This is a genomic window from Ochrobactrum sp. AP1BH01-1 (genome assembly GCF_018066705.1).
Taxonomy (GTDB): Bacteria; Pseudomonadota; Alphaproteobacteria; order Rhizobiales; family Rhizobiaceae; genus Brucella.
In genome coordinates this window covers 1,030,048-1,085,792 of the sequence record NZ_JAGPOU010000002.1, presented here as the reverse complement: position 1 = coordinate 1,085,792, position 55,745 = coordinate 1,030,048, and the positions used below count along the sequence as shown (strand labels likewise).

Genomic DNA, 55,745 nt, shown 5'->3' with positions numbered 1-55,745 from the left:
GGAGCCGCCGGGCCTCGATCCGACGGCGAATGCTGCCGCTGGCATTCGGCAGGTTACCTATGCGAACCTCTATGAAGGTCTGGTGCGGATTGTCGAAGACGGCACGGTGAAGCCGCTTCTGGCTGAAAGCTGGACCGTCTCCGACGACAAGAAGACCTATACGTTCAAGTTGCGGCAGGGCGTGAAGTTTCATGACGGCACGCCGTTCGACTGCTCGGTGGTGAAATTCTCCTATGATCGAGCCGTGGCTCCGGATTCCACCAATGCGCAGAAGGGGCTGTTCGAGCCGATTGCGAGCACGGAATGTCCCGATCCTGCAACCGCCGTTGTCACGCTGAAGCGTCCGACCTCGAATTTCCTGTTCAATATGGGTTGGGGCGACGCTGTCATGGTCGCGCCCAATTCGGCTGCCGACAACAAGACCAAGCCGGTTGGCACGGGCCCTTTCAAATTCAAACGCTGGGTGCAGGGCGACCGTGTCGAGCTGGAGCGCAACGCGGATTACTGGGGCGAACCTGCAAAGCTTTCCGCCGTCACGTTCCGCTTTGTGAGCGACCCGTCGGCTGCGGCCGCCGCCATCCTTGCCGGGGACATCGACGTGTTCCCGATGTTCCAGGCGCCGGAACTGATCAGCCGCTTCAAAAGCGACGACAAGCTGCAGGTTGAAGTGGGCGATACGGCAGGCAAGGTTCTGCTGTCGCTCAACAATGCCAAGGCTCCGTTCGACAATATTAAGGTGCGTCAGGCGCTGGCGCATGCCATCGACAGCAAGGCGCTGATTGAAGGCGTTTATTCCGGTTTCGGCACGCCAATCGGCTCGCATTATGCGCCGGTCGATCCGGGTTATGTCGACCTGTCGGAAACCTATCCCTATGACCCGGCAAAGGCGAAGCAGTTGCTGGAGGAAGCTGGCGTTCCGGCTGGCACGTCGATCACCATCACGCTTCCGCCTCCGGCCTATGCGCGTCGCGGCGGCGAAATCATTGCAGCAATGCTGGCCGAGGTCGGCATTCAGGCCAATCTGGTGCCGATCGAGTTTGCGCAGTGGCTGGATCAGGTGTTCAAGCGCTCGGATTTCGACGCGACGATCATCGCCCATACTGAAGCGCGTGATCTCGATATCTATGCCCGCGACAAGTACTACTTCAACTATAACAACCCGGAATATAAGGCGCTATACAAGGCCTATGCCGAGGCTGGCAGCGATGAGGAGCAGCTCGAACTCGTGAAGAAGCTGCAGGAAAAGCTTGCTGCCGACGAGCCGAACATCTTCCTCTATGCGCTGCCGAAAATCGGCGTCTGGAACAGACAAGTCAAGGGCTTGTGGAAGAATATGCCGATCCCGGCAGACGATGTGACCCAGGCTTACTGGGCCGAATAAGAACCTCCGCCCCGGCGCTTTGGCAAAGGGGCGGCGAGCAACAAGAATGGCCGTGCGCTCCATAAAGATAAGGGCCGGGTGCGCGGTGGATTGGAATGTGGAAAGCGGATAACCGCCTTTCCGAGGAGGTCGCTTTGCTGTCTTACATATCCGGGCGGTTGGTCTCGCTCCTGCTTACGACGCTTGCGGCTTCCGTCATCGTCTTTCTGCTGATGCAAGTGCTGCCGGGCGATCCGGCGGCGGTGATCCTGGGCATCAATGCGCAGCCGGAAACGCTCGCGGCACTTCACAAGCAGCTCGGCCTCGATCAGCCGCTATGGTGGCGCTATCTCACGTGGATTGGCGGCTTTCTGAAAGGCGATTTCGGCACGAGCTATACCTATTCCGTGCCGATCAGCGAACTGCTTGGACCACGCATCATGGTCACGCTGCCGCTGGCGCTTCTGTCGATGATCCTGTCGGTCGCCGTCGCCATTCCGGTCGGTGTCTATGCCGCTTCCAAGCGCGGCAAGACCGGTGACGTGCTCTCCATGGGCGTGGCGCAGGTCGGCGTCGCCATTCCGAATTTCTGGCTCGGCCTGCTTTTGATCCTGCTTTTTGCCTTGCAGCTTGGCTGGTTTCCGGCCTCGGGCTTTGCTGGCTGGGAAGGCGGTTTCTGGAACGGCATCCGCTCGCTGTTCCTGCCCGCTTTGGCGCTGGCGCTGCCGCTAGCCGCCATTCTGGCGCGTGTCACCCGTTCGGCGGTCATCGAAACGCTGGGCGAGGATTTCGTGCGCACCGCCCGCGCCAAGGGCCTGACGCGCAAGGCCGCACTCTGGCGTCACGCGGTGCCGAATGCGCTGATCCCGGTCGTCACCATCATCGGCCTGCAATTCTCCTTTCTGCTGGCGGGAACCATCATCATCGAAAACGTCTTCAATCTGCCCGGTCTTGGACGGCTGGTGTTTCAGGCCATCGCGCAGCGCGATCTCGTCACCGTGCAGTCGCTGGTGACGCTGCTCGCCGCGTCCGTGATCGCGGTCAATTTCATTGTCGATCTTGTCTATGGCTTCATCGATCCGCGCCTTTCGACGGGAGGCAGCCGATGAGTGAAACGCAGGCTTTCCCGAAACCGGGTGTGTTCAAAACGGTGCTGTTGAGCCGCAGCCTGACCATCGGCTCACTTATCACGATCATTCTGATCGCGATGGCCGTCATCTCCTTTTTCTGGACGCCCTATTCGCCGACGGCCATGGATTTCCGCGACAAATTACAGGGGCCGAGCTTCCGCCATCTGTTCGGCACGGATAATTTCGGTCGCGACGTGTTTTCAATGATCATGGTTGGCGCACGCAACTCCATTGCCGTGTCCATCATCGCCGTGCTTGTCGGCGCCGGGATCGGTATTCCACTCGGGTCGCTTGCGGCGGCGCGCGGCGGGCTGATCGATGGTTTCGTCATGCGCATGACCGATCTCGCCTTCGCGTTTCCGGCGCTTCTTACCGCCGTCATCATCACTGCCATTTTCGGCCCCGGTGCCGTTAACGCCATGATTGCCATCGGCATTTTCAATATTCCGGTCTTTGCGCGCGTCACTCGTGGCGCGTCACTGGGCTTGTGGAAGCGCGAGTATGTGCAGGCGGCGCGTTGTGCCGGGCGCGGCGACGTGTCGATCACGCTTTTGCATGTGCTGCCCAATATCAACCATGTGCTGATCGTGCAGGCGACGATCCAGTTCGCGCTCGCCATCGTTGCCGAAGCGGGCCTTTCCTATGTTGGGCTTGGCACGCAACCACCGATGCCAAGCTGGGGCAAGATGCTCAACGACGCACAGACCTTCATCTATGACGCGCCATGGCTCGCCATTTTCCCCGGCCTTGCCATCACGCTCGCCGTGCTTGGTCTCAACATGCTGGGCGACGGATTGCGCGACGTGCTTGATCCGCGGGTCAGGAGGCAGAGATGACGACACCCCTCCTTGAAATGGACAATATGTCAGTCGAATTGCCGATCGGTCTCAAGGTCGCTGACATCGTGTCCGACATTACCCTGACGCTGAACCGTGGCGAGCGCCTCGGTGTGGTGGGCGAGTCCGGCAGCGGCAAGTCGATCACCGCCCTTGCCGCCATGGGCTTGCTGCCCGACCGGATGCGGGTGCGCGGTAGCTTGCGTTTCGACGGTGAAGATCTGGCGAACAAGCCGGAAGCGGAGCTGTGCAAGATGCGCGGACGGCGCATGGCGATGATCTTTCAGGAGCCGATGACGGCGCTCAATCCGGTCAAGTCCATCGGCGCGCAGATCGCCGAAGGCCGCCGCCTGCATTTAAGCGAAAGCCGCGCCGATGCGGAGCGCAAGGCGCGCGAGCTGTTGGATCGCGTCGGGCTGCCAGCGCCGCGCTTCAATCTCGATCTTTATCCGCACCAGCTGTCGGGCGGGCAACGCCAGCGCGTGATGATCGCCATGGCGATTGCCTGCGAACCCGACCTGCTGATCGCCGACGAGCCGACAACTGCACTCGACGTCACCGTTCAGGCGCAAATTCTCGACCTGATGGACGAGCTGATCGACGAGACTGGCACGGCCCTGATGCTGATTACCCATGATCTCGGCGTCGTGTCGGAAATGACCGACCGCATCGCTGTCATGTATGCAGGCCGAATCGTCGAGACCGGGCGCACGGAAGCAGTGTTTAACCGCATGGCGCATCCTTATGCACGCGGACTGTTCCAGGCTTCTCCCCATGGCGCTGCGCTGGTGCGCAGCCATGGCACGGGACGCCAGCGGCTCGCCGCTATCCCCGGCGTGGTGCCGGACCCGCTGGCGCGCCCGCCTTATTGCACCTTTGCCGATCGCTGCGCATTCGTGCAGGGCGATTGCCGGCGGATCATTCCGCCGCTTGATCTGATCGGAGAAAGCGAAGGCGTCGTGCACCGCGCCGCCTGTATTCATCCGCGCGACGGTGAGGTGCTTGCATGAGCAAAATGATCTTGCAGGTGCGTGACGTTGTGCGTGAATACCAGTTGCCGCGTCCGTCATTTTTTTCAAAGCCAAGCGCATTGCGCGTGCTGCATGGGGTTAATGTCGAGATCGAAGCCGGGCAAAGCCTCGGCATTGTCGGCGAAAGCGGCTCAGGCAAATCCACGCTGGCCCGCGCCGTGATGGGGTTGGAGCGTCCGCAATCGGGACAGATACTCATCAACGGGCAGGATATCTACGCGCTGGATCGCGCCGGTTTGCGCGAGGCGCGCAAGGGCTTTCAGGCGATCTTTCAGGACCCCTACGGCTCGCTTGATCCACGCCATACGGTGAAGCGCATCATTTCCGAGCCGATTGTCTCGCTGGAAAGCGGCACGAGCGCTAAAGACCGTGACGACCGCGTGGCGGAAGTGCTGGAGGCGGTTGGCCTGCCGAAAGCATCTGCGGAAAAATACCCGCATGAGTTTTCCGGCGGACAACGCCAACGCATTGCCATTGCGCGCGCCCTGATCACCAAACCGGCGCTGATTGTCGCCGATGAGCCGGTCTCCGCGCTTGACGTTTCCATTCAGGCGCAGGTCTTGAACCTGATGATGGATTTGCAGGAAAAGTTCGGCCTTTCCTATCTCTTCATCAGCCACGACCTCGGCGTGGTGCGCGCAATCACCGACCGCGTCGCCGTGATCTATCGCGGCAATATTGTCGAGCAGGGGCCGACCAATGCGGTGTTCGACAATCCGCAGCACGACTATACGCGGGCGCTGGTCGATGCCGTGCCGAAGCCGTTTTCCGGTCGCCGCAAGCGAGTGCGACGCCCAAGCTCCACACTGAAGTTGCCTGAGTGATTTGAGGAAATATCCAATGTCGAATCTTGCCGATTTGTCAGCCGTCGAACTCGTGTCCGCCTATCAGGCGAAGTCGCTCTCGCCGGTCGAGGTCACGGAAGCCGTCATCACCCGCATTGAAGCCTATGAGCCGAAGCTGAATGCGCTTTGGGCTTACGATCCGGATGTTGCGCGGGCGGCGGCCAAGGCTTCGGAAGCGCGCTGGGTGAAGGGCGAGCCTGCCGGACCCATCGATGGTGTGCCGTTGACGATCAAGGAAAATATCGCAACCGAAGGAACGCCTGTACCGCTTGGCTGCGCGGCTCTGCCGCTGAACCCTGCCGCCGCTGACGCCCCGCCTGCGGCGCGCACACGCGAGGCTGGCGGCGTGCTTCTCGCCAAGACGACCATGCCTGATCTCGGCATGTTGTCGTCGGGCCTGTCGAGTTTCCACAAGCTGGCGCGCAATCCATGGGACCTCGCCACCAATCCGGGCGGTTCCAGTGCCGGTGCGGGCAGCGCCGGTGCCGCCGGTTACGGTCCCTTGCATATCGGCACCGATATTGGCGGCTCCATCCGCCTGCCTGCCGGCTGGTGCGGTCTCGTCGGTCTGAAACCGTCCTTCGGGCGCATTCCGATTGATCCGCCATTCCTCGGCCGTGTCGCCGGTCCGATGACCCGCACGGTTGCCGACACTGCGCTTTACATGTCGGTGTTGTCGCGACCCGACCGTCGCGATGCGATGAGCCTGCCTTATCAGGACATCGATTGGATGGACCTGAATATCGACGTCAAGGGACTGAAGATCGGCCTGTGGCTCGATGCCGGTTTCGGCGAGCCGACCGGCGATGAAACCCGAGCCGCCGTTGAAGCAGCCGCGAAAGCTTTTGCCGATGCGGGCGCGATCATCGAGCCGGTTGCTCCGTTCCTCAATCGCACCATGATCGATGGTCTCGACCGCTTCTGGCGTGCGCGGTCCTGGGCGGATGTGAAGAAGATGACGCCGGAAAACCGTGCGAAAATCCTGCCTTACATCTATCAGTGGACCGAAACCGCCGAAGGTCTGAACGGCGAGGAGGTCTATTCCGGCTTCGCGCAGATCGATGCGATGCGCCATGCAGCGCTCGCCGCGTCGAAGGATTTCGACTTCATCATTTCGCCAACCGCGCCGATGCCGACCTATCCAGCGGAGTGGGCCTCTCCGATCAATGATCCGCAGCGCCCCTTCGAACATATTGCCTTCACCGTGGCGATGAATATGTCGGAACAGCCTGCGATCTCGATCAATTGCGGTTATACGGCAAAGGGCTTGCCGATCGGCCTGCAGATTTTTGGACAGCGTTTCGACGATTTGGGCGTGCTGCGACTGGCCAAAGCTTATGAGGAGATGCGGCCAGCGCAGAGGCCGTGGCCAGTTATTGCGTGACTGCCAAATCCTGCGCCTCATCCTGAGGAGGCGCGAAGCGCCGTCTCGAAGGCGAGGGGCCATCTCCTATCCTTCGAGACGGTGACCTTCGACCAGCTCAGGTCACCTCCTCAGGATGAGGGAGATGGGCAGGCGCTCGGGATGTTGGGGGCTTTTACTTCTTCGGACGAAGCGGCGCGCGTTCCTTGTAACGGTCCATGGCGGTGAGCTTCTGGATCAGCGGATCGGCGTCGCGCCAGTGGTATATCTCGGTGCGCAGATATTCGAGTTCGGCTTCGAGTTCGTCTTCCCCGATTTCCGTCCACCATGATTTCGGACGTCCATCAGTGCCGTCCGACCAGCGATAGCCACGCGCCTTCAGGTGATCTTTCATTTCGAACGGGCTGTTCTCCGCATAGATACGCATCCGCGCGCGCTGGCTTGCCTTCAACAGTTCGGCAAAGGGCGTGGTTACGCCCGATTGCTCCTTCAGCACCGCGAGCAGGGCCTGGCAATCGTCTTCGGCCCGATGCCCGTTGTGGAAATAGCCGCTCTGACCGATCAGGTAACCAAGCTTGGTGCCTTCAAAGCCGCGTGCGGTCCAGTCGATCTCCTTCACCGAGCACGCCCAAGGCTTGTTGGCGAAAGCGATTGAGAAGCGTTCAAGAAACGGACGGTCGAAGCCCGCATTATGCGCGATGATGATGTCGGCCTCGGCGATGAGCGCGTCCAGCGTCTCGCGTGGGATCGTCTGGCCCTTCACCATGTCGTCGGTAATGCCGGTGATGCGGGTGATGTCGGCGGGTATCGGCTTGGACGGCTGCTGCAGCGCGCCGAACGTGGCGCAGACATCGCCGATAGATCCGTCGTCCGCATAGCGGAAGGCGACCGCACCGATTTCGATGATTTCTTCCTGCGCCGGATTGAGGCCGGTTGTTTCCGTGTCCACGACAACGCCCAGACGCGGGAAGGCGATCTTGTCGGCATTGGGAACGGTCGGCGGCGGGTCGAGGCGCTGCAGGATGCGGTAACGCCCGCTGTCTTTCAGGCGCTTCACCATCTCCGCTTCATCGATGCCGCTCCCCTTGCCGGGCCGGGTACGTACAGGGCGCAGCACTTCCTCTTCCTCCGAGGAAGGAGCAAAAAGGTCGAACTGATGGCGCATGTATCATCTCCGCATGGGGGAACCGGATTTGGCAGAGAATGCCATTTTGCGGTGCTGCAACCAAGGCCGCAATCGTATAAGTAACAGGTAATCATCCCGCCGGGCGCCTGCAAGGCAGGGTGTTTGCGTCGGGAAAGGCATGAGGAGGGGACTTCGTGGCAGACTATGATTACTGCGTCATCGGCGGGGGAGTCGTCGGGCTCGCGACAGCAAAAGCCATGCAGGAAGCCGAGCCGGGCGCAAGGATCATTCTGCTGGAGAAGGAAAGCGATTTCGCCCGTCACCAGACGGGACACAATAGCGGCGTCATCCATGCCGGCATCTATTACCAGCCGGGTTCACTAAAGGCGCAATTGTGCCGGGCAGGCGCCGAAGCGACAAAAGCCTTTTGCAGGCAATATTCCATCCCTTTTGAAACTTGCGGCAAGCTTCTGGTGGCAACCTCTCCGCAGGAGATCGAGCGCATGGAGGCTCTGGCTAGGCGTGCGATCCAGAACGACATCGCTTTCCAGCATGTGGATCAGCAGGCGCTGCGCAAGGTCGAACCTGCGGTCGCGGGGCTGGGGGCGCTCCTCGTGCCTGCGACGGGTATTGTCGATTACGCGAAAGTATCGCGGGCGATGGCGGCGGAAATCGTTGAGCGCGGCGGTATCGTTCGGCTCAATTCGCCGGTGACCGCAATCCGGGAGGATGACAGGGGCGTTACGGTAACGGCGGCGGGCGAAACCGTGCACGCTTCCAAACTTGTCGCCTGTGCCGGATTGCAGTCAGACCGTATCGCGCGTCTTGCCGGGCTGGATATCAGCCACCGCATCGTGCCGTTTCGTGGCGAATTCTACACCTTGCCGCAATCGAAGGCGAATATCGTCAAGCATCTGATCTATCCGATTCCCGATCCCGACCTGCCGTTTCTCGGCATCCATCTGACGCGGACGATCGATGGCGGCGTCACCGTCGGCCCGAATGCGGTTCTGGGATTCTCGCGCGAAGGGTACGACAAGGGCAGTTTTCGCGCTGGCGATGTCGCGGACATGGCTGCATTTCCCGGCTTCTGGAAGATGGCAATGAAGAACTGGCGCTCGGCGCTATCCGAATTCAGCAATTCCGCGTCTCGCGCGCGCTATTTGACGGAATGCCGGAAATATTGCCCGACACTGGAGCTTTCCGATCTCGGTGCGCCGGGGGCCGGAATACGCGCGCAAGCCGTTCTTGATGACGGGACGCTGGTACATGATTTTCTTTTCAGGGAAACGGAGAGAATGCTTCACGTCTGCAACGCGCCGTCACCGGCAGCAACATCTTCCATACCTATCGGACGGATGATTGCCGAAAAGCTTCTGGGGACAAATCTCAAGGTAAAAACTACGTGACGAAAGCTTTTTGCTGAATGATGTTGTTTTTGGTTTAATTTTAGCACTCGCTTATTCTAGCCATAGCTCCTTCAAGATTTGGTGTTCACCAATATTGCAAGCTATTAACTTGACTTTGATCCCGCTTTGTAATTGCACATAATGTTCAATCTGAATTTGCGTTTATTGTCGTCTTGTTTTCAACCGATTTAGGGTCCCTTCGTGAAGTTTGTGCCGCCGCTTATAGTATTGCTGTTTGCTGCGACAATGTCAGGCGTGTGGACGCTCGACAGGAAGCGCGCGCATTTATTGCTTTTCGGCCAGAGTTTTGCCTGCTTCGCCTTTGGGCTTCTGGTTCCCATATCGCTGATCTCGAACAGCCTTGCCCTGACTTCACCGATAACCACGGCTCTCCATTTTCTGGGTGGCTGGCTGTTTTGCGAAGGTGTGATGAGGCGCATGGGCAGGCGTTATTCGCGTATTGCGTCGGGTTTGATCGGGCTTGGTTTTCTGGTTGCCGTGATCTATTTCATCGCAAACGATGCGGGTTATTCGCGGATTGCGCCGGCGGTGCAGCTGTCCCTGGGCAGCTTGATGACAGTCCTTTGCATTCAGACGCGCGACCTTGCCTACCGGCGCTCGATCGATCGCGTGCTGTTCGGTACTTTGCTGCTGCTCACGGTACATTTCTATGTGCAGGCTGGAATGGCGCTGGGCCTTTCCGACGCGATTACACGGCCGTCCGAACTGATAGATTCGCGCTATTGGCAAGGGGTCCTGGTATGGGGTTCCTTTGCCGGTGTGCTTGCCGGTCTTGTCGTTTTGGCGGTAACGGCCAGCGACGTGGTAGAGGAATTGCAGGCAGAACGCGACACCGATCCGCTGACCGGCGTTTACAATCGTCGCGGCCTGGAGCGCCAGATACGCCTGCGTCGGGCGGAAGTCCCGCGCGGTGACCATGGGATCATCATTGCCGACATCGACCACTTCAAATCGATCAATGATGCGCTGGGCCACGCAACCGGTGACCGGGTGCTGGTCGAGTTTGCGCATATCCTGCAAACCACCGCAGCCGGGACAACGATTGTCGGGCGTATTGGCGGTGAAGAGTTTGTTCTGCTGGTCCGGGGGGATGCCGAAACGTGCGAGAGATTGGGCAACAGGCTATGCGGGCTCGTGGCCCGACATAAATTTCTCATGTTGCCCTCAGGCCGCCAGCTGACATGCAGCTTCGGTATCGCCATGATGCGTGGCGGCGAAACACTGTGGGAAACTGTAGCAAGGGCCGATCTTGCCCTGATGCGGGTCAAACATCGTGGCCGCAACCGTGTTGCGGTGGAGGGGCTGGAGTTTCCGAGCGCCAAACAGGGCGCACACCTTCTGACGGCCTGAATCCAATCCCGCGAACCGGATTTCTTTCTCCCGTAAAGGATTTGGTTACCATAATTGGCCATGCTGGAGATGACCTTCCAGTCACCGCCTTGCCATGTCTTGTTCGTCTTTTTGCCGGACTGACATGCAAGGCGGTGCCGTGAAAGTGTTTTCCATTCGGGTTTGTATCATGGCGTGTGTAACAGAAGTGTATGGCTACGCGGCTCCGCGCAGCAATGGCATCAGGCTTCCATTCGGTCTCACAGGACTTACGCGCGTTGCGGTGTTCGCCGCGACGGGCCTTGTGGCCGGAAGCTGGATGATGACCGCGCTTGGTACGCTGGAGACGGTTGTGCCGGCCTTCGCACCTGTTGCTCCGCTCATGCGTCGTGTTTCACTGACCGCCCCACAGGCACTTGCCGTCGTTGATCACAAGCTCGCGCCGTCGCGGCGGATCAGGCAAGGCTTCATCGAAGCCTATACCGCCGATACTGCCTATTCCAACCTCGACTGGCGCCGGAGCAAAGACACGAGCGATGCGCCGATCATCGCCGACATTGGTCCTGATTCCGTAATCGAGGACAAGCCTGTCGATACGGCATCTCTCATCGAATTGCGCGCTGATCGCGTCCGCCGAGAGGAGCCTGCGGTAGCGAGCGCCGGGCCGGAACAATCTGCGGGGACTGCCGGTACGACTGTGGTTGCCTATGCGCCAATGTCCACAGCGTCGGACGCGACGGCGAGCTTCAGCAAGATCGAGCCGCTTTCGCAAGCCGAAGAAATGGATGCGGCTGAAAAGCAGGCGCACCTCCCTTCCGGCACTGCCGTCCCTGTTCCACAGCTCGCTCCGGACCAGAAAACGAATATGGCCGCAGAAGGTGATGCCCCCGTGGACACATTCCTGCCTGATGACGTGCCGCTGCCGGGCGCCAAGCCCTCGCTGCGCCGTTCCCGCATGCATGAGAAGACCGAGCTCGCCTATGCGCCGGAAAGCGGCGCAACCGAGGAGCCGCGCCCCGGCCTGTTCAGCCCGCTTCTCAATCAGGCTTCGCGCAGCAAGGTTGCCATCTACGATATTTCCGCAGCCACTGTTTATCTGCCGAGCGGCGAGCGTCTGGAGGCGCATTCCGGCCTCGGTCCGATGCGCGACAATCCGCATTATGTGAACCAGAAAAACCGCGGGCCCACGCCGCCGCATACTTACGACCTGCGCATGCGCGAGGCGCTGTTCCATGGCGTCGAGGCGATCCGCCTTACGCCTGTCGATGGCAACAACCGCTATAATCGCGATGGCCTTCTGGCGCATACTTTCATGCTGGGACGCCGCGGCGATTCCAACGGCTGCGTCGTCTTCAAGGACTATCCGCGCTTCCTGCGCGCCTTCAAGCGCGGGGAGTTCAACAAGCTGGTCGTCGTGACCAGGATGCAGTCCTCAAAGCCTGCCAGGATCGCATCGCTTTTCTGATAAATGGCCCGTCATTGGACGATCTTTCGAATTTCGGGGGCACACAAAGAAATGTGATCCCCGGTTTGTTGCGGGCGGGGCGAATTTGATAGATATCTTTCATCGAAACCGATGGGAGATTTTCATGAAACTTTATTACAAGGCTGGTGCCTGTTCGCTCGCACCTCACATCATCCTGAGCGAAGCAGGCCTGCCTTATGAGCTGGAAGTCGTGGACATCAAGGCCAAGAAGACGGCCGAGGGCGAAGACTATTTCGCGATCAATCCGCGTGGCGCGGTTCCGGCGCTGGAAGTAAAGCCCGGCACTGTCATCACGCAGAACGCGGCAATTCTCCAATATATCGGCGACCATTCCGACGTTGCGGCGTTCAAGCCTGCCTATGGCACGATCGAACGAGCACGCCTGCAGGAAGCGCTGGGGTTCTGCTCGGATCTGCATGCGGCTTTCAGCGGCCTGTTCGCTTCCACCCTCACGGAAGAAGCGAAGGCGGGCGTCATTGCCAATATCAATCGTCGTCTGGGGCAGTTCGAAGCCATGCTGTCGGACAAGAACGCCTACTGGCTTGGCGATGATTTCGCGCAGCCGGATGCCTATGCGTCTGTCATTATCGGCTGGGGTGTCGGCCTTAAGCTCGATCTGAGCGCCTACCCAAAGGCGCTGAAACTGCGCGAACGCGTGCTCGCCCGCCCGAAGGTGCAGAAAGCGCTCAGGGAAGAGGGTTTGAAGTGAAACCAAAGCCGGAGCCCAAACCTCCGGCTTTTTCGTGCTTCGGTTGTGGATGCGGCATTAACCCATCGTCAAGGAGATAACTCGTCTCTGCTAGGGAAAATTATATGGCGGAGAGAGAGGGATTCGAACCCTCGATACGGTTTCCCGTATACACGCGTTCCAGGCGTGCGCCTTCAACCACTCGGCCACCTCTCCGTCTGCCTTGCTGTCGGGAAACCGTAACTCACGGTGAAACTGACTGCAAACATGGCACCGCTTTTCAAAACAGGCGCTGGTCAGGCGCCAACTAGCGGGTGCGGCGCGAATATAGCCAGAAAATGCATATGTTCAACAGCTATTTGAAAGTTTTTGCGCCTAAATCGCCGGGCCTGTGCAAAGAGTGATATGGATAATATAAGCCGCTGAAATTACTCGATTTTATTTTAATCGTATAATTGTGTTCCAACCCTGCTTTGAGCCTGAGGGGTTCTGTGTGCTATGCTTTAGCAACATCAAAAAGACAAATCATCGGTAGGCCGGGCTCAAAACCGATGCCGATATCAGGGTAGGAAATCCGGGGCAGAGAATCGTGATCCGATTTGTATTGCGTAGTTTTGCGGTTGTTTTTCTGGCTTTCGCGGTAATTTTCGCAGTCCTCGATGGCGCGCGGTCCGTCGGCGCATCGCAGTTTATCGCCAAGCCGCTCTTGTCCATGTGGTCACGCAACGCGCCCGAAACATTGGCCGATGCAGAAACCATGGTGGCGCACTATATAGGGGCAGGAGCCTGGAATGCCGTCTGCGTCCCGTTGCTTGAGCAGCCGGGTTGGCTTCTTTTCGGCATTCTCGCCCTGTTATTCTATGCAATCGGTCATCGTCGGGAGCGCCCTATGGGACGCTTCACCGCTCGATAATCAGGAGGTGGAGACCATGAGTTTCTTGGACAGCTATCGCAAGAAGATGCAGATGCCTTCGACGGATGAGGCTTTGCCCGGGCGCGCGGCCCCGATCCCGACATCCGCGACTCATTTCGTGAATGGTCATCCCCTCAAAGCGCCTTGGCCCGATGGCTATAAACAGGTTCTGTTCGGGATGGGTTGCTTCTGGGGCGCAGAGCGACTGTTTTGGCAGGTGCCGGGCGTATATGCGACGGCTGCCGGTTATGCGGGTGGCGTTACGCCCAACCCGACCTATGAGGAAACCTGCACGGGCCTGACCGGTCATGCGGAAGTCGTGCTGGTGGTCTATGATCCGAAGGTGGTGAGCCTGGACGAGTTGCTGACCCTTTTCTGGGAGGAGCACGATCCGACCCAGGGCATGCGGCAGGGCAACGATATCGGCACGACCTACCGTTCGGTCATCTATACTTTCGACAAGGCTGATCGGGACGTGGCGGAAAAGAGCCGTGAAGCCTACGCACAGGCGCTGGCCGCACGCGGTCTCGGTCCTATCACGACCGAAATCGACGATGCGCCGGAGTTCTATTATGCCGAGGACTATCACCAGCAATATCTGGCGAAGAATCCGAACGGTTATTGCGGCCTGCGTGGAACCGGCGTGAGTTGCCCGATCCCGCTGGCACAATAAGCGGGCTGCAATAAACAGATCGCGCGGTTCTTACCGCGCGATTTTCTTTTTCATGATCAGCATCCCGGCATAATCGCCCTCGAGCAGTTCGAAATCGCTCCAGCCGATCTGCCGGTAGAGGTCCGGCTTGTTGGTATAGAGATAGGCTTCTCCATAGCCATGTTGCCGGGCCGCATCCTCAATGGCGCCGACAAGACCCTTGGCGATGCCTTTGCCGCGATGGCCGGGCGCAACGAACACGCTTGCCACCCAAGGCTTCAGATGCGGATGCGTTTCCAGATCGCTGTGAATGAGGAGAACGAGCCCAGCGGGTTCTCCGTTCCAGAGCGCGACACGCGCCGCCTGTCCATCGTCTTCACGGGAGATGTCGCGAAAAGCCTTTGCGGTCTGTTCGAGGGTGGAGCCGGTAAATTCGCCCCATTCCGCATGGTTCCATGCAGCACAGACGGTTACGAGATCGGGACGGTCCGCAAGCGGGATGATCTGAAGCATAATGTTCTACCAGTGCGGCGGTTTGGTGACCGGCACGTCCGGCGCGGTCTGCTCTTCCAGTTCCAGAAAGCGGTCGGTCAATGCGCCAAGTTTCTTGGAAAGCTGGTCGATGGTTTTCCATTGTTCGGCCAGAACGGATGACAATTCGTCGATTGTCTTTTCCTGTTCGGCTACGCGAATTTCGAGCTCGGTCAGGCGTTGGTCCGGTGTCATGGCTCGCTTCCATCGGTATTGTGGCTATACGGTCAGTGGATGTAACCGCTTTTGAGCTGCATCGGAAGTACGCTATCACATCATTGCGACAGCATAAGCGCACCATTCGACACTTCATAGTGGCGCAGACGCTTCAGAAAACTCATGCCGAGAAGCGTATCGGACAGCGCGTCGTCCCGTAGGACCATCGCTTCCACATCTTCCACCCGGATTCGTCCGATTTCGATGCTAGGCAGAATGGCGGCTGCAGCTAGGGTTTCGCCATTGGCGGTCGAGACGCGATATTTGAAATCATCGGGTTTGAGCGACAGGCCGATGCGCCGCGCGGCGTTTGCGTTGATCGCCACGACACTTGCCCCCGTATCCACCAGGGCGCGAAGGGTTTGACCGGCGATCTTGACGTCCGCGATGAAATGGCCGCGGCTGTCCGGCTTGATCTGCGCGCGGCGGCCGCTATAGGCAGTGGAGGGTGACGAAGGAGCGGATGAGCCTGTCGCGGATGTGTTTGAACCAGCATTCGGCTGTTGACCGAATTTTTCAAACAGAAGCGGGAAGGCTATTGCCAGTCCCGCGAATACCAGAAGGATCGTAAAAACCCGCGCCATGCTTCCCCCGTTTCCGGGCATAATAACAGGCGCGGGTTAATGCTTACTTCGTGCCGTACATGCGGTCGCCTGCGTCGCCGAGACCGGGAACGATATAGCCCTTTTCATCGAGGCGCTCATCGATGGAAGCGGTGAACACATCGACATCTGGATGGGCTTCGGTGAAGCGCTTGATGCCTTCTGGCGCCGCCAGCAGGCAGAGGAAGCGGATATTGGTTGCGCCGCGTTCCTTCAGCTTGTCGATGGCTGCAATTGCAGAATGACCGGTGGCCAGCATCGGGTCCACCACGATGATGAGGCGGTTTACGATGTCTTCCGGCGCCTTGAAGTAGTATTCGACCGGCTGCAGCGTGTCGTGATCGCGATAAAGGCCGATATGGGCGACGCGGGCGGCAGGCACCAGATCGAGCATGCCTTCCAGAAGGCCGTTGCCGGCGCGCAGGATCGAGGCGAAGACAAGCTTCTTGCCTTCGAGCACCGGCGCGTCCATCGGCATCAGCGGTGTTTCGATCGGCATGGTGGTCAGTTCGAGATCGCGCGTCACTTCATAGCAGAGCAACAGCGATATTTCCTTCAGCAGCCGGCGGAAGCTGGCCGTGGACGTTTCCTTCTTGCGCATGATGGTGAGCTTGTGCTGGACAAGCGGATGGCTGACGACTGTAACGCCCATGATCTTTCCACTTTTCTTGTTATCTTTTTGACTTTAGCGGCAGATTGCGCCGGAGAAAACGCGTGGCGAGCGCGCACGCACAGTTTTATGTCTCTTTGGCCATTTTTCGACGCCGGTGCAAGCCATGATCACAAAAGGGGTAGTGGGAAAACGTCTGTGCTTGTATCGTTCGGCACAAGCTTTATATGCATAACCGAAATTGTTTTCGTACTATTCAAAAAGCAGGATGAGCTATGAGCCAGCAGAACGGCAATGCGGACCGCGTGGGCGCACAAGGCGGCATGGAGCATTCATTCGGCTTCAAGGCGGTTGACGAAAACGAAAAGCAGGGACTGGTCAACGACGTTTTCCATAAGGTCGCCGATAAATATGACGTGATGAACGATCTCATGTCGGCGGGCATGCACCGCGTCTGGAAAGATGCGATGATCGCATGGCTGGCGCCGTCGAAACGTCCGGGTTGGACCTCGCTCGATGTCGCGGGCGGCACCGGCGACATAGCGTTCCGCATTGTCGAGGCTTCCGGTCGACAGGCGCATGTCACCATTCTCGACATCAACGGCTCGATGCTGGGCGTCGGTCGCGAGCGCGCCATCAAGAAGGGCCTGGCCGACAATCTCGAATTCGTCGAGGCCAATGCCGAGGAATTGCCCTTCGAAGACAACAGTTTCGACGCCTATACGATTGCCTTCGGTATCCGCAATGTGCCGCATATCGACAAGGCGCTGTCCGAAGCCTATCGCGTGCTGAAGCACGGCGGGCGTTTCCTGTGCCTTGAATTCTCCGAGGTCGAACTGCCTGTTCTCGACAGGATTTACGACCAGTGGTCGTTCCACGCTATTCCGCGCATCGGCAAGATGATTACCGGCGATGCGGATTCCTACAGCTATCTGGTCGAATCGATCCGCAAATTCCCGAAGCAGCAGGACTTTGCCATGATGATCGAGAAAGCCGGTTTCGAGCGCGTCAGCTACCGCAATTTCACCGGCGGCATTGCTGCGCTTCACTCCGGCTGGAAGCTTTGATCGTGCATCGGTCGGTTTTGGGCGTCAGGGCATGAGCAATTTTTCCGCTGCTTTCCGGCTAATGCGGGCTGGATGGATTTTGACACGCGAAGGCGTGATCAGTGCGCTGCCGGTCGAGGGGCTGTCCGGTCTTCCGGCATTCGGGCATAAGATCGCAGGTATTCTGGCGCGTCCGCGCGCACGCCACATGCAGCGCTCCGAGCGCATGTCGCGGGCTATGAACAAGCTCGGTCCCTCCTATGTAAAACTCGGACAATTTCTGGCGACGCGGCCTGATATTGTCGGTCGCGATGTGGCTGCCGACCTTGAACTTTTGCAGGACAGGCTCGACTTCTTCCCGCAGGCCGATGCCGTTGCTGCTGTCGAAGGTTCGCTTGGCCGCAAGGTCGATGATCTTTACCTGCAATTCGACGCGCCTATTGCCGCCGCTTCCATGGCGCAGGTGCATCCGGCGGAGGTGATGAAGGACGGAAGGCGCCAGAAAGTTGCCGTCAAGGTCATCCGTCCCGGCGTCCGCCAGCGTTTCGCCCGCGATCTTGAAGGTTTCTACATGGTAGCGCGGATGCAGGAGCGCCATGTGCCCTTCACGCGCCGCCTGCGCCCCGTCCAGGTCGTCGAGACGCTGCAGCAGACCACCCGCATCGAAATGGATTTGCGTCTTGAGGCGGCAGCGCTTTCCGAAATTGCCGAAAACATCAAGGGCGATGAAGGTTTCCGCGTTCCGCAGGTGGATTGGGAGCGCACCGGTCGTGACGTGCTGACGCTCGAATGGATCGACGGTATCAAGATGTCGGATATTTCCGCGCTTGAAGCCGCGGGTTTCGACCTTCGCAAGCTTGCCGAAACGCTGATCCAGTCCTTCCTGCGCCATACGCTGCGCGACGGCTTCTTCCATGCCGATATGCATCCGGGCAATCTGTTCGTGGATCCGCAGGGGCTCATCGTCGCAGTGGACTTTGGCATCACCGGGCGGCTCAACAAGCAGCAGCGGCGCTTTCTGGCCGAAATTCTCTATGGCTTCATCACGCGTGATTATCTGCGTGTGGCCGAAGTGCATTTCGAGGCAGGCTACGTTCCGCATACGCATGATGTGGCAAGCTTCGCGCAGGCCATCCGCGCCATTGGCGAGCCGATCCACGGCCAGCCGGCAGAAACCATTTCCATGGCCAAGCTTCTGACATTGTTGTTCGAAGTGACCGAGCTTTTCGACATGGAAACTCGCCCCGAGCTTCTGATGCTTCAGAAGACCATGGTTGTTGTGGAAGGCGTGTCGCGCACGCTCGACCCGCATTTCAACATGTGGAAGGCGGCGGAACCGGTGGTTGGCGACTGGATCCGTAAAAATCTCGGCCCGCAGGGCATGCTTCTCGATGCGAAGGACAGCGCTTATTCGCTGCTGCATTTCACGCGCAAGACGCCGGAACTTGTGGCGCGCGTGGAACGTGTTTCCGTTGCGCTGGACGATATGGCTGCGAAGGGATTGCGTTTTGACGAGGCGACGGTGGAAGCTATCGGGCGAGCCGAAGCGCGACACTCGCGCTGGGGCCGCATTGCGCAGGTGGTGATTGCAATTTCGCTCGCCGCGATAGCGGTCAAGCTTTACATTTGGCTCTAAGACTTACTTTTAAAGTGACAAGTCACCATCAATATGATTTCAATGATTGCACTTGTAACAGGCAGGTGCAATCAAATGGCCAGCATTACCATCCGTAATCTTGATGATGCCGCCAAGGAACGGCTGCGTGTCAAGGCAGCCCGAAACGGGCGCTCCATGGAAGAGGAAGCGCGTATTCTTCTGGCGGGATTGGATGAACCGGCTCAATCTGCTCCCCTTTCTTCTGGTATCGCTGTTTCGCTTGCGGGCAAGCGCGTTCTACTGATTATCGGTGGCGGTATCGCCGCCTACAAGACACCGGATCTCATTCGCCGATTGCGTGAGCGCGGCGCGCATGTACGCCCGCTCATGACGGCTGCGGCGCAGCAATTCGTGACGCCGCTGACCATCGGCGCGGTTTCTGCCGAGCATGTCTTTACCGATCTATTTTCGCGCGAGGATGAGCAGGATGTCGGACATATCCGGCTTGCCCGCGATGCGGACCTGATCGTCGTTGCCCCTGCCACCGCCGATCTTATGGCCAAGATGGCGCATGGTCTCGCCGATGATCTGGCGAGCGCCGTGCTGTTGGCTCGCAAGGTTCCGGTGCTGATAGCTCCGGCCATGAATCCCGCCATGTGGGACAATCCGGCGACGCGGCGCAACCGGCTGACGCTGGAAAAGGACGGTGTGTGTTTCGTCGGTCCGGAGAAGGGCGAGATGGCGGAAAGCGGCGAAGCCGGAACGGGCCGCATGAGCGAGCCGCTGGCGATTGTCGCGGCAATCGAAAACCTGCTTTCGCCGCAGCCAAAGCCGCTTGCGGGTAAAACCATCGTCATGACTTCCGGCCCGACGCATGAGCCGATTGACCCGGTGCGCTATATCGCCAACCGCTCGTCAGGCAAGCAGGGTCATGCGATCGCGGCAGCGCTGGCGCGACTTGGCGCGAAGGTGCATCTGGTGTCCGGCCCGGTCAATATCCCCGATCCTGAGGGCGTCGACGTCACGCATGTCGAAAGCGCGCGGGAAATGCAGGCAGCAGTGGAAGGGTTTCTTCCCGCCGATGCCGCAGTGATGGTCGCAGCCGTCGCCGACTGGCGCACGGCCAACGAAGCCGGACAGAAAATCAAGAAGAAACCCGGTGAAAGCGCTCCGACGCTTGCCATGGTCGAGAACCCGGACATTCTGGCTGGCGTCGGGCATAGCGACAAGCGCCCCGGCCTTGTGGTGGGCTTTGCGGCGGAAACGCAGGACGTGGCCGAGAATGCGAGAGCCAAGCTCGAAAAGAAGGGCGCGGACTGGATCGTCGCCAACGACGTGTCCCACGTTCCCGGACAGGGCAGCGTGATGGGCGGCGACCGCAACCGCGTGCGCATCTTGAGCCGCAACGGTATTGAGGACTGGCCGGAAATGAGCAAGGAGCAAGTGGCTGAAAGGCTTGCCGAAAACATTGCGGAACGGCTTCTCGAAGCAGAAAGGTGATCTTTTCGCTCGGCGCATGTCACATTTGCGAAGTCTGTTTCGTCTTGATGGTGAGCGACGACAGGTCGTGAACCTCAAGGAGACATATTATGGAAGCGAAACTCGTCCCCTATAAGCTGGCGCCGAAGATCATGCAGGCCATGCTCGAGCTGGAAAAAGCCGTATCAGAAGCCGGTCTGGAGTATAGTCTGTACGAACTCATCCGCATTCGTGCGTCGCAGATCAACGGATGCGCCTATTGTATCCATATGCACACGCGCGATGCCCGCAAGGCCGGTGAAACCGAGGAACGCCTTTATCTCGTGGCGGCCTGGCGCGAATCGCCGCTGTTTACGCCACGCGAGCGGGCCGCATTGGCCTGGACTGAAGCCCTGACGCTGTTGGCACAGACGCGCGCTCCCGACGAAGATTACGAGGCGCTGAAAGCGCATTTCACCGATGAGGAAATCGTGAAGCTGAGCATGGCCATCAATACGATCAATGTCTGGAATCGTGTGGCGGTCGGTTTCCGCACCGTGCACCCGGTTGGTGCCGCGGCGGCGGCAGCCTGAGGTGCGACCGGTGTCTCGAACGGTTAAGGAGACGCCAATTAGAGCGTCGATCTGACTCGATCAGATCGGCGCTCTGATCCTTTGTTTTAGAGCCCATCCCGAAAACCGTTTCGCACTTTTCGGGATGGGCTCTAAAAGAATTCGTCCAGCAAACGGTAGTAGGAAATCTTCGCTTCATTGATTGCCGGGCCGCCATAGGTTTCGAGGAAAGGCTGTACCCACTCCTCGCCCAGATTGTAGCGAATGCTCCAGCAGGCAAGCGCCAGATCCTGATGGCGGTCGGCCAGACCGAGCCTGCCGCAATCGATGAAACCGGCGAAAGCACCATTGTCGGCCATGAAATTCGGCAGGCAGGCGTCGCCATGGGTGACGACAATATCTTCGCTCTCGGGTTTCAGGCGAAGCAGTTCTCCGAATACTCCCTGCGCGGTGCGTCCTTCGCGTTCCTCGTCGAAGTCGTCCTCATCCACCGCACCCGCTTCGACACGCTTGCGGGCGTCTTCGATGCGGAACTCCAGCCGGTGATCGAACGGACAGGAAGCCGGGTCGATGGCATGCATCGATTTCAGGGCGCCGGCTAGAATATCGACAATATGCTCAGGCGCGAGCGTGCCGACTGCCGAAGCCAGATCTTGACCCGGCAGGCGCGTCATCAGCAGAAGGCTGCGCTGTGGAGCGGCTTCGAAAGCGAGGACTTCGGGGCAGGGCATGTGCTTCTGCTTGAGCCAGCGGAGCCGTGCGGCTTCGTCGGCAAGTTCACCCACCGGGCTTTCCGGTTCCACTTTCAGGACCAGAGGTTCCAGTTCGGGGTGGTCGAGCAGATGCACGTTGGCGGTGGAGCGGCCTAGTTCGTCCTGCCGGCTGCGATAGTCCCGCAATTGCTGCCGCAGCGCCTGCGGAAGATCGAGCGCAGCCAGTATAGGGTCGTTCATTTTCTCTCCGGATGGTCAGGCCTTGCCGCGAACCTGATAGTCCTTGACAGTCGCAAAGCGGATGTCTTTCCAGCGTTCGGCCTCGTAATTGAGCGAGAAGCCATTCTGGGCCAGAAATACCGGGTCACGGTCAAGATCGTGTGCGATATCGGCGCGATGCGCGGCAATGAAGCGATCGACCTCAGCCGGATCGTCGGCGGAAATCCACCGGCAGACCGAGAAGCGCGACATTTCAAAGCCCACAGGTAGCGAATATTCGACTTTCAGCCGCTCGGTCAGAACGTCGATCTGCAGCGCACCGACGACGCCGACAATGGCCGGAGAGCCGTCGTCAGGCAAAAAGAGCTGCACCACGCCTTCTTCCGCCATCTGCTGCAGCGCTTCGCGAAGCTTTTTGGCTTTCATGGCGTCGTCGAGACGCACGCGGCGCAGGATTTCCGGCGCGAAGTTGGGCACGCCGCGGAACAGGATATCCTCGCCCTCGGTCAGCGTATCGCCGATGCGCAGCGTGCCATGGTTCGGAATGCCAACCACGTCGCCCGCGAAGGCTTCGTCGGCGATCTGGCGCGAGCGCGCGAAGAAGAATTGTGGTGCCGACAGGCTCATCGGTTTGCCGGTGCGCACCAGCTTTGCCTTCATGCCACGTGACAGCTTGCCCGAGCACACGCGCAGGAACGCGATACGGTCACGGTGGTTGGGGTCCATATTGGCCTGAATCTTGAACACGAAGCCGGTCATCTTGTCTTCGGTTGCCGCCACCATGCGCGTATCGGCCTGCTGGTCACGCGGCGAGGGGCCGAAATCGCAGAAAGCCTCGATCAGGTCGCGTACGCCGTAATTCTTAAGCGCGGAGCCGAAATAAACCGGCGTCATATGACCTTCCCGGAAGGATGCGAGATCGAACGGGCGGCAGACGCCGCGTGCCAGTTCCACACCTTCCAGCCATGCTTCGCGTTCGTTTTCCGGTAGCAGCTTCGCGGCGTCTTCCGGGCCGCTGACCTTGGTCGGCTGTTCCTCGTTGTCCTGGCGGCGTAGCGTGTCGTTATGCAGGTCGTAGGTGCCTGCAAAGCTCTTGCCCGAGCCGATAGGCCAGGTGATCGGCGCGGTGTCGAGCGCCAGCTTTTCCTCGATCTCGTCAAGGATTTCGAGAGGGTCGCGTGCTTCGCGGTCCATCTTGTTGACGAAGGTGACAATCGGAATATCGCGCATGCGGCAGACTTCGAACAGCTTGAGCGTCCGGGGCTCGATACCCTTGGCGGCATCGATGACCATGACAGCACTGTCCACTGCGGTCAGCGTGCGATAGGTGTCGTCTGCGAAATCTTCGTGGCCCGGCGTGTCAAGCAGGTTGAAGATGCAGTCCTTATATTCAAAGGTCATGACCGAGGTGACGACGGAAATGCCGCGGTCGCGCTCGATATTCATCCAGTCGGAGCGGGTCTGGATGCGGTCTTTCTTGGCCTTCACCTCACCGGCAAGCTGGATGGCGCCGCCGAACAGCAGCAGCTTTTCGGTCAGCGTGGTCTTACCGGCGTCCGGGTGCGCGATGATCGCGAATGTGCGGCGCTTGGAAACGGGATTGTCAGCGGGCATGAAGAAACTCGTAATGGCAAAGGGACGGGCAGCATGAACCGCCGCAAAGATTGGCGGATCATCTAGCAGTCCTTTGCCAAAAGGTCGAGTTTAAATGCTTTTATGCATTACCTGCTCTTGATGCCAAGGCCGAAGGCGATGAAGGACCAGCCTTGGAAGATCAGGTCTATCGCGAGGAAAAGGCCAAGGACGAACAGGCTGTTGACCGGCCACTGCGCGGCAATGATGAGACCGAGCAACACGGTGATGACGCCGCCTGCGACGATCCAGCCCCAGCCAGCCGATGGTTTCGATTTGAAGCCGAGCCAGATGCGGAACGCGCCCGAGCCAAGCAGTGCTGCCGCCAGAAGGAAGGTCAGCACACCGGCAGCCAGCACGGGATTGACGAAGGCGACGATGCCGGCCGCCGTGTAGAGAAGGCCGCTCAGAAGCCAGAAAAAGAAGCTGCCCCAGCTTTTGACGCCGAATGCATGGATGATTTCAATGATGCCGCCAATCAGCATCATCAGGCCGACATAGTAGACCGAGACCACGGTGGCCAGCACCAGATTGCCGAAAGCGATGCCTCCGAGGATCAGAAGCGCCACCCCAAGGGCGACGAACCAGCCCCACTTGCTGGAAAGTTCCTTTGGAAAGGTCGGGCGGTCGAAATCATTGTGAGCTGTTGCCATGAGACGTCCCTCAAATTGTCATGCCTCCTGAACAATATAAAGCATGTCGAGGATTTGGCCAGCTTTGCGATCAACTGGCGTTAACGCCAACGCTCCCACTGTTCGCCGTAACGATATCCTATTATATCTCTTTGCTATTGCAGTCGTTTTCCGCTTAAAGTTCATGTGATGTTCGATCTCGTTTCCCACTACTGGCCGCATATCCTGTTTGCCCTGTCGATCGTTCTCGGAGCGATTGCAGCCATCCATGCGACCATGACGAAGGAGGAGGTCCGAACCGCCATCGGCTGGGTCGGTGTGATTGTGCTGTCCCCCATTGTCGGGGCGGTTGTCTATGCCATTGCGGGCGTAAACCGCATCCGGCGTTCCACGCTCAGCCACCAGCGCGCCAATATGGGCAGGATCGCGCTTTATCACCTGTCGCACTTCGATACGACGAATGACCTCGTGCGCGCAGCCTTCGGGCGTCAGTTCGGGGCGATGAAGATACTGGGCGATGCGGTGAGCCTCTATGACTTCACCAGCGGCAACAACATCGACATGCTGGAAACGGGTGACGAAGCTTATGCAGCAATGCTCGATGCCATAGGCCGTGCCGAGCGCAGCGTCATGCTGGAAACCTATATTTTCGACCGGGACGGGATTGGCGAAGTATTCGCCGATGCCCTGGGCGATGCGGTCAGGCGCGGCGTGGAAGTGCGCGTTCTGGTCGACGCGGTCGGCGCGCGCTATTCCTTTCCGAGCATCGTCAAGCTCTTGAAGGACAAGGGCGTCGCCGTTGATGTTTTCAACGGCAATATCATCATCGGGCTGCGCCTGCCTTATGCCAATCTGCGCACCCACCGCAAAATCCTCATCGTCGACGGCAAGGTCGCTTTTACCGGCGGCATGAATATTCGTGCGGGCTTCGTGCGAAGGATAGCGGGCGACGCGGTTGCCTTCGATACGCATTTCAAGCTGGAAGGCCCGGCTATTGCCGATCTCTTTCATATCGCATCCGAAGACTGGCGCTTTGCGACCGGCGAGCTTCTGACCGGGGAAGCATGGAAGATCGCGCCGCCTGAAAACCCGCCGGGAACGGGAACGCTGGTGCGTGTCGTTGGATCGGGACCTGACAAGAATCTGGAAACCAACCAGCGCATGATGATGGGCGCCTTCTCGATTGCCGAGCAGCATATTCTCATCATGACGCCCTATCTCCTGCCGGACCGCGAATTGATCAGCGCGCTGGTGACGGCTGCGCGGCGCGGCGTATCGGTGGATATCGTCGTGCCGGGGGTCAACAATCTGAAGCTGGTGGACCGCGCCATGCGCGCCCAGTTCGACCAGTTGCTGAAGGATGGCTGCCGCATCTGGCGGGCTGGCGGTGCCTTCAACCACTCCAAGCTGATGACCATCGACGGCGCGTGGTCCTATGTCGGATCGTCCAATATCGATCCGCGCTCGTTGCGGCTGAATTTCGAGGTCGATCTGGAGATTCTCGATCGCGACGTGGCGCGTCAGGTGGAAGAGCGCATTGGCAAGGTGATAGAGGAAAGCCGCGAGGTCAATCTCGCGCGCCTCAAGAACCGGCCATTCCTGGAACGTCTTCTCGACCGGATTATCTGGCTGGGTTCGCCTTACCTATAGGTACTATCCGGTCCGGCTGGTGAACACTTCCGGGCTGAGTTCGTCCAGCAGTTCCGTCGCGGATTTGAGATCAAGATGCGCCTTGATCGGCAGGTGGTCGGATGCCAGACGCGCCAGCGGCGTGTTGTGCACTTCAACCGATGTGACCAGATTGTGGGGCGCGCCCAGCACGCGATCCAGCGCAAAAACCGGGAATCGCGAAGGAAAGCTCGGTACGGCAGTTGCGATGTGGTTGAATGTCGGCATGAGCGCGGCCAGCGACGAGCGCTTGCCGACGCGCCATTCGTTGAGGTCGCCGATCAGCAGGGTCGGCACTGTGTCGGCCTCCTGCAAGGCGGTGAGAATGCTTTCAGCCTGTTGCTCGCGGGAGCGTTTCAGAAGGCCGAGATGGGCGGCGATGACACGAAGGGGGCCCGCGGGAAATTGCAGGTCTGCAACCAGCGCGCCGCGCGGCTCGACCCCCGGCAGCTTGAGCTGTTGCACATTGCGCACCATGCCTTCGCGAAACAGGAGCACGTTGCCGTGCCAGCCGTGGCCTTTGGGCATTGTGGCGGTGATGGGAACGGGAATGAGTCCATGACGGCGCTCAAGCAGGCCAAGATCGAGCAGGCCGGAACGCTCGCCGAAACGCCTGTCGGCTTCCTGAAGAGCGATCACGTCCGCATCGATCTCGCTGATGACTTCGGCCGTTCGCTGCGGATTGAACTGCTTGTCGATGCCAATGCATTTGTGGACATTGTAGGATGCAATGACGACGTCGCCGCCTGCAATATTGGCGTTGAGCGGCCTGTAGCCCGGCCTGTTCCGGATCGCAGTCAGGATGGACTTCGATATCCGGTTTGGTTCTTTCTTTTTCAGCACCCGTTTTTCACCTGTCAGGTATTCGGTTCCGAAAGATTACGACATAGGTCGGGGTGGCACGGGCCGGCGTGGCATGGGCCGGTGCGGCGCTCCTCTGACCCGGTATATATAATCAGATCGCAACCGTGTTTGAATAGCAGTTCCCTACACAATTGGGCGACCTTATTGTCTAAATGCAAAGATTGCGCATAGGGTTCCAAGCCTCATCTTGCAATGAAGCGGATGAGCCCGTCGGTGAGCCCCTTATAAGGCGGCTTGATGAGATCGCTCGGCGCCGGGGCATATTTGGTCAGGACCGGCATCGCTTTGGAAAAGGTCTGGAAACCGTCATGACCGTGATACTGGCCCATGCCACTGGCGCCCACGCCGCCGAACGGCAGGTTGGGGCAGGCGAATTGGTAGAGCGTATCGTTGACGCAGACACCGCCCGCGACAATGCGGCTGAGCATCATTTCGATTTCTGCGGTGTTGTCGCTGAAACAGTAAAGCGCCAGCGGACGGTCGAGCTTCAGAACGAAACCGATCGCATCGTCGAGCAGGCGGTAACTGACGATCGGCAGAAGCGGTCCGAATATCTCCTCCCGCATGATTGCGCTGTCGGCGGCAGGTTCCAGCACCAGCGCAGGTGTCATTGACCGGGACCGATCAGAGCCTGCGGGAAGTTCAATGACAGCTTCGCTCCTGTCTTTGGCATCGGCCAGCAGTTTCGACAGCCGCGCTTCCTGCGCATCATTGATGATCGTGGTGCGGTCTTTTTCCGCCGATGAACCGCCGTAGCGTGCCTGTATTTCAGCGCGCAGAAGGTTCACGAATTCATCACGCTGGCTGTGATGGATCAGAACGTAGTCCGGTGCGATGCAGGTTTGTCCGGCATTGAAGAATTTTCCCGTTGCGATTGCCCGGGCGGCGCGTTTGAGGTGGGCGTTTTCGCTGACGATGGCCGGCGACTTGCCGCCAAGCTCCAGCGTCACCGGCGTCAGGTTCGGTGCCGCCGCCGCCATGATCTTGCGCCCGACAGCCGTTGAGCCGGTGAAAAAGAGATGGTCGAATGGCAGCGATGCGAACTGCGCGGAAAGCGACGCATCGCCCAGCGCCACGGCGACGCGGTCCGCCGGGAAAACTTCGGCAAGCAGGCTTTGCAGGAATGCCGCCGTGCGCGGCGTGTGTTCGGAGGGTTTCAGGAAAACGTGATTTCCGGCTGCGATTGCAGCGACAAGCGGCGCCAGCGCCAGATTGACGGGGTAGTTCCACGGCGCGATGACCCCCACCACACCGAGCGGGACACAGAGGATTTCAGCCTTGGCGGGCCACATTTTCCATCCGGCCTTGCGACGTTTCGGTTTCATCCAGCGCTTGAGGTTGTGCAGCGCATCATCGATTTCGGCAAAGACCACGCTGGCCTCACCGAGCAGCGTTTCGTGAACCGAGCGGTTGCCGAAATCCGCGCTGATGGCCTTCGCCATTTCATCGAGCCGCTTTTCAAGCGCGTGGCGCAGCCGCTTCAGATCATCCACACGCTGCTCGTAGGCGGGACGGTTCTCGAGCCAGGCGTGACGCAGACGCTCAAATGACAGTTGCAAGGATTGTTCTTCAACTGCCATAGGCAAAATCCTCCGTCGAGCGGGCAAAGAGGAATTGGGCGGCATAGTAGGTTGCCAGCACCCAAAGGCCATTCAGCGGAATGTCGAGGCTGAACCGTCCATAGGCAAGCAGCGTGTCGCTTGCCATGAAGAAAAGACCGCCTGCGGCCGCAAGCCAGGCGGCGTAGCGCTGTGGCGTTTCCGGCTCTGTGCCGAGCGCACGGCTCATGGCCTGTGCTGCCATGATGCCGAGGGCCGCGGCATAGATGATGACGGGGATTTTCATCGGCGTCGGCAGTGACGACCACAGGCCCGTTATGATGGCAAGGGCGGCGATGGCGAAACTGACGAAACCGCTCTTATGTGCGGCAAAGCGCGCATGCCGGCAAAGCGCATAGATATAGGCGCAATGCGTGATGAGAAAGCAGATCAGGCCGGCCATGAAATAATCGCCTGGCAGCATCAGGAAAAAATCGCCGAGTGCCGCGAAAGCCAGGCCAAATGCGACGGCAAAGCCGTAGGTTTTCGATTTGGGGCGCCCGGCGCAAAGGACGGCTGCGAGCAGCAGCAGGGTTGCGGTCGGCTTCGTCAGATAATGCAGCCAGCGCCAGCCCGAATCCTCGCCATTGTAGCTCAACACGCTGCCCGCAATGGCGCAGACTGCACAGAACAGAAACAGGCCATAGAGCGTTCTGTTTCCTTCAAATTCCAGCAAGCCCTTTCGGCGCATGTTTGCTCCCCGTTATTATATTTGCGCACAGCAGGCGGGATTGTGCCGCCAATTGCGAGAGCAGCGCAATAGGCACGGTTCGTCGGGCTGTTGACAACGCACTGTTGGGGGAACCTCAGGCGCGCCGCCAGACAGTTGGCTTGTTTTCCTGCCAGCCGTTCTTGTGGAGAAGCGGCACATCGTCATGGGCGGCTGGCCAACCGACGCACAGATAGAGGCTGAAGCGCCAGCTGGGTCGGGCCTGAAAAAGTTTTTCCATTGCGCGTGGATCGAGAATTGAGACCATGCCGACGCCGAGCCCGAACGATCTTGCCGCCAGATTGAGATTCTGGACTGCCATTGCCGTGCTGTGCTCAAGGGTAACGGCCATGGACTGCCTGCCGAGCCCATGCCCTTCGACGGGTGCGGTTTCGGTAAAAATGGCAAGCTGCACCGGAGCAATGCTGATGCCTTCCAGTTTCAGGTTCCGGTAATGCTCTGCCCGCGCGTCGTCATAGATCTCAGCGGCTGACCGATTGGCCTTCAGAAAGATGTCGTGAACTGCCGCGCGGTTCGCAGCGGTTTCGACTGAAACCACCCGCCAGGGGCGGGCGTTACCGACGGATGGAGCTAAATCCATCGCTGCCCGCAAAGCCTCAATGATTCCATCATCTACGGCTTTGTCGCTGAAGTGACGGACGTCGCGCCGCCATTTCAGCAATTCAAAGAAAGCGGCGCGTTCGGAAGGAGAAAACTGCATCGACTGCCAAGTACTGTTGGAATTGCGGGGTTAACGCGTGAGGCCGGTGGGTATTGATCCGGAAACAAAAAAGCCCGCTTGCGCGGGCTTTTTGGGGTGCTTCTGGACCTTGGTAGTGGTCTGAAGACTTGGAAATGGTGCCCAGAAGAGGACTCGAACCTCCACGCCCTTGCGAGCGCCAGCACCTGAAGCTGGTGCGTCTACCAATTCCGCCATCTGGGCGACGAGGACCCATCTAAGGGGTCGACCTGCCTCTGTCAATCGCGTTTTCGACATTCAGCCAGCTTTTTTTCAGCCGATGCTTTTTTCGCGTTGAAAAGGTTGTCGGGCGCGCGGACGCGCCCGATAAATTCACAGCCAAATAGCGATTACGCTTCAAGAATTTCCTTCGAGGCAACGGTCGAATCAGCATTGAGCCGGTAGATGACCGGAACGCCGGTGTTGAGTTCCTGCTTAAGAATCTGCTCCGGCGTCAGGCCGTCGAGCGCCATGATGAGCGCGCGCAGCGAATTGCCGTGTGCGGCAACCAGAACCGTCTCGCCGCGTAGCACATGCGGCTGTACTGTGTGGAGATAATACGGCCATACGCGTGCGCCGGTGTCCTTCAGGCTTTCGCCGCCAGGAGGCGGGACATCATAGGAACGGCGCCAGATATGGACCTGTTCCTCGCCCCACTTGGCGCGGGCGTCGTCCTTGTTGAGACCGGACAGGTCGCCATAGTCGCGCTCGTTCAGGGCCTGATCGCGGATTGTCTGGAGATCAGACTGACCGAGCTCATCAAGGATATGCTGGCAGGTCACCTGTGCACGCGAGAGCGCGGAGGTGTAAGCGATGTCGAACTTGAGACCGGCGGCCTTCAGGCGCTGGCCCGCGGCCTTGGCTTCGGCATGGCCCTGTTCGGTCAGGCCCGGATCGCGCCATCCGGTGAAAAGGTTCTTGAGGTTCCATTCGCTTTGACCATGGCGGACCAGGACGAGAGTACGAGACATATGCAACGCTCCGTTAATAAAGAAAATCAGTCGTTCAGCCCGAGAACATCGAGCATGGAATAGAGACCGGGCTTTTTGCCATGGGCCCAAAGTGCGGCCTTCACCGCGCCGCGCGCGAAGATCGAACGGTCTTCGGCATGGTGCGAGAGAACAATGCGCTCACCGGGACCAGCAAGAATCACCGAGTGATCGCCGATGACCGACCCGCCGCGCAATGTCGCAAAGCCGATGGAGCCGGTTTCACGCGGTCCCGTATATCCGTCGCGCACGCGGACGCTGTTTTCCGCCAGTGCGATATCGCGTCCTTTCGCTGCGGCTTCGCCAAGCAGCAATGCCGTTCCGGATGGCGCATCGACCTTGTGCTTGTGGTGCATCTCGAGAATTTCGATGTCGAAATCCTCTGGATCAAGCGCCTGCGCGGCCTTCTGCACCAGAACGGACAGAAGGTTGACGCCGAGGCTCATATTGCCGGATTTGACGATGGTAGCGTGGCGGGCAGCCGCGCGGATCTTCTCTTCGTCTTCAGCCGAGCAGCCGGTTGTGCCGATGACATGCACGATGCGCGCCTGCGCGGCGAGCCCGGCAAATTCCACGCTTGCCGCGGGACTTGTGAAATCGAGAACGCCCTGCGCCTTGGCAAAGACCGGCAGGGGATCATCGGTGATGATTACGCCGAGCGGTCCGATACCGGCAATTTCGCCCGCATCCCGGCCCAGAAGGGGCGAACCGGAGCGTTCGATGGCGCCGACGAGTTTCGCGCCTTCGATGGTCTGGATGGTGCGGATCAGTGTCTGGCCCATGCGGCCACCGGCGCCGACGACGACAAGGCCCATTTCACTGTTCTGCGTTTCTCCGCTCATCGAGGTTCTCCTGTCCGCAATTCTTCTGCCGTCTTTTCGGTGATGATATCGCCATTGCCGCTCTGCAACTGATAGAAGCGCGCATAGACGCCGTTCGGGATGGCGATCAGATCGTCGTGACGGCCTTCTTCCACCACGCGGCCAGCTTCCATCACCACAATGCGATCCGCATTGACCACCGTGGAAAGGCGGTGCGCAATCACGATTGTGGTGCGGTTCTGCATGATGCCTTCCAGCGCCTGCTGCACCCGCTTTTCCGATTCGTTGTCGAGCGCGGAAGTCGCCTCATCGAGCAGGAGAACCGGCGCATTGCGCACGATGGCGCGGGCAATCGAAACGCGCTGGCGCTGCCCGCCGGAAAGCGTAACACCATTTTCGCCGACCGGCGTATCGTAGCCCTGCGGCTGTTGCAGGATGAATTCATGCGCATGGGCGAGTTTCGCCGCCTCGATGATTTCCTCGTCCGTCGCGTCCGGGCGGCCGTATCGGATATTGTCGGCAATGGTGCCTTCAAACAGGTAGGGCTGCTGCGACACATAGGCGATGGCGTGACGCAGTGAATATTTCTTGACCTGTTCGATATCCTGTCCGTCGAACAGGATCTTGCCTCTGTCGAGATCGTAGAAGCGCTGGACGAGGTTGATGAGCGTGGACTTGCCTGCGCCTGAAGCGCCCACCACGGCGGTGGTTTCGCCAGCTCTGGCGACAAAGCTGACGCCATGTAGCACCGGCGCGGTCTCGTTATAGGAGAAGTGAATGTCGTCGAAGCGGATTTCGCCGGGGCCGGCCTTCAGTTCCACGGCGCCTGGAAGATCGCGCTGGCGCGGCTCTATATCCAGCACTTCATAGATCATGCGGGCATTGACAAGTGCCTTTTCCAGCCCGACCTGGAGGCGGGCGAGGCGGCGGGCCGGGTCATAGGCAAGCAGCATCGCCGTGATGAAGGCGAAGGTCGCACCGGGCGGCTGTTGTTCGAGAATGGCGCGATAGCCGCTATAGGCCAGCACGCCTGCTACGGCAAAACCGGCCAGCATTTCCGAGATTGGCGTCGTGCGCTCGGAAACCTTGGCGATCTTGTTGCTGCGGCCTTCCGACTGATCGATGAGCTTGCCGATCTTGGCGCGCAACTGGTCTTCCATCGTAAAGGCCTTGACGATGGCTATGCCTTGAATCGATTCCTGCATCGCGCCCAGCAGATGGGAATTGAGATGCACGAGATCGCGAGTGACGGAGCGAATGCGGCGCGAGATATAGGCAACGGCCAGAATGAGCGGCGGTCCGATCAGCAAGATCGCGACGGACAGGACAGGGTCCATGTAGAACATCGTGCCGACAAGCCCGATAAGCGAAATGAGGTCGCGCGCGATCGACGAGATCGTCATGTTGAGAAGATCGCGGATGCCGGAAACATTCTGGTTGATCTGCGCCGCCAGATGGCCGGAGCGGGTGTCGTTGTAGAAATCGAGGCCAAGTTTCATCAGATGGTCGAAAATGCGCTTCTGATAGCGCGCGACCAGATTGTTGCCGATCTTGGCAAGCTCCACGGCCTGTATGTAGCCGGAAATGCCGCGCAATATGAAAATGCCCAGCAATGTGCCGCAAATGACCCAGACGAGATTGAGATTCTGTTCGTAGAAAATCTTGTCGATCATCGGCTTCATCAGATAGGCCAGCGCGCCATTCGATGCGCCGACGATGAGCGAAGCCAGTATGGCGATGATGTAGTTCTTCTTATATTCGCGGATATTTTCCGACATCATGCGCCGGATTACGCGCGTGGCTTCGCCCGTATCGATCTTCTTGTTCTTCTTCTTGAATAGGCTCACGTGCAAAAGCGCTTTTTGTCTCTTGGCCCTCCGGCTGGACCGGCGGCTAACGTTGAAAAATACGGCGTGCCATATGGAAACGCTGCACTGAAAAAGCATCGGCAATTTCAGTGCAGCGTTTCTATAACGTTATCCGCGCGGCTTGACCATCCTCAAGCTTTGCCGATCAGAGCGGGATGATGGTTCAGCTTAAAAACATCCCGCTCTAAATTTTTGCTTGAGCATGATTTTACCCGATCGAAGCAGGATCAGAAATCAGTCCAGTGAACTGATTTCCCTGCGTAGGCGGTTTCCACTTTTCGGAATCATGCTCTGCTGCGCCAGCGGCGCCCTTCGGTAGAGACTTCAAAACGGGCAGGAGCCTGCGCAAAGGCAGAAAGCCCGGTAAGGGCCGCCAGTTGATGCGTGATCACGCGGACAGGAATGTCGCGCATGATGGCCTTATGCGGGGCCTTGTCCTCAAAAGCCTCGCGGAAGGCACCGGCTTTCAGCGCGGAAAGGATGCGCTGCGGAATGCCGCCGGAAAGATAGACGCCCCCTTGCGCCTTGAAAATCAGCGCCAGATCGCCTGCCAGCCGCCCGAGATAAGTGACGAACAGATGCAGGGTTTCTTCGGCTTGCGCATTGCTGCCGTCGAGCCCGGCCGAAGTGATGTCGGCTGGGGTTTCCAACGTCGGCGTCACCTTGTCGGCGGCACATATCGCGAGATAGAGGTTGCGCAGGCCGCGCCCGCAAAGGATCTGCTCGCCAGCAACCCGGCCCTCGATGCGTTCGATATGCGGGAAGACCTGATAGTCGCGTTCGCTACGGGGACCGATATCGATATGGCCGCCTTCGCCCGGCACCGGCACCCATGCATGGCGGGTGCGCACAAGGCCGGCGACGCCAAGCCCGGTGCCCGGCCCGAGCACGACGCGGGTGGCAATCACTTCTTCCGGCTTGCCGCCGATCTGTTCCAGATGATCGCTGCCGAGGGACACGACGGCAAGCGCCTGCGCCTCGAAATCGTTCAACACGGTCACGTCCTCGAAACCGAGATCGGCGATCATCTTTTTCGGGCGTACCACCCAGTCGCAATTGGTGAGATCAATCTCATCGCCGTCGACGGGACCGGCCACAGCCAGAATGGCCGAACGCGGACGGATCGAGGTATGATCGAGAATGGCGTCCTGTATCGCCTCATCGATGGTTGCGTAATCCGCCGTCTGGAGAACGGGAAACTCCTTCGGCTCTGCATTGGAATCCACGAGGATAGCAAAACGGGCATTGGTGCCGCCAATATCGCCGACGAGTACTGGAAACCGGAAACCCTGTTCGGCCCGCTCTATCTCTTTGTTTTCATGCATGTCTTTGTCCCAAAACCGCTTCCCACTTTTGGGAGACATGCGATAGTCGCCAGCATGTCCTCTCCCTGGTCATGTCTTCCGCCCGCAATGGTCTTCCGCAGGCGAGGCTGTCTTGTGGCGGATTAATCAAGCGCCTTGATCAGCTTTTCGGCAGTCGCACGATTGAGCGCCATCGGAATGTCATAGACGCTGCCGAGGCGCGTCAGCGCCTTCACGTCGACATCGTGCGGAAGTGGCGATAGCGGGTCGATGAAGAAAATGAGCACTTCCACCGTGCCTTCCGCGATCATTGCGCCGATCTGCTGGTCGCCGCCGAGCGGTCCGCTTTTCACGCGCCGAATACTGAGCGATGGGCAGGCATCCAGAATGAGGCCGCCGGTCGTTCCCGTTGCCACGATGTCATAACGGGCCAATGCCTGCTCATGCGCTTTTGCGAAGGCGACCATGTCGTCCTTCTTCTGGTCGTGAGCGATCAATGCGATGCGCAGGCGGTCCGTCATGAAAGAGCAACCTTATGAGTTGATAACCTTGTCATCTTCATTCTAAATCGTTTTAAACCTATAGCGAAGTGCCAAAGGCCTGAAAAGTGGAAAAGCTTTCTACTGCACGCCGTAGGTGACATCGGCGACCGAATTCGGCGCAGGGCCGTTGAGGACGGCGGCACAGGCCTTCGGCAGATCGGAAACCATCACCGGACGCGGCTTTTTCGGCGGTTCCTTGGATGGCTTTGCGGGCTTCCATGGTTCGTCGGTGAACCACCAGGCGAGCGACTTGTCACAACCGTCCCCGGCAGCCACTTTCGGCTGTCCCTTGCACTGGGGCGAACCGGGCTGACAGGTCAGCCGCACATGGAAATGGTAGAAGTGACCCCAATAGGGACGAACCTTGCCAAGCCAGCTTCTGTCGCCCGTCACCGTGTCGCAAAGCTGCTTCTTGATGCCCGGATGCACGAAGATACGCTCCACTTCCGGATAGCTTGCAGCATGTCTGATGAGAGCCGTGCGGGCGGGCGTCCATTTCTTCGGATCGACATAGAGTGAATCTTTTTGCAGCATCGATACGGCTGACACGCTCTCGCGTTCCGCATCGGTAAACCGCTTTTTCGGCATCGGCGTCAGCCAGATATCGGCGTCCAGGCCGACCTGATGCGAGGCATGGCCCGTGAGCATCGGGCCGCCGCGCGGCTGCGAAATGTCGCCGACGAGCAGGCCGGGCCAGCCGTCCTTTGCCGCATCGCGGGAGAGTTTTTCCAGAAGGCCGATCATGCGCGGATGGCCCCAGCGACGATTGCGCGAAAGGCGCATTACCTGCCAGTTCGGTCCATCCGTCGGCAGAGCCACCGCTCCGGCGAGGCATCCCTTGGCATAAAAGCCGATGGATTGCGGGTCTTGCGCCAGGACCGGAAGCGCCTGGGCGCCAAAGGCCTGTTTGGCGGGCATGTCTTCCGCAATGGCCATCGGCGTGAAGTCGGGCGCGATCATTGCGGCCAGCGAAGCTGCGAGAACGATCTTCTTCAATCTGTTTGCGATCATGGGGCAATTCCAATTTTGCCGGGGCTACGGCTGCGAATCAAGGCAGCCGGATTGCGGGCATTATGCTGTGTCAACGGCGGGGCTTCAATGGCGGTCGACAGTTTGTGCTGCCGACCGCCATTTCGTCAGTGCTGCCGCAGCCTTGCCAGCAAGCTCAGAACCAGCAATGGCATCATTGTGCAGAAGGCGATCAGGGGCCATGCGGTATCACCGGGCAGGAAAATGACCAGCGCGGTTCCTGCCAGACTGACAATCAGGCTCTGGATGCAGAAATAGACCGCGACCGCCATGCCCGCGCTGTCGTCAAAGGCTTCAAGCGCACCATTCGCCGTCATCGATGCCGTGAGAACGATGCCGACAGCGGCGAGCCACATCGGGACGACGAGGCTCAGGAACGAAGGCTTCAGCAATGTTTCTCCGAGAACCAGAAGCAGGGCGCTGGCGAGAAGTGTCGTCATGCCCAGCGCCACGCTGTTGCGTGCTCCCCATTTCTGCGTATGACGCGGCAGGATGCGCGTCGCGGCGATCATGACGACCGCAACGCTTGCGAAGGCGAAGCTGAAACCGGTCTCACCAAAGCCGCCGCGTTCGATCAGTATGCGGGGGGCCGTGGAAAAGAACACGAAGAACGTGCCCATCGCCGTCGCGAAACCGAGCGTATAGGTCCAGAAACTGAAATCCCTTACGATCCGGCCCAGATTCCCAGTGCTTGAAACAATCCCGGCAGGCCGCGTTTCGTGCCAGTGGCGCAAGGCGCGCCACGTTGCGACAAGGCCGAACAGCCCGAGCATTGCGAAGATCGCCCGCCATCCGAAGCCCTTTGCAATCAGCGCACCGGCAATTGGTCCAAGCGCCGGGACGAAGGAAAGCATGGCGCTGAAAAGGCCATAGATCGTCGCGCCTTCGGGACGCTTCGCGTAGACATCGCGGACCGTTGCGAAAGTGGCGACCAGCGCCGCCGAAGCGCCTGTTGCTTGTGCGAAACGAAGCGCCACGAAAACCGTTGCATTGTTGGTTCCGGCAAGACCTAAGGACGCAAGGGCGAACATCATCCCGCCGCCGAGCAGGACCGGCCTGCGTCCGACACGATCCGACAACGGGCCGAACAGGAGTTGCCCGACACCCAGCATCACCATGTAGAGGCTGAGGGTCAGCTGCACCATGGAAGGCGTGGTTTGCAGGATGGCTGGCATGGACGGCACAACCGGCAGGTAGATGTCCATGGCCAGCGAGGCGAGAATGTCGAATGGAGCCATCAGCGCGAGCGCGAACGGCAGGGAATAGCCCCACTGAGGAGTTTGTTTGTTATCAAAAGGCATGACGTAGCATCCGCTCGAGAGAAATCGGGCGGCGATCTGCCTTCTTTATAAACGCGCATCTTATCCGAAAACCGTTACACAGTTTTCAGATGCGCTTTAAGGAGGATAATCCGGGGCAGATGCCGCAACAGGTCGGAAAGTCTGTTGCGGCTTATCTGGTTGCGAATTCGGTGTTGCTCATTCTTGCGTTGTCCCGGTTCGATTGCAGCCGCATTTCTATCAGCATAGGCGGGCCAACGCAAATCAGCGCCAGCTATTGTCGCGCCACATGGCCGAGAAGGCTGTCTTATAATCGGGATATATAAATTCGTAGCCGAGATCCCTGATGCGCTGGTTGGAGACCCGCTTGTTCTCGCCATAGAAAGAGCGCGCCATTGGCGTCAGGTCGGCCTCCTCAAAGGAGACTTCCGGCGGCGGCGTCACGCCCATCAATTCCGCGGCATAAGCGACCACATCCTGCGGAGGACTCGGCTCATTGTCGGTAATATTGAAGATGCCGCCCTTATTGGTGCCGGCCAGAAAACGCAGGCTGCCGGCAATGTCATCGACATGGATACGGTTGAAAACCTGATCTTTTTTCACGATGCGCCGTGCGGTGCCGCGTTCCAGATTGACGAAGGCATTGCGGCCCGGGCCGTAAATGCCGGAAAGACGCAGGATCGCCAGCGGCGTTCCATGCCGTTCGCTCAATCCTCCCCATGTTTCCTCGGCTTCGACACGCTCCAGACTGCGGCGGGACGCAGGCTTGCAGGGTGCCGTTTCATCCACCCATTCGCCCTGATGATCGCCATAGACGCCGACCGTCGAGAGATAGCCGATCCAGCGGATCGTGTTGTCAGGACGGCGAAGCGCTTCCTCAATAACGGCGACTGCGGGATCGCCGCTCTCGCCGGGAGAGATTGAAACGACCACATGAGTCGATTGTGCAAGCCGGTCCAGAAGTTCGGGCGAGGGTGTTTCGCCATCGAAAAGCAATGGATTTATGCCTGTCTTTTGCAGAAGCGGGAACTTCTGTTCGTGCCGGGTGGTTCCGTCGATGCGTTCCGCTTCACCGGCCATCCTGCATGCAAAGCCTTGAGCGGAATAACCAGCTCCGAACAGAAAAATGCGCATCAAACTTCCTCCATATTCCACTCTGCCTGTACCGTAGCATCCTCTTCGGATGAGGCCAGACGTTTCCGCTCAGCGGCAATATGATCGGGGCTTGCCAGTTGCTTCAGGGCCCATATCGCCGCGCCGCGCACGACGGGCGCCGCGTCTTCCAGCAACCGTTCAACATTTGGCAGAAGAGCCGCGTCGCCGGAATTGCCTGCCGCGATCAGCACGTTGCGGATAAAGCGGTCGCGTCCGATCCGCTTGACCGGGGAACCGGAAAACAGCGCACGGAACGCCGGGTCATCCAGCGCCAGCAGGTCGGCCAGACGCGGTTCCTTCAGGTCGTCGCGGGCTTTCAGCTTCATTTCGCTGGTCGCTTGCGCGAACTTGTTCCACGGGCAGACGGAAAGGCAGTCGTCGCAGCCATAGATGCGGTTGCCCATGGCTTTCCGGAATTCCTGCGGGATCGGTCCCTTGTTCTCGATGGTGAGATACGAAATGCAGCGTCGCGCATCGATGCGATAGGGGGCGGGGAAAGCCTTGGTCGGGCAGGCGTCGAGACATGCGCGGCACGAGCCGCAATGGTCGCGATCAGGCTCGTCGGGCGGGATTTCCGCCGTGGTGAAGATGGAGCTGAGGAACAGCCATGAGCCAAGCTCGCGGCTCACCAGATTGGTGTGCTTGCCCTGCCAGCCGAGCCCGGCAGCTTGCGCCAGCGGCTTTTCCATGACGGGCGCGGTGTCAACGAAGACCTTGACATCCTGTCCGGCGCGCGCGGCGAACCGGCTTGCAATGTGCTTCAGCTTGCCCTTGATGATGTCGTGATAGTCGCGGTTTTGCGCATAGACGGAAATGGCGGCGCGATCCTGTTTTTCCAGTATGTCGAGCGGATTGAGGTCCGGTCCATAATTCATGGCCAGCATCATGATGGAACGGACTTCCGGCCACAGCACGCTCGGATCGGCACGGCGGGCTTCGGTTTCCTCCATCCAATCCATGTCGGCGTGATGGCCGTCGGCAATATATTGGCGCAGCCGTTCGGGCGCTTGCGGAATTGCATCCGGCGTGGTGAAGGCAACAGCGTCGAAACCAACCGCCTTCGCCTCTTCGATCAGGAAGCGCTTGAGTTTCTGTTCGCGGCTATCAGAAATCGAGGTCGCCATAATGGGCCACCGGGGCAAGCCCGCGCACGCGGTCGGAGAGCAACGGGCGGAACGCCGGGCGCGATTTCATGCGCGCATACCAGTCACGCGCCGCTTTCGTTTCGCCCCATTCGATTTCGCCCAGATAGTCGAGGACGGAAATGGAAGCCGCCGCCGCCATGTCGGCATAGCTTGGATGCGCGCCGCCGAGCCAGTCGCGGGTCGCAGCCAGCCAATCGATATATTTCATGTGCTGGCGGATATTGGTCCGGGCGGCGCGGATGGCGGTCGAATCCGGCGCGCTGCCGCCCATCTCTGCCGCCATCTGCAACTTGAACACACGTTCGCGGGCGATGTGGCGCGTCACTTCATTTTCGAATTTCAGCAGGAACCAGTCGACGAGGCGGCGCACCTCGGCGCGCTCCATCGGGCTTTCCGGCAGAAGGCGGCGGCTGCGCTTCAACGCGCCGCGTGTCTCGTCAAGATATTCCGCGATCACTGTCGCGCCGACGACCGGAAGATCGTTTTCCGCCAGAAGAACGGGCAGGGTCCCCGCCGGGTTCAATGCCAGAAATTCCTTGCGGCGCGACCATGGCCGCTCCTCGATCAGCTCCGCTTCAACGCCATATTCGCCGAGGATGAGCCGCACATAGCGCGAACCCGAAGACATGGGATGATGAAAAAGCGTAAGCATGATCGACGCGATACTCTCGATAAACAGCTTGAAACTGGTCGTCCGGAGATGGCTTGGCGGCTGGCGTTTGCGCATGCAGCAGGCTATTTCTGCTGCCGGGCGATTCGCGCCGCCTCAACGGAATATAAAGTCTATAAGGGCTATAATTGCGGGAGACAAGCAATCGCTGGAAACGCGCGTTTTCAATCGACGGCCCGTCATTCCGATACGCCTTTTAACCCGTCACCGTGCCCACCATCCTAAGGTACTGACTTCATGGATATTTTCAATCTTCTGGAAGCTGCGTTTCTCGGTCTCATCGAAGGTCTGACCGAATTTATCCCGGTTTCCTCCACCGGGCATTTGCTGCTTGTCGGGCATTTTCTGGGGTTTGAATCCACAGGAAAGACCTTTGAGGTGCTGATCCAGTTGGGTGCCATTCTGGCCATTCTGACCGTCTATTCGGCAAAACTTCTTAAGATCCTCGCCGATTTTCCGCGCGATGCGCGCACCAGACGCTTCGTCTTCGGCATTCTGGTCGCCTTCCTGCCCGCGGCCTTTATCGGTGCGCTGGCGCATGGCTTTATCAAGAGCGTGCTGTTTGAGACGCCGATGCTGGTCTGCGCCATGCTTATCATCGGCGGGTTCATCCTGCTGTGGGTGGACCAACTCAATCTGCGTCCGCGTTATCATGATGTGATGGATTATCCGCTGCCCATGTGCCTCGCCATCGGCTTCATCCAGTGTCTGGCGATGATACCCGGCGTGTCTCGCTCCGGCTCCACCATTGTTGGCTCGCTGCTGCTCGGCGCGGACAAGCGTTCGGCGGCGGAGTTCTCATTCTTCCTCGCCATGCCCACCATGGCCGGCGCTTTCGCCTATGATCTCTACAAGAGTCGCGACATGCTTTCGTTCAACGATGGCGCGCTGATCGCGGTCGGCTTCGTGATGGCCTTCATTTCGGGCGTTTTCGTCGTGCGCTATCTGCTCGACTATGTGTCGCGCCATGGCTTCAAGTTGTTTGCCTGGTGGCGTCTGATCGTCGGGTCGCTGGGGCTCGCCGCACTCCTCATCTGGGGCTAAAGCCAAAAAAGGGGCCTTTCGGCCCCTTATTCATTTCCGCTTTAGGCTACTCACGCAAACCCGGTCTTGGTGTACTGGCCAGCCACGCGGTAGCGCCACAGATAGGATGGCAGCACGGCGTCGACGCCTTCCGGCGTGATGCCCATGCCCTGCAATGTGCGGCCTTCCTTGATTGCCTTTTCGGAAACCACATTGTCGAACTTCAGCAGCGTCACCTGATCGTTGGTGAGCATCGGGTTCGGCAGCAGGCCGAGGATGGATGCCTGCAAACGGGCAAGCCACCAGGGCACGGAGACGATGGCGCGCTTGCGGGCGATCACGCCGAGCATGTCCTTCATCCAGTTCCTGAATGGCTGCACATCGGGGCCGCCGAGTTCATAGATGCCGCCCGGCATCAACTTGCCGTCGACGGCACGGGCGACGGCTTCCGCCACATCGCCGACATAGACCGGCTGGAGCTTCGTTTCGCCGCCGCCGATGGCAGGCAGGAAGGGCGAGAAGCGCGCCATGTTGGCGAAGCGGTTGAAGAAGCGGTCCTCGGGACCGAAAATGATCGACGGGCGCAGGATGACGCTATCCGGCAGCACGGAAAGAACGGCCTTCTCGCCTTCGCCCTTGGTGCGCGCATAATCCGACGGCGAGTTGACGTCGGCTGCAAGCGAAGACACATGCGTCATGCGGATGCCCGCGGCCTTGGCGGCTTCGGCGATGTTTTTCGCGCCCAGCACCTGAACGGTGTTGAAACGCTGGCGGCCGCTTTCGGACAGAATGCCGACGAGGTTCACCACGTGATCCGAACCCTTGACGACATGCTCGACCGAGCCGCGATGGCGGACATTGGCCTGCACCATCTGGATCTGGCCGACATTGCCGAGCGGGGCCATGTAATAGGCAACTTCCGGCTTGCGCACGGCAACGCGAACGCGGTAGCCGCGCTTGGTGAGAGCCGCAACCACTGCGCGCCCGACAAAGCCGGAGCCGCCGAAAACGGTGACCAGTTTCGGCCTGTTGTGGACTTCGTTCGGTTCGGTCTTCATCCTAAACTCCTGCATGAAAGCCAGCTGCTCCGCCTTCCTGGGACGGTCGCGATAGGTCTATATGGGCGGTGATTTATCGCCTTTTTGCCACAAGGCAAAGGGGACTTGTTGTCACGATCATGATAGCAGGGTTTTTTCCCGTAATTAAAGCGCAATAGAGCTTTGAGATTCGGCTGCTTGCTGTTAAATCGCGCGCATGAGCACACCACTTGACCATATTCGCAATTTTTCGATCGTCGCCCATATCGACCACGGCAAGTCGACGCTGGCCGACCGCCTCATCCAGTTGACCGGCGGGCTGGACACGCGCGAGATGAAGGATCAGGTCCTCGACTCGATGGATATCGAGCGCGAGCGCGGCATCACCATCAAGGCGCAGACCGTCCGTCTTTCCTACAAGGCGAAGAACGGCGAAGATTATGTGCTGAACCTGATCGACACGCCCGGACACGTCGACTTCGCCTATGAAGTCTCGCGCTCGCTGGCCGCGTGCGAAGGTTCGCTTCTGGTGGTGGACGCTTCCCAGGGCGTGGAAGCGCAGACATTGGCCAATGTCTATCAGGCCATCGACAACAACCACGAAATCGTGGTCGTGCTGAACAAGATCGATCTGCCTGCCGCCGAGCCGGAGCGCGTGAAGCAGCAGATCGAGGAAGTGATCGGCATCGATGCGGCGCAGGCCGTGCATATTTCCGCCAAGACCGGCCTCGGCATCGAGGATGTGCTGGAAGCCATTGTCACCCAGCTGCCCGCGCCAAAGGAAGGCGACCGCAATGCGCCGCTCAAGGCCATGCTGGTCGACAGCTGGTATGACAGCTACCTCGGCGTTATCGTTCTGGTGCGCATCATCGATGGCGTGCTGAAGAAGGGCCAGACCATCCGCATGATGGGAACCGGCGCGAAATATCCGGTGGAACGCACCGGCGTCTTTACGCCGAAGATGGTTCAGGTGGACGAACTCGGCCCCGGCGAGCTTGGCTTCATCACCGCGTCCATCAAGGAAGTGGCTGATACGCGCGTTGGCGATACGATCACCGAAGATCGCCGCCCGACGAACAAGATGCTGCCTGGCTTCAAGCCCGCGCAGCCGGTCGTGTTCTGCGGACTGTTCCCGGTCGACGCCGCTGATTTCGAGGACCTGCGCGCCGCCATGGGCAAGCTGCGCCTCAACGATGCGTCGTTCTCGTTCGAGATGGAAACATCGGCGGCGCTCGGCTTCGGCTTTCGCTGCGGTTTCCTGGGCCTCCTGCATCTCGAAATCATTCAGGAACGTCTTGAGCGCGAGTTCAATCTCGACCTCATCACGACCGCGCCTTCGGTTGTCTATCGCCTCAACATGCAGGACGGTTCGCAGAAAGAGCTGCACAATCCAGCCGATATGCCGGATATCGTGAAGATCAACGCGATTGAAGAGCCATGGATCAAGGCAACCATCATGACGCCGGATGATTATCTCGGCGCGATCATGAAGCTTTGCCAGGAGCGTCGCGGCATTCAGATCGACCTGACCTATGTCGGCCCGCGTGCCATGATCACCTATGATTTGCCGCTCAACGAAGTGGTGTTCGATTTCTACGACCGCCTCAAGTCGATCTCGAAGGGCTATGCCTCGTTCGACTACAATCTTTCGGATTACCGCGAGGGTGATCTGGTCAAGATGTCGATCCTCGTCAACGAAGAGCCGGTGGACGCGCTTTCGATGCTGGTGCACCGTTCGGCGGCTGAAAAGCGTGGCCGCGCGCTGTGCGAAAAGCTGAAGGAGCTGATCCCGCAGCATATGTTCAAGATTCCGATCCAGGCGGCGATTGGTGGTCGCATCGTGGCGCGCGAAACGATCTCGGCGCTGCGCAAGGACGTGACGGCAAAGTGCTACGGCGGCGACGTGACGCGCAAGCGCAAGCTTCTGGAAAAGCAGAAGGAAGGCAAGAAGCGCATGCGCCAGTTCGGCAAGGTCGAAATCCCGCAGGAGGCCTTCATTCAGGCGCTCAAGATGGGCGATGATTGATCCATTGGCGATTTGTTGAATATTATCTCAGATAGGGCGCTTTTGGCGCCCTCTCTTTTGGAACCTTGACGATGTCGACTTCGCCCTCATCCTGAGGAGCCTCCTGAGCTTGCGAGGGAGGCGGACGGGGGCGACAGCGCTCCCCCCTCAGCCCTTCGAGACGGTTCCCTTCGCTTCGCTCACGGCACCTCCTCAGGATGAGGGGGGACGAGTTCAACAACCGATCTCATCTCCGCTTCGAAAGTTCAGGCAGACGCTCATAATCCAGAGCCATTAATGCCTCTTTCTTGGTGCGCGACCATCCTTTGATCTGTCGTTCCCGCGCAATGGCATCGACGATTCGGTCATAGGTCTCGGTGAAAACAAGTTCGACCGGGCGGCGCTTCTTCGTATAGCTATCGTAGATACCTTCGTTGTGTTCCCACAACCGGGCTTCGATATTCTGCTTGGTGAGGCCGGTGTAATATGAACCGTCCGCGCAACGCAGAATGTAGACCGTTGCTTCCATGACTTGCCCCCGCTGGTCGTTGGAAGATAGATGTTGATGCAAGTTTGCCTGCCTAACAAGCTGTGGCAATCGAAGTTGAGATTGCGCATGTCCAGTGAGGTGAAAACAGTGTCCACACATCCCCGCGTTTCCATCACCTATTGCACCCAATGCAACTGGCTGCTGCGGGCGGCGTGGATGGCGCAGGAACTGTTGCAGACTTTCGGGCAGGACTTAGGCGAAGTGGCGTTGCGTCCGGGTACGGGCGGGGTTTTTGAAATCCGCGTCCATATGCCGGACGGCAGCGAAGAACTCATCTGGGAGCGCAAGCGCGATGGCGGCTTTCCGGAAGCCAAGGTGTTGAAGCAGCGCGTGCGTGATCTGGTCTGGCCGGAGCGCGATCTCGGTCATTCGGATCGGCCAGTCAGTTCTTGAGCGGCTTCCTGTCACCGATCCTTCGAGGCTACGCTTCGCTCCGCACCTCAGGATGAGGGGGGCAAGCCCGACGATATGAGCCCAACGATGTTAAACATTGATGCAGAGGATTAACAAAGACACTGATTTTGTGAACGAGTGTGGACACACGTTTCCCTCATCCTGAGGAGGTGCGAAGCACCGTCTCGAAGGATCGAAAGACGAGGGAAAAGCAGCATCGCTATTCTAAGCCGAAAAACTAGTCCTCATCCACCACGCGCAGGCGTAGCTGATTGTTCGAGCCTTCCGCCTGTCGTGATTGCGGACGGGATGCATCCTCTGCCGGTGCGGGGCCGAACTCCAGCGCCTCGATCTTCGCGCCGCGTTTCGTTACCTTGCTGGAAGAGACCAAAATATCGTCAATATCCTTGTTGGCCTGTACGAAATGGGTTTGCAGCTTGCGCACGCGCTCGTCAAGGCGGCCGACATCTTCCATCAGGCGGATTACTTCTCCCTGAATGACATGCGCCTGCTCGCGCATGCGGGCGTCTTTCAGGATGGCCTGAATGACCTGAATGGACAGCATGAGCAGCGACGGCGAGACGATGACCACCCGCGCCCGGTGCGCGCGCTGGATGAGCGCCTCGAAATGCTCGTGAATATCCGCGAAGATCGATTCCGACGGCACGAAGAGGAAGGCCGTGTCCTGCGTTTCGCCGGGGATCAGATATTTGTCGGACACGTCCTTGATATGAATTTCCATATCGCGGCGGAACTGGGCGACGGCTGCCTTGCGCGCCTCCGGCTGTTCCGTCTCGCGCATTGAATTCCAGGCTTCGAGCGGAAATTTCGCGTCGATCACCAAAGAGGGTGCGTTGTTCGGCATGCGCACAAGGCAATCGGGCCGCGTGCTGTTGGAAAGTGTTGCCTGAAACTCGTAAGCGCCCTGCGGCAGCCCGTCGGCGATGATCGCCTCCATGCGCGACTGGCCGAAAGCGCCGCGTGTCTGCTTGTTGGCGAGGATAGCCTGCAACTGCACCACCTGTCCGGCGAGCGACTGGATATTGTTCTGCGCCGTGTCGATGACGGCGAGGCGCTCCTGCAGTTTGGCGAGGTTTTCATGCGTCGAGCGGGTCTGCTCGGTCATGGTCTGGCCGATGCGATGCGTCATGCCGTCGAGCCGCTCGCGGATCGACTGGTTGAGTTCGGCCTGCCGCGAACCGAACACTTCCGCCATGGTCTGCATCCGGCCCTGCATCTCGGCCTGCGCCTTCAGGATTTCCGCCATGCGATATTCCGCATCGCGGGCACGGTCTTCGGCCTGCGCTTCTGCGACGGCGCGAAGCCGGGCGGAGCGCGTCGCCGCGATCAGAAAAATGGCAAGACACAGCACCAGCACGACAATACCTGCCAGCAGGATATTGCCGAGCGTGAAGGAGGTGGCGCCGAGCTGCAGAAGCGGCTCATTCAAGAGATTCTGGTTTTCCATGGCGCGAGCTTAACTGATTCGTGCGGCCTTGATGAGATCAAAACGAGAACATTTTGCAAAGTGTAATTGACGATTCTCGCGTGAGCGATTACGTGAAGCGCATGTCTGTAAAACCGCTTGTCATCCTTCCCGATCCCGTCCTGCGCCAGGTTTCCAAGCCTGTGGAGCGCTTTGACGATCAGTTGCGCAAATTTGCCGGCGACATGTTCGACACCATGTATGATGCGCCGGGCATTGGCCTCGCCGCCATTCAGGTGGGCGAACCGATCCGCATGCTCGTCATCGATCTTGCCAAGGAAGGCGAGCCGAAGGAACCGCATGTCTTCGTCAATCCGACGATCGTGCAGTCTTCCGACGGGCGCGGCACCTATGAAGAGGGCTGTCTTTCCATCCCGGATTATTATGCCGAGGTCGAGCGCCCCGCGACGGTCAAGGTCGAGTATTTCGATGCCGACGGCAAGCCGCAGTCCATGGAAGCCGATGGGCTGATGGCCACCTGCCTGCAGCACGAGATCGACCATCTGAACGGCGTGCTCTTCATCGATCATATTTCCAAGCTGAAGCGCGATATGGTCATCAAGAAGTTCAAGAAGCTCGCCAGCCAGAGCGCACCTAAGAAAGTGCTTTAATGCGTGTCGTTTTCATGGGGACGCCGGAATTTTCCGTGCCGATCCTCACTGCCATCATCGGTCACGGTTATGAGGTTGTCGCGGTCTATACGCAGCCGCCGCGCCCGGCGGGCCGTCGCGGACTGGAGCTGACCAAGTCGCCGGTGCATGAAAAGGCCGAGCAGTTCGGCATTCCGGTGTTCACGCCAAAGAGCCTCAAGGGCGCGGAAGAGCAGGAGGTTTTCGCAAGCCTCGAAGCCGATGTCGCGATTGTCGTGGCCTATGGCCTGCTGCTGCCGCAAGCCATTCTCGATGCGCCGCGTCTCGGTTGTTATAACGGCCATGCCTCGCTTCTGCCGCGCTGGCGCGGCGCGGCTCCCATCCAGCGCGCCATCATGGCGGGCGATGCGGAAACCGGCATGATGATCATGAAGATGGATGCGGGGCTCGATACCGGGCCGGTCGCCATGGCGGAAAAAGTTGCCATTACGCCCGACATGACCGCGGGCGAACTGCATGATCGTCTGAGCATGATCGGCGCCGACCTGATGATCCGTGCGATGGGTGCGCTGGAGCGTGAAAGCCTTGCCTTGCAGCCGCAGGCGGAAGACGGTGTCACTTACGCTGCCAAGATCGACAAGACGGAGGCCCGCATCGACTGGTCGAAGCCTGCAAAGGACGTGCACAACACCATTCGCGGTCTGTCGCCTTTTCCGGGCGCATGGTGCGAGATGGAAATCAACGGCGCTGTCGAGCGCGTAAAGCTTCAGCGTTCTACGCTTGGCGAGGGCAGGGGCGAACCGGGCGCGGTGCTGGATGATCGCCTGACGGTTGCCTGCGGCGAGGGTGCGGTGCGGCTCGTCACGCTGCAGCGCTCCGGCGGCAAGCCGTTGCCTGCGCAGGAGTTTTTGCGTGGCGCACAGGTCACGAAGGTTCTGTAGGCGGTGCCGCGCTACAAGCTCACTGTCGAATATGACGGCACGCCCTATGTCGGCTGGCAGCGGCAGGAAAACGGCCATGCGGTACAGAATGCCATCGAGCAGGCGTTCAAGAAGTTCTGCGGCGAAGACCTGACGCTGAGCGCTGCGGGGCGCACTGATGCGGGCGTTCATGCGACGGCACAGGTCGCCCATGTCGATCTCACCAAGGATTGGGACGCGGGCAAGGTGCGCGATGCGGTCAATGCGCATCTGGTCATGGCGGACGAGCGCGTCAGCATCCTGAATGTCGAGAAGACGACGGACGCATTCGATGCGCGCTTTTCCGCGCGCGCGCGACATTATCTCTACCGCATCCACAATCGCCGTGCGCCTCTGGCCATTGACTATCAGTGCGCATGGTGGGTGCAGAAGCGGCTCGATGCCGAGGCAATGCATGAAGCGGCCAAGCGGCTTCTGGGCGAGCACGACTTCACGACGTTTCGCGCCACGCAATGCCAGGCCAAGAGCCCGGTCAAGACGCTCGACCGGCTCGATGTCACCCGCAATGGCGATTATGTGGAACTGCGCGTTTCGGCGCGGTCTTTCCTGCACAATCAGGTGCGCTCCTTTGCGGGCAGCCTGATGGAAGTGGGCGTCGGGCGCTGGACGGCGGATGATTTGCAGGCGGCCTTGGAAGCCCGCGACCGCAAGGCCTGCGGGCAGGTTGCCCCGCCCTATGGGCTTTATCTCGTCGGCGTGGACTACGCCTTTCCGTTTTAACATCAAGGCATTCGAGCCATAGCGGCCTGCCAATGGCACGCCGCTTCGCTTCCGGTGCTCATGTACCAAAAGTACACTCCGCTCCGGTTCTCGCAGCGCACCATTTTCGTCTCGCCCTGTCTCGAATTCCAGCGGTCTTAGCTCAATAAGCATGCGGATCGAAACCGATCCCGAGCAATTGCTGCAGCAGGACGGTCAGGAACAGCGAGCCGAAGAAGATGCAGGCGAAGAACGGCGCTGCATAGGCGTGCGGGCGCTGCAGCGCGACGAATGTCAGCCGGTAGCTCAGAACGATGGATATGCCGAACATGATGAAGGCGAACAATGTCGACACATCGGCCCGTCCGGGGAAGAACAGCTGCAGCAGGGTAATCGGCGCAAAGATCCATGAAATCAGCGCACTGCCCCAATTGGTGGCGATCACGAAGGCCGCATAGCGCTTGGCGATGCCGATACGCTTGGCGATAAGCCCGACGACCACGAGCGGCACAATCCACGCCGCTATTTCAACGAAGGCGGCTCGGGTGACGATGGCAAAGCGCAGGCCCGCTTCCTCGCGGCCCGCCGTCAGGTTCGCCGCATAAGCCACCCAGCTCGCGAACATAGGCGGCAGCGCGATTGCTATTGCATAAAAGGACGACCAGAAACCCTCGGCGGAAATGTCGAGATAATTCAGTCCTTCCTTGCGCCCGAGCATCATTTTCCAGACGCCCCAGAAATATCTGAAAATATCGTCCAGGCTTGGCATGAGATTCCCAATTTTTCGCATAATCCGGGCGGACAAGTCATGCGACTTTACCGGGCTATGCTTTACCCAAAGAAATCGGCCCAAAGAAATCGGCAATGAAGCGTTCATAAATCTGTGTCAGGCCTTCGAGATCGGCAAGGGCCACGCGCTCGTCAACCATATGCATGGTCTGCCCGACAAGGCCGAATTCGACCACCGGGCAGTAATCCTTGATGAAGCGGGCATCGGACGTGCCGCCTGAAGTCGACAGTTCCGGGCGCTTGCCGGTGACGGCCTCCACCGATGCGGTCAGCGTGCCAATCAGCTTTTCGTCGCGGGTCAGGAACACATGGCTTGGATGCTCGCGCCAGGTCAGTTCATAATTGATCGGCGTTTCGCGGCCCGGACGCAGGCGATTGTCGCGGGCGGCCTTTTCGAGGCGTGCGGCGATTTCAGCCTGCAAGGTTTCTGCCGTCCATGTGTCGTTGAAGCGAATGTTGAACGAGGCGGTTGCCTTGTTCGCAATGACATTGGTGGCCTTGTTGGCCACGTCGATGGTGGTGACTTCCAGATTGCTGGCCTGAAAATCGGCGGTGCCTTCGTCGAAAGCCGGGTAAAGCAGGCTGTCGACCAGCGTTGTGATGCCGCGTACCGGATTTTCAGCCAGGTGCGGATAGGCGGCATGGCCCTGCACGCCATGGACGGTAATCGTGCCCGAAAGCGAGCCGCGCCGCCCGATCTTGATCATGTCGCCAAGCGCATTGGGATTGGTCGGCTCGCCGACGATGGACGCATCCCAGCTTTCGCCGCGCTGTTTCGCCCAGTCGAGAAGCTTTAACGTGCCGTTGACGGCAGGGCCTTCCTCGTCGCCGGTAATCAGAAAGGAAATGCTGCCCTTGATGCTGCCGTGCTTTTCAATGTGGCGCGCAACCGCCGCGACAAAACAGGCGACGCCGCCTTTCATGTCCACCGCGCCGCGACCATACATCACGCCATCTTCGATGGCGGCGGAGAAGGGCGGATGTTTCCAGTCGCCTTCATTGCCGGGCGGCACGACATCGGTGTGGCCTGCGAACATGAGATGCGGGCCATTGCCTGACTTGCGTGCATAGAGATTTTCGATATCGGGCGTGCCTTCGTCGCGGAATACGGGCCGTTCCACGGAAAACCCCATCGGCTTCAGCATCGCCTCCAGCGCCGTCAGCGCGCCGCCTTCGGCGGGCGTAACGGACGGGCAGCGGATCAGGGCGGCGAGGTTTTCGGCGGGATTGACAGCTAAACTCATAATATCGGGACTTCTGCACAGGGAATCGTTTGAGGCCGAGATTATCGCGCATCCCGAAAAGTGCGAAGCGGTTTTCGGGGCAAGATGCGCGACAAGGCAACCGGCATCCCGAAAAGTGCGAAGCGATTTTCGGAGCAAGATGCGCGACAAGGCAACCGGCATCCCGAAAAGTACGAAGCGGTTTTCGGAAGAAGCTGTTTGGTACAATTCCGGCAGTTGTGTGAGGCGGGCATCATTTCGCCTTTCACTTGTTTTTCTCAGCCGGTTTCAATTTGGGAACGAAATTTCCTTGACCGGAGGGCCCCTGTCATCGTTAGTTAAAAAAGAGTTGATAACGAGACCCGTAAAGGGCCGGTCAGCGGGAACTCTTTTTAAAATGGGAAAATGTTCATGCGTTTGGTCTTTTCTGCCGTGGCAGGCATGATGGTGTTCTTCGGAACTGCGGCAGCGCCGGCCAAGGCCGCACAGTGGAGTGAAGCGGGCGGGCTGACCAGCATTCCCTACGGTCACAAGGACTATTGCGGCCGCAATCCGCGCGATTGCGGGGCGCATCGCGTGCTGGCGCCGATGAAGCTTTCGCCGCAGCGCATGAAGCTGCTGCAATCGGTCAGCAGTTCCGTCAATCACCGTATCAAGCCGGTTTCCGATCAGGAAAATTACGGCAAGCGCGATTACTGGACCATTCCGGTCAACGGCAAGGGTGATTGCGAGGACTATGTGCTGATGAAGCGCGCGCAGCTCATGGCGCGGGGCATGAGCCCGTCGCAGCTTCTCATCACCATGGTGCAGGGCAGCGAGGCGCATGTGGTTCTGACGGTGCGCACCGATCATGGCGACTATATTCTCGACAATCTGCGCGACGAGGTGCTGCCGGTGGAAAAAACACCCTATCGCTACGTCAAGATGCAGTCGCCTGCCAATTCGGGCCAATGGGTTTCCATCGCCGGACGCTCGGTTGCGGTCGCAAACAACTGATCACGGACGAACCTTCAGCCGAACGCTGGCGCAGCCAACTTCATAGTATAAAGCCGCATTTCGATGCGGCTTTTTCTTTTAGGCCGCCCCCCACAATGAGGTGCGATGGTGGACGCATTCCATTGCAAGGCGCAAATAGTCGCCATTGTTCACTCCTATTGGACAATATAATCGGACAGACTGTTCGCGGTTTTTGAACAAAGACACCTTTGTAACAGTCGCGTGATTGCCGATATATCAATCAAACAATTGTTTTTATTGCGTTTTCAGGTTTGAAATTATCGATACCCAAAAAAATGGCCGCACAAATGTGTGATCAACAAAACATTTTCGTGACTGGAATTTTCGCCCACTGTTACCCATTTCAGGTGCATCGGAACGACGAACAAACGCCGCTCCACTTTCCAAGGAGATAGGAAAATGAAGAAGATTGTTCTTGCTGCCGCTGCCCTTGCTCTTAGCGCCGGTGCCGCCTTTGCAGAAAACCCACATGTTGGCGAACCTGCCGATCTCTATGCAAACGACCGTACGCCGGTCGCTTCCCAGAAGGTCGACTACACGGCTCCCGCCTCAATCAACAAGGCAACCGTTTCTCAGGATGGTTCGGCTCACCGCTTCGGTGATGCATCGCCTTCCTCTTACGAGAACTAAAAGTCCGGTCGGACTTTTGGCCTTTCGACCCTGACGGGTCGCGCATGAATTATCCCGAAGGTGTCGGTGCATTTCCTCCCAGATGTGCCTGACATCGCGGGGTGGGCCACGAAGGCCCAGCCACCCCCAGCCAACCGAATGTCCCCTGAGCCTGAGATACTGTCTTGCGCGGTTCGATCAGTGAAAAACTGGTGTGGGGACGCTATGGAAAAGGAATAAAGATATGAAAAAGTTCGCTCTTGCCGCTCTTGCTGTCGCTCTCAGCGCCGGTGCCGCCTATGCCGAAAACCCATTCGTCGGCCAGCCTGAAGCCATGGCAGCCCAGGACAAGGCCTTCACCCAGCTTGGTCAGGCTCCGGTTGCTGCGCCCCGTGGCAATGTCGATTACACGGCCCCGGCTTCCATTCGCCAGTCTGCGCCGGTTAATCATGATGGTTCGGCTCATCGCTTCGGCGACGCTTCCCCGTCCAGCTATCAGAACTAATCCGTTCTGACAGCTGAGACCTTCGGTCGTCCTGCATGGCTCTGCGTTCGTCCCCTCACGCATCGGTCATGCAGGGCCACCGAAAAGCATCAAAACTATCTCCCCGGAGGATGGCGTCAGTGTCTCCCCGGACTGCCCGGATCAGAGGCGCTACGCCATCCGAAGGGGCGACCAGTTATGAAAAAGGCGACGCCGATGGCGTCGCCTTTTTCTTTGAAAATGCCTGCGTCCAGCGCATCCTGAAAAGTGGGCGCTTTGGTCAACCAGGTTGACACGTTCTAGTCGCGCAGCAGCTCGTTGATCGAGGTCTTCGAGCGGGTCTTTTCATCGACGCGCTTGACGATGACGGCGCAATAGAGGCTCGGGCCCCAGTTTTCACCCGGAACGTTCTTGCCCGGCATGGTGCCGGCGACGACGACGGAATAGGGCGGCACTTCACCGTAGAAGACTTCGCCGGTGGCACGGTCCACGATTTTGGTCGACTTGCCGATGAAGACGCCCATGCCGAGGACCGAGCCTTCACGCACGATGCAGCCTTCGACCACTTCCGAACGCGCCCCGATGAAGCAATTGTCCTCAATGATTGTCGGTCCCGCCTGCATCGGCTCCAGCACGCCGCCAATGCCGACGCCGCCGGAAAGATGGACATTCTTGCCGATCTGCGCGCAGGAGCCGACCGTTGCCCATGTGTCGACCATGGTGCCTTCATCGACATAAGCGCCGAGATTGACGAAGGAAGGCATGAGGATCGCATTTGGCGCGATATAGGCCGAGTGACGCACGACGCAGTTCGGCACGGCGCGGAACCCCGCCTTTTCGAATTCATTGGCCGTCCAGCCGTCGAACTTGGACGGCACCTTGTCCCACCAGGAGGACTGGCCGGGGCCGCCCTTGATGACTTCCATCGGGTTGAGACGGAAGGAGAGCAGGACCGCTTTCTTCAGCCATTGGTTGACATGCCAGTTGCCGTCCGCCTGTTTTTCTGCGACACGGGCTTCACCGCGATCGAGCAGAATGAGCGACTGTTCGACGGCATCGCGCACTTCGCCGCGTGTTGCCGTGTTGATGCCGTCGCGCTCGTCGAAAGCCTTATCGATTGTCTTTTCGAGGGCGGCGAGGTCTGGCTTGGTCATAGGGTGCGATCTCCATGAAGGGCGGCGGAAGGCAGGCACGGAGACATCCGGCCCGTTTGCTGGGAAATTGATTAAGCGAAGGCGCCATGAGGGTCAATCTCGTTCGTGATCCGATTGCGGCGCCACGTTTGAGACAGATTAAGCATTTAGCGCCAGAATGGATGCTGTTATGCATTGAATGGCAAGAATGAAGGAGCAGGTTAGAAGCATGAACCCGATGGAGAAGTCCGGCTGGACGCCGTTCCCGAATTCCGAGGAAGCGGTCAAGCAGGCGCGAACCGTACCGCAGACGCCCCAGACCGAGGCTCCGGCCTATCGCCTTGCATTCACGGACGATGACTTCATGACCCGGCGCGACCTGCGCCCGGTGCGCCTGCAACTGGAGCTTCTGAAGCCTGAGATGATTCTGGCCGACCGGGGCATCAAGTCCACTGTCGTCATGTTCGGCGGCGCGCGCATTCCCGAGCCGGGCGGCGAGGCCTGGGCGGCCAAGAACGAGGTTCAGAAGAAAAACCTCGAAGCCAATGCCCAGTATTACGAGGAAGCCCGCAAATTCGCGCGGCTATGTTCCGAATATTCCGCCACGACCTATTATCGCGAATTCATCGTGGTGACGGGCGGCGGTCCCGGCGTCATGGAAGCGGGCAATCGCGGTGCTGCCGATGTCGGCGCTCCGACCATCGGGCTCAACATCGTGCTGCCCCATGAACAGGCCCCCAATGCCTATGTGACGCCGGATCTCTGCTTCAATTTCCATTATTTCGCGATCCGCAAGATGCACTTCCTGATGCGGGCCAAGGCGATCTGCGTCTTCCCCGGCGGCTTCGGCACAATGGACGAGCTTTTCGAGGCGATGACGTTGATCCAGACCAACAGGATGGAGCGCATGCCGCTGATCCTGTTCGGCAAGGAGTTCTGGACGAAGGCGATCAATATCGAGTTTCTGGCCGAGCAGGGCACGATTTCGCCTGCCGATATCGAGTTGCTGAACTTCGTCGAAACCGCCGACGAAGCATGGGACCTGATCAAGGATTTCTACAAGCTTTGATCACCCTTGACAGGTTGTTGGAAGCGCCCGGCTTAGAGCGGTTCCGGTTTTAGCAAACCCGTTGGAACCGCTCTATCTGTTTGTTTTTGCCGCATTTCCGAACGCAAAGCCGTTTCACACTTTTGCTGGAAATGCTCTATTGGTCGGGCGTTTTTCTTTGCGCCTCTTCTTCCTGATAGGGGCGGGGGCGGTGAACGAGTGTCACCAGCACGACCGAGATGATCATCAGGAGATACCAAGAGCCGAGCTTGCCGAGCGAG

At 59.1% G+C, this 55,745-nt stretch carries 56 protein-coding genes and 2 tRNA genes (2 of these 58 only partly in view); 27 read left to right on the top strand and 31 right to left on the bottom strand.

The genetic code is table 11. The annotated features are described in order from the left end of the window. The 6 genes from J9800_RS10615 to J9800_RS10590 form a co-directional block, all read left to right on the top strand. Window positions 1-1,381 carry the 3' portion of an ABC transporter substrate-binding protein gene (locus tag J9800_RS10615; RefSeq protein ID WP_114216144.1) on the top strand. Its footprint begins 98 nt before the window's first position, so only the last 1,381 of its 1,479 coding nucleotides appear in the window; its start codon lies beyond the left edge, outside the window; it ends in the stop codon at window positions 1,379-1,381. Between the two features lie 134 nt (window positions 1,382-1,515). Next, window positions 1,516-2,469, top strand: coding sequence for an ABC transporter permease (locus J9800_RS10610; RefSeq protein ID WP_114216366.1), 954 nt, complete (start codon window positions 1,516-1,518; stop codon window positions 2,467-2,469). Then, the gene (locus tag J9800_RS10605) at window positions 2,466-3,326 is read left to right on the top strand and encodes an ABC transporter permease (protein ID WP_114216145.1); all 861 of its coding nucleotides are present in this window, start codon (window positions 2,466-2,468) and stop codon (window positions 3,324-3,326) included. Before J9800_RS10610 ends, J9800_RS10605 begins: the two co-directional genes overlap by 4 nt. Continuing rightward, window positions 3,323-4,336: an ABC transporter ATP-binding protein gene (locus tag J9800_RS10600; protein ID WP_114216146.1), complete on the top strand. Its 1,014-nt coding sequence runs from the start codon at window positions 3,323-3,325 to the stop codon at window positions 4,334-4,336. Before J9800_RS10605 ends, J9800_RS10600 begins: the two co-directional genes overlap by 4 nt. After that, window positions 4,333-5,181 (top strand): ATP-binding cassette domain-containing protein, encoded by an 849-nt coding sequence (locus J9800_RS10595; protein ID WP_114216147.1) that lies wholly within the window; start codon window positions 4,333-4,335, stop codon window positions 5,179-5,181. Before J9800_RS10600 ends, J9800_RS10595 begins: the two co-directional genes overlap by 4 nt. A gap of 16 nt (window positions 5,182-5,197) precedes the next feature. Further along, window positions 5,198-6,586, top strand: a complete 1,389-nt coding sequence (locus J9800_RS10590) for an amidase (protein WP_114216148.1) — start codon at window positions 5,198-5,200, stop codon at window positions 6,584-6,586. Window positions 6,587-6,740: 154 nt separating this feature from the next. Here J9800_RS10590 and J9800_RS10585 read toward each other — a convergent pair whose 3' ends face one another. Further along, window positions 6,741-7,730 (bottom strand): 3'-5' exonuclease, encoded by a 990-nt coding sequence (locus tag J9800_RS10585; RefSeq protein WP_114216149.1) that lies wholly within the window; start codon window positions 7,728-7,730, stop codon window positions 6,741-6,743. A 155-nt stretch (window positions 7,731-7,885) separates the two neighbouring features. Here J9800_RS10585 and lhgD point away from each other — a divergent pair, with 155 nt between their 5' ends. The 4 genes from lhgD (at window position 7,886) to gst (ending at window position 12,645) form a co-directional block, all read left to right on the top strand. After that, complete coding sequence (gene lhgD / locus J9800_RS10580) at window positions 7,886-9,100, top strand: L-2-hydroxyglutarate dehydrogenase (protein WP_114216150.1); 1,215 nt, start codon at window positions 7,886-7,888, stop codon at window positions 9,098-9,100. Between the two features lie 201 nt (window positions 9,101-9,301). Then, a complete protein-coding gene (locus J9800_RS10575; protein WP_205315949.1) occupies window positions 9,302-10,471 on the top strand; it encodes a GGDEF domain-containing protein in 1,170 nt (389 codons plus the stop codon). 169 nt (window positions 10,472-10,640) lie between these two features. After that, a complete protein-coding gene (locus J9800_RS10570; protein ID WP_286191646.1) occupies window positions 10,641-11,915 on the top strand; it encodes a tlde1 domain-containing protein in 1,275 nt (424 codons plus the stop codon). Between the two features lie 124 nt (window positions 11,916-12,039). Then, window positions 12,040-12,645 carry a glutathione transferase gene (gst, locus tag J9800_RS10565; protein WP_114216151.1) on the top strand — a complete coding sequence of 202 codons (606 nt, stop codon included), beginning with the start codon at window positions 12,040-12,042 and terminating at the stop codon, window positions 12,643-12,645. 105 nt (window positions 12,646-12,750) lie between these two features. Here the strand turns inward: gst and J9800_RS10560 are convergent. Beyond that, window positions 12,751-12,840, bottom strand: a tRNA-Ser gene (locus J9800_RS10560). 373 nt (window positions 12,841-13,213) lie between these two features. Here J9800_RS10560 and J9800_RS10555 point away from each other — a divergent pair. Beyond that, complete coding sequence (locus J9800_RS10555) at window positions 13,214-13,537, top strand: hypothetical protein (protein WP_114216152.1); 324 nt, start codon at window positions 13,214-13,216, stop codon at window positions 13,535-13,537. Between the two features lie 16 nt (window positions 13,538-13,553). Beyond that, on the top strand, window positions 13,554-14,210 hold the full coding sequence (gene msrA, locus J9800_RS10550; RefSeq protein ID WP_112585334.1) for a peptide-methionine (S)-S-oxide reductase MsrA: 657 nt from the start codon (window positions 13,554-13,556) through the stop codon (window positions 14,208-14,210). A gap of 30 nt (window positions 14,211-14,240) precedes the next feature. On the opposite strand, the gene J9800_RS10545 is transcribed toward msrA, so the two are convergent. From J9800_RS10545 to upp, 4 genes are all read right to left on the bottom strand, one after another. Further along, complete coding sequence (locus J9800_RS10545) at window positions 14,241-14,702, bottom strand: GNAT family N-acetyltransferase (protein WP_114216153.1); 462 nt, start codon at window positions 14,700-14,702, stop codon at window positions 14,241-14,243. A gap of 6 nt (window positions 14,703-14,708) precedes the next feature. Further along, the gene (locus J9800_RS10540) at window positions 14,709-14,915 is read right to left on the bottom strand and encodes a SlyX family protein (RefSeq protein ID WP_021587137.1); all 207 of its coding nucleotides are present in this window, start codon (window positions 14,913-14,915) and stop codon (window positions 14,709-14,711) included. 80 nt (window positions 14,916-14,995) lie between these two features. Next, window positions 14,996-15,520, bottom strand: a complete 525-nt coding sequence (locus J9800_RS10535) for a retropepsin-like aspartic protease family protein (protein ID WP_114216154.1) — start codon at window positions 15,518-15,520, stop codon at window positions 14,996-14,998. A 43-nt stretch (window positions 15,521-15,563) separates the two neighbouring features. Beyond that, window positions 15,564-16,190, bottom strand: a complete 627-nt coding sequence (upp, locus tag J9800_RS10530; RefSeq protein ID WP_006467614.1) for a uracil phosphoribosyltransferase — start codon at window positions 16,188-16,190, stop codon at window positions 15,564-15,566. Window positions 16,191-16,423: 233 nt separating this feature from the next. On the opposite strand from upp, the gene ubiE reads away from it, so the two are divergent. From ubiE to J9800_RS10510, 4 genes are all read left to right on the top strand, one after another. After that, window positions 16,424-17,215 (top strand): bifunctional demethylmenaquinone methyltransferase/2-methoxy-6-polyprenyl-1,4-benzoquinol methylase UbiE, encoded by a 792-nt coding sequence (gene ubiE, locus J9800_RS10525; protein ID WP_114216155.1) that lies wholly within the window; start codon window positions 16,424-16,426, stop codon window positions 17,213-17,215. 31 nt (window positions 17,216-17,246) lie between these two features. Beyond that, window positions 17,247-18,830 carry a 2-polyprenylphenol 6-hydroxylase gene (gene ubiB / locus J9800_RS10520; protein WP_114216156.1) on the top strand — a complete coding sequence of 528 codons (1,584 nt, stop codon included), beginning with the start codon at window positions 17,247-17,249 and terminating at the stop codon, window positions 18,828-18,830. A gap of 75 nt (window positions 18,831-18,905) precedes the next feature. Next, window positions 18,906-20,291: a bifunctional phosphopantothenoylcysteine decarboxylase/phosphopantothenate--cysteine ligase CoaBC gene (gene coaBC, locus J9800_RS10515; protein WP_286167572.1), complete on the top strand. Its 1,386-nt coding sequence runs from the start codon at window positions 18,906-18,908 to the stop codon at window positions 20,289-20,291. A gap of 89 nt (window positions 20,292-20,380) precedes the next feature. Beyond that, window positions 20,381-20,842, top strand: a complete 462-nt coding sequence (locus J9800_RS10510; protein ID WP_114216157.1) for a carboxymuconolactone decarboxylase family protein — start codon at window positions 20,381-20,383, stop codon at window positions 20,840-20,842. A gap of 131 nt (window positions 20,843-20,973) precedes the next feature. Here J9800_RS10510 and aph(3')-IId read toward each other — a convergent pair whose 3' ends face one another. The 3 genes from aph(3')-IId to J9800_RS10495 form a co-directional block, all read right to left on the bottom strand. Further along, window positions 20,974-21,774, bottom strand: a complete 801-nt coding sequence (gene aph(3')-IId / locus J9800_RS10505; RefSeq protein WP_114216158.1) for an aminoglycoside O-phosphotransferase APH(3')-IId — start codon at window positions 21,772-21,774, stop codon at window positions 20,974-20,976. Window positions 21,775-21,789: 15 nt separating this feature from the next. Further along, a complete protein-coding gene (locus J9800_RS10500; RefSeq protein WP_114216159.1) occupies window positions 21,790-23,367 on the bottom strand; it encodes a peptide chain release factor 3 in 1,578 nt (525 codons plus the stop codon). A gap of 107 nt (window positions 23,368-23,474) precedes the next feature. Continuing rightward, on the bottom strand, window positions 23,475-24,038 hold the full coding sequence (locus J9800_RS10495) for an HdeD family acid-resistance protein (protein WP_114216160.1): 564 nt from the start codon (window positions 24,036-24,038) through the stop codon (window positions 23,475-23,477). Between the two features lie 168 nt (window positions 24,039-24,206). Here J9800_RS10495 and cls point away from each other — a divergent pair, with 168 nt between their 5' ends. Then, a complete protein-coding gene (gene cls, locus J9800_RS10490; protein ID WP_112585354.1) occupies window positions 24,207-25,667 on the top strand; it encodes a cardiolipin synthase in 1,461 nt (486 codons plus the stop codon). Window positions 25,668-25,670: 3 nt separating this feature from the next. Here cls and J9800_RS10485 read toward each other — a convergent pair whose 3' ends face one another. The 15 genes from J9800_RS10485 to J9800_RS10415 form a co-directional block, all read right to left on the bottom strand. Beyond that, window positions 25,671-26,528, bottom strand: a complete 858-nt coding sequence (locus J9800_RS10485) for an endonuclease/exonuclease/phosphatase family protein (RefSeq protein ID WP_114216161.1) — start codon at window positions 26,526-26,528, stop codon at window positions 25,671-25,673. A 203-nt stretch (window positions 26,529-26,731) separates the two neighbouring features. Continuing rightward, on the bottom strand, window positions 26,732-28,129 hold the full coding sequence (locus tag J9800_RS10480) for a coniferyl aldehyde dehydrogenase (protein ID WP_114216162.1): 1,398 nt from the start codon (window positions 28,127-28,129) through the stop codon (window positions 26,732-26,734). Then, complete coding sequence (locus tag J9800_RS10475) at window positions 28,119-28,838, bottom strand: lysoplasmalogenase (RefSeq protein ID WP_114216163.1); 720 nt, start codon at window positions 28,836-28,838, stop codon at window positions 28,119-28,121. The genes J9800_RS10480 and J9800_RS10475 overlap by 11 nt, the downstream gene beginning before the upstream one ends. A gap of 115 nt (window positions 28,839-28,953) precedes the next feature. Continuing rightward, the gene (bluB, locus tag J9800_RS10470; RefSeq protein WP_114216164.1) at window positions 28,954-29,577 is read right to left on the bottom strand and encodes a 5,6-dimethylbenzimidazole synthase; all 624 of its coding nucleotides are present in this window, start codon (window positions 29,575-29,577) and stop codon (window positions 28,954-28,956) included. A 135-nt stretch (window positions 29,578-29,712) separates the two neighbouring features. Further along, window positions 29,713-29,799, bottom strand: a tRNA-Leu gene (locus tag J9800_RS10465). 146 nt (window positions 29,800-29,945) lie between these two features. Continuing rightward, window positions 29,946-30,566 carry a 2,3-bisphosphoglycerate-dependent phosphoglycerate mutase gene (locus J9800_RS10460; protein ID WP_112585408.1) on the bottom strand — a complete coding sequence of 207 codons (621 nt, stop codon included), beginning with the start codon at window positions 30,564-30,566 and terminating at the stop codon, window positions 29,946-29,948. A gap of 26 nt (window positions 30,567-30,592) precedes the next feature. Beyond that, complete coding sequence (gene dapB / locus J9800_RS10455; RefSeq protein WP_114216165.1) at window positions 30,593-31,426, bottom strand: 4-hydroxy-tetrahydrodipicolinate reductase; 834 nt, start codon at window positions 31,424-31,426, stop codon at window positions 30,593-30,595. Beyond that, on the bottom strand, window positions 31,423-33,252 hold the full coding sequence (locus tag J9800_RS10450; RefSeq protein WP_114216370.1) for an ABC transporter ATP-binding protein: 1,830 nt from the start codon (window positions 33,250-33,252) through the stop codon (window positions 31,423-31,425). Before J9800_RS10450 ends, dapB begins: the two co-directional genes overlap by 4 nt. A 305-nt stretch (window positions 33,253-33,557) precedes the next feature. Further along, the gene (locus tag J9800_RS10445) at window positions 33,558-34,598 is read right to left on the bottom strand and encodes a glucokinase (protein WP_114216166.1); all 1,041 of its coding nucleotides are present in this window, start codon (window positions 34,596-34,598) and stop codon (window positions 33,558-33,560) included. A 122-nt stretch (window positions 34,599-34,720) separates the two neighbouring features. Continuing rightward, the gene (locus tag J9800_RS10440) at window positions 34,721-35,098 is read right to left on the bottom strand and encodes a methylglyoxal synthase (RefSeq protein WP_114216167.1); all 378 of its coding nucleotides are present in this window, start codon (window positions 35,096-35,098) and stop codon (window positions 34,721-34,723) included. A 99-nt stretch (window positions 35,099-35,197) separates the two neighbouring features. Continuing rightward, window positions 35,198-36,130, bottom strand: coding sequence for a penicillin-insensitive murein endopeptidase (gene mepA, locus J9800_RS10435; protein WP_112585414.1), 933 nt, complete (start codon window positions 36,128-36,130; stop codon window positions 35,198-35,200). Window positions 36,131-36,255: 125 nt separating this feature from the next. Continuing rightward, window positions 36,256-37,449: a CmlA/FloR family chloramphenicol efflux MFS transporter gene (cml, locus tag J9800_RS10430; protein ID WP_114216168.1), complete on the bottom strand. Its 1,194-nt coding sequence runs from the start codon at window positions 37,447-37,449 to the stop codon at window positions 36,256-36,258. A 243-nt stretch (window positions 37,450-37,692) separates the two neighbouring features. Then, window positions 37,693-38,562, bottom strand: a complete 870-nt coding sequence (locus J9800_RS10425) for an SDR family oxidoreductase (RefSeq protein ID WP_114216169.1) — start codon at window positions 38,560-38,562, stop codon at window positions 37,693-37,695. Beyond that, window positions 38,562-39,707, bottom strand: a complete 1,146-nt coding sequence (queG, locus tag J9800_RS10420; RefSeq protein WP_114216170.1) for a tRNA epoxyqueuosine(34) reductase QueG — start codon at window positions 39,705-39,707, stop codon at window positions 38,562-38,564. The genes J9800_RS10425 and queG overlap by 1 nt, the downstream gene beginning before the upstream one ends. Further along, window positions 39,688-40,380 (bottom strand): glutathione S-transferase family protein, encoded by a 693-nt coding sequence (locus J9800_RS10415; RefSeq protein ID WP_112585422.1) that lies wholly within the window; start codon window positions 40,378-40,380, stop codon window positions 39,688-39,690. The genes queG and J9800_RS10415 overlap by 20 nt, the downstream gene beginning before the upstream one ends. Before the next feature lie 255 nt (window positions 40,381-40,635). On the opposite strand from J9800_RS10415, the gene J9800_RS10410 reads away from it, so the two are divergent. After that, on the top strand, window positions 40,636-41,442 hold the full coding sequence (locus tag J9800_RS10410; protein ID WP_112585424.1) for an undecaprenyl-diphosphate phosphatase: 807 nt from the start codon (window positions 40,636-40,638) through the stop codon (window positions 41,440-41,442). A 50-nt stretch (window positions 41,443-41,492) separates the two neighbouring features. On the opposite strand, the gene J9800_RS10405 is transcribed toward J9800_RS10410, so the two are convergent. Further along, window positions 41,493-42,479, bottom strand: coding sequence for a complex I NDUFA9 subunit family protein (locus tag J9800_RS10405; protein ID WP_114216171.1), 987 nt, complete (start codon window positions 42,477-42,479; stop codon window positions 41,493-41,495). A 196-nt stretch (window positions 42,480-42,675) separates the two neighbouring features. Between J9800_RS10405 and lepA the strand changes: the two genes are divergently transcribed. Further along, window positions 42,676-44,484, top strand: coding sequence for a translation elongation factor 4 (lepA, locus tag J9800_RS10400; RefSeq protein WP_114216172.1), 1,809 nt, complete (start codon window positions 42,676-42,678; stop codon window positions 44,482-44,484). A gap of 226 nt (window positions 44,485-44,710) precedes the next feature. On the opposite strand, the gene J9800_RS10395 is transcribed toward lepA, so the two are convergent. Beyond that, window positions 44,711-44,992 (bottom strand): GIY-YIG nuclease family protein, encoded by a 282-nt coding sequence (locus J9800_RS10395; protein WP_114216173.1) that lies wholly within the window; start codon window positions 44,990-44,992, stop codon window positions 44,711-44,713. A gap of 108 nt (window positions 44,993-45,100) precedes the next feature. Here J9800_RS10395 and J9800_RS10390 point away from each other — a divergent pair, with 108 nt between their 5' ends. Further along, entirely contained in the window at window positions 45,101-45,406 is a 306-nt protein-coding gene (locus J9800_RS10390; RefSeq protein WP_114216371.1) for an Rdx family protein, read from the top strand. Window positions 45,407-45,644: 238 nt separating this feature from the next. On the opposite strand, the gene J9800_RS10385 is transcribed toward J9800_RS10390, so the two are convergent. After that, complete coding sequence (locus tag J9800_RS10385) at window positions 45,645-46,874, bottom strand: DNA recombination protein RmuC (RefSeq protein WP_114216174.1); 1,230 nt, start codon at window positions 46,872-46,874, stop codon at window positions 45,645-45,647. A gap of 101 nt (window positions 46,875-46,975) precedes the next feature. Here J9800_RS10385 and def point away from each other — a divergent pair, with 101 nt between their 5' ends. From def to truA, 3 genes are read left to right on the top strand one after another with little or no spacing between them, the layout of a single operon-like run. Further along, window positions 46,976-47,503, top strand: a complete 528-nt coding sequence (gene def / locus J9800_RS10380; protein ID WP_114216175.1) for a peptide deformylase — start codon at window positions 46,976-46,978, stop codon at window positions 47,501-47,503. Further along, complete coding sequence (gene fmt / locus J9800_RS10375) at window positions 47,503-48,423, top strand: methionyl-tRNA formyltransferase (RefSeq protein ID WP_114216176.1); 921 nt, start codon at window positions 47,503-47,505, stop codon at window positions 48,421-48,423. Before def ends, fmt begins: the two co-directional genes overlap by 1 nt. A gap of 3 nt (window positions 48,424-48,426) precedes the next feature. Continuing rightward, window positions 48,427-49,182 (top strand): tRNA pseudouridine(38-40) synthase TruA, encoded by a 756-nt coding sequence (gene truA, locus J9800_RS10370; RefSeq protein ID WP_114216177.1) that lies wholly within the window; start codon window positions 48,427-48,429, stop codon window positions 49,180-49,182. A 142-nt stretch (window positions 49,183-49,324) separates the two neighbouring features. Here the strand turns inward: truA and J9800_RS10365 are convergent, their stop codons facing one another. Beyond that, on the bottom strand, window positions 49,325-49,930 hold the full coding sequence (locus J9800_RS10365) for a hypothetical protein (protein WP_112585438.1): 606 nt from the start codon (window positions 49,928-49,930) through the stop codon (window positions 49,325-49,327). Window positions 49,931-49,985: 55 nt separating this feature from the next. After that, window positions 49,986-51,194 carry a succinyl-diaminopimelate desuccinylase gene (gene dapE, locus J9800_RS10360; RefSeq protein ID WP_210845703.1) on the bottom strand — a complete coding sequence of 403 codons (1,209 nt, stop codon included), beginning with the start codon at window positions 51,192-51,194 and terminating at the stop codon, window positions 49,986-49,988. Between the two features lie 423 nt (window positions 51,195-51,617). On the opposite strand from dapE, the gene J9800_RS10355 reads away from it, so the two are divergent. The 3 genes from J9800_RS10355 (at window position 51,618) to J9800_RS10345 (ending at window position 53,304) form a co-directional block, all read left to right on the top strand. Next, window positions 51,618-52,169, top strand: coding sequence for a transglutaminase-like cysteine peptidase (locus J9800_RS10355; RefSeq protein WP_114216373.1), 552 nt, complete (start codon window positions 51,618-51,620; stop codon window positions 52,167-52,169). Window positions 52,170-52,589: 420 nt separating this feature from the next. Next, window positions 52,590-52,820 (top strand): hypothetical protein, encoded by a 231-nt coding sequence (locus tag J9800_RS10350; protein WP_114216178.1) that lies wholly within the window; start codon window positions 52,590-52,592, stop codon window positions 52,818-52,820. A gap of 223 nt (window positions 52,821-53,043) precedes the next feature. Next, window positions 53,044-53,304 (top strand): hypothetical protein, encoded by a 261-nt coding sequence (locus J9800_RS10345; protein WP_112585444.1) that lies wholly within the window; start codon window positions 53,044-53,046, stop codon window positions 53,302-53,304. A 278-nt stretch (window positions 53,305-53,582) separates the two neighbouring features. Here the strand turns inward: J9800_RS10345 and dapD are convergent, their stop codons facing one another. Then, window positions 53,583-54,437 carry a 2,3,4,5-tetrahydropyridine-2,6-dicarboxylate N-succinyltransferase gene (gene dapD / locus J9800_RS10340; RefSeq protein ID WP_114216179.1) on the bottom strand — a complete coding sequence of 285 codons (855 nt, stop codon included), beginning with the start codon at window positions 54,435-54,437 and terminating at the stop codon, window positions 53,583-53,585. Window positions 54,438-54,645: 208 nt separating this feature from the next. Here dapD and J9800_RS10335 point away from each other — a divergent pair, with 208 nt between their 5' ends. Next, window positions 54,646-55,485 carry an LOG family protein gene (locus J9800_RS10335; protein WP_114216180.1) on the top strand — a complete coding sequence of 280 codons (840 nt, stop codon included), beginning with the start codon at window positions 54,646-54,648 and terminating at the stop codon, window positions 55,483-55,485. 136 nt (window positions 55,486-55,621) lie between these two features. On the opposite strand, the gene J9800_RS10330 is transcribed toward J9800_RS10335, so the two are convergent. Beyond that, window positions 55,622-55,745, bottom strand: partial view of a DUF817 domain-containing protein gene (locus J9800_RS10330; RefSeq protein ID WP_114216181.1) — the 3' portion only. The gene runs 773 nt beyond the window's last position; only the last 124 of its 897 coding nucleotides appear in the window; its start codon lies beyond the right edge, outside the window — the gene reads right to left on this strand; its stop codon occupies window positions 55,622-55,624.

What these genes read in the sequence shown, in the direction of transcription:
- J9800_RS10460 (WP_112585408.1), bottom strand. Translation starts at nt 30,566, where the DNA reads ATGTCTCGTACTCTCGTCCTGGTCCGCCATGGTCAAAGCGAATGGAAC.
- J9800_RS10475 (WP_114216163.1), bottom strand. Translation starts at nt 28,838, where the DNA reads ATGCGCCGAAAGGGCTTGCTGGAATTTGAAGGAAACAGAACGCTCTAT.
- J9800_RS10590 (WP_114216148.1), top strand. Translation starts at nt 5,198, where the DNA reads ATGTCGAATCTTGCCGATTTGTCAGCCGTCGAACTCGTGTCCGCCTAT.
- J9800_RS10540 (WP_021587137.1), bottom strand. Translation starts at nt 14,915, where the DNA reads ATGACACCGGACCAACGCCTGACCGAGCTCGAAATTCGCGTAGCCGAA.
- J9800_RS10535 (WP_114216154.1), bottom strand. Translation starts at nt 15,520, where the DNA reads ATGGCGCGGGTTTTTACGATCCTTCTGGTATTCGCGGGACTGGCAATA.
- J9800_RS10500 (WP_114216159.1), bottom strand. Translation starts at nt 23,367, where the DNA reads ATGCCCGCTGACAATCCCGTTTCCAAGCGCCGCACATTCGCGATCATC.
- mepA (WP_112585414.1), bottom strand. Translation starts at nt 36,130, where the DNA reads ATGATCGCAAACAGATTGAAGAAGATCGTTCTCGCAGCTTCGCTGGCC.
- J9800_RS10440 (WP_114216167.1), bottom strand. Translation starts at nt 35,098, where the DNA reads ATGACGGACCGCCTGCGCATCGCATTGATCGCTCACGACCAGAAGAAG.
- J9800_RS10410 (WP_112585424.1), top strand. Translation starts at nt 40,636, where the DNA reads ATGGATATTTTCAATCTTCTGGAAGCTGCGTTTCTCGGTCTCATCGAA.
- J9800_RS10395 (WP_114216173.1), bottom strand. Translation starts at nt 44,992, where the DNA reads ATGGAAGCAACGGTCTACATTCTGCGTTGCGCGGACGGTTCATATTAC.
- J9800_RS10445 (WP_114216166.1), bottom strand. Translation starts at nt 34,598, where the DNA reads ATGCATGAAAACAAAGAGATAGAGCGGGCCGAACAGGGTTTCCGGTTT.
- queG (WP_114216170.1), bottom strand. Translation starts at nt 39,707, where the DNA reads ATGGCGACCTCGATTTCTGATAGCCGCGAACAGAAACTCAAGCGCTTC.
- dapB (WP_114216165.1), bottom strand. Translation starts at nt 31,426, where the DNA reads ATGAGCGGAGAAACGCAGAACAGTGAAATGGGCCTTGTCGTCGTCGGC.
- J9800_RS10595 (WP_114216147.1), top strand. Translation starts at nt 4,333, where the DNA reads ATGAGCAAAATGATCTTGCAGGTGCGTGACGTTGTGCGTGAATACCAG.
- J9800_RS10365 (WP_112585438.1), bottom strand. Translation starts at nt 49,930, where the DNA reads ATGCCAAGCCTGGACGATATTTTCAGATATTTCTGGGGCGTCTGGAAA.
- coaBC (WP_286167572.1), top strand. Translation starts at nt 18,906, where the DNA reads ATGGCCAGCATTACCATCCGTAATCTTGATGATGCCGCCAAGGAACGG.
- J9800_RS10605 (WP_114216145.1), top strand. Translation starts at nt 2,466, where the DNA reads ATGAGTGAAACGCAGGCTTTCCCGAAACCGGGTGTGTTCAAAACGGTG.
- def (WP_114216175.1), top strand. Translation starts at nt 46,976, where the DNA reads ATGTCTGTAAAACCGCTTGTCATCCTTCCCGATCCCGTCCTGCGCCAG.
- cls (WP_112585354.1), top strand. Translation starts at nt 24,207, where the DNA reads ATGTTCGATCTCGTTTCCCACTACTGGCCGCATATCCTGTTTGCCCTG.
- cml (WP_114216168.1), bottom strand. Translation starts at nt 37,449, where the DNA reads ATGCCTTTTGATAACAAACAAACTCCTCAGTGGGGCTATTCCCTGCCG.
- fmt (WP_114216176.1), top strand. Translation starts at nt 47,503, where the DNA reads ATGCGTGTCGTTTTCATGGGGACGCCGGAATTTTCCGTGCCGATCCTC.
- J9800_RS10350 (WP_114216178.1), top strand. Translation starts at nt 52,590, where the DNA reads ATGAAGAAGATTGTTCTTGCTGCCGCTGCCCTTGCTCTTAGCGCCGGT.
- ubiE (WP_114216155.1), top strand. Translation starts at nt 16,424, where the DNA reads ATGAGCCAGCAGAACGGCAATGCGGACCGCGTGGGCGCACAAGGCGGC.
- J9800_RS10425 (WP_114216169.1), bottom strand. Translation starts at nt 38,562, where the DNA reads ATGCGCATTTTTCTGTTCGGAGCTGGTTATTCCGCTCAAGGCTTTGCA.
- J9800_RS10345 (WP_112585444.1), top strand. Translation starts at nt 53,044, where the DNA reads ATGAAAAAGTTCGCTCTTGCCGCTCTTGCTGTCGCTCTCAGCGCCGGT.
- J9800_RS10480 (WP_114216162.1), bottom strand. Translation starts at nt 28,129, where the DNA reads ATGGCAGTTGAAGAACAATCCTTGCAACTGTCATTTGAGCGTCTGCGT.
- J9800_RS10510 (WP_114216157.1), top strand. Translation starts at nt 20,381, where the DNA reads ATGGAAGCGAAACTCGTCCCCTATAAGCTGGCGCCGAAGATCATGCAG.
- ubiB (WP_114216156.1), top strand. Translation starts at nt 17,247, where the DNA reads ATGAGCAATTTTTCCGCTGCTTTCCGGCTAATGCGGGCTGGATGGATT.
- J9800_RS10405 (WP_114216171.1), bottom strand. Translation starts at nt 42,479, where the DNA reads ATGAAGACCGAACCGAACGAAGTCCACAACAGGCCGAAACTGGTCACC.
- J9800_RS10600 (WP_114216146.1), top strand. Translation starts at nt 3,323, where the DNA reads ATGACGACACCCCTCCTTGAAATGGACAATATGTCAGTCGAATTGCCG.
- dapD (WP_114216179.1), bottom strand. Translation starts at nt 54,437, where the DNA reads ATGACCAAGCCAGACCTCGCCGCCCTCGAAAAGACAATCGATAAGGCT.
- J9800_RS10355 (WP_114216373.1), top strand. Translation starts at nt 51,618, where the DNA reads ATGGTGTTCTTCGGAACTGCGGCAGCGCCGGCCAAGGCCGCACAGTGG.
- J9800_RS10570 (WP_286191646.1), top strand. Translation starts at nt 10,641, where the DNA reads ATGGCGTGTGTAACAGAAGTGTATGGCTACGCGGCTCCGCGCAGCAAT.
- lepA (WP_114216172.1), top strand. Translation starts at nt 42,676, where the DNA reads ATGAGCACACCACTTGACCATATTCGCAATTTTTCGATCGTCGCCCAT.
- dapE (WP_210845703.1), bottom strand. Translation starts at nt 51,194, where the DNA reads ATGAGTTTAGCTGTCAATCCCGCCGAAAACCTCGCCGCCCTGATCCGC.
- J9800_RS10415 (WP_112585422.1), bottom strand. Translation starts at nt 40,380, where the DNA reads ATGCTTACGCTTTTTCATCATCCCATGTCTTCGGGTTCGCGCTATGTG.
- bluB (WP_114216164.1), bottom strand. Translation starts at nt 29,577, where the DNA reads ATGCAGTTTTCTCCTTCCGAACGCGCCGCTTTCTTTGAATTGCTGAAA.
- J9800_RS10335 (WP_114216180.1), top strand. Translation starts at nt 54,646, where the DNA reads ATGAACCCGATGGAGAAGTCCGGCTGGACGCCGTTCCCGAATTCCGAG.
- upp (WP_006467614.1), bottom strand. Translation starts at nt 16,190, where the DNA reads ATGGGCGTTACAGTCGTCAGCCATCCGCTTGTCCAGCACAAGCTCACC.
- J9800_RS10585 (WP_114216149.1), bottom strand. Translation starts at nt 7,730, where the DNA reads ATGCGCCATCAGTTCGACCTTTTTGCTCCTTCCTCGGAGGAAGAGGAA.
- J9800_RS10385 (WP_114216174.1), bottom strand. Translation starts at nt 46,874, where the DNA reads ATGGAAAACCAGAATCTCTTGAATGAGCCGCTTCTGCAGCTCGGCGCC.
- msrA (WP_112585334.1), top strand. Translation starts at nt 13,554, where the DNA reads ATGAGTTTCTTGGACAGCTATCGCAAGAAGATGCAGATGCCTTCGACG.
- J9800_RS10495 (WP_114216160.1), bottom strand. Translation starts at nt 24,038, where the DNA reads ATGGCAACAGCTCACAATGATTTCGACCGCCCGACCTTTCCAAAGGAA.
- J9800_RS10545 (WP_114216153.1), bottom strand. Translation starts at nt 14,702, where the DNA reads ATGCTTCAGATCATCCCGCTTGCGGACCGTCCCGATCTCGTAACCGTC.
- gst (WP_114216151.1), top strand. Translation starts at nt 12,040, where the DNA reads ATGAAACTTTATTACAAGGCTGGTGCCTGTTCGCTCGCACCTCACATC.